We start from the raw sequence: 48,058 nt of genomic DNA on the forward strand, positions 1-48,058 counted from the left end.
CGCCAAACCCTCAACTGGCAGAATCCCGCCCAAGCACTCCACAAGTACCTCGTTGCAACAGCCACCTGAAACCGCCCCGCCTGGACACCGCGACTCGCCGCAAACGAAGCCGATCTTGCCAAGGTGCGAGGCCGGAAGGTCAGGAGAGCGCGGCGGCGATCGACTCGGCGGCGGCGAGGACCTGCGCGCCGACGGTGTCCCCGTCCAGCGGGGCCAAGGCCACCACCCCGACGCTCGCCTCCAGGCCCGGCACCCCCAACACCGGCGCGGCCACCCCGTACGCCCCGGGTTGGAGCTCCCCGACGGTGCTCACCGGGTCGGCCACGCCCGCCCGGCCGGCCAGGATCGCCCGACCGGCCGCCCCACGCTCCAGCGGGTGCCGCGCGCCCGTCCGGTACGCCACGTGGAACGACGTCCAGCTCGGCTCGACCACCGCCAGCGCCACCCCCTCGCCGCCCTCCACCACGGTGAGGTGCGCGGTCGCGCCGGCCTGCTCGGCCAGCCGGCGCAGCGCGGGCAGCGCCCCCTCGGCCAGCAACGGCTGCGCCCGCCGGGCCAGGTGCAGCACGCCGGCGCCGAGGCGCAGCCGGCCGCCACCGTCCCGGCGCAGCATCCCGTGCCCGGTCAGCGCCCCGACCAGCCGGTAGACGGCCGCCCGACCGATACCCAGCCGGTTCGCCGCCTCGGTCACGGTCAGCCCGGCGGGCGCGTCGGCCACCAGATGCAGCAGGCGCAGGCCCCGGTCCAGGGTCTGCGCCGTCTCGCCGGCCCGGACCGTCTCGCCAACCCGGACCGCCGCGTCGCCGAGCGCCGGCCTGTCCCGTCCCGTCGCGCCGACGCCGACCCGGGCCGCCGCGTCGCCGGACTCGCCGGGCCTCGCCGTCGTCTCCACAGCACGCAGCGTACGACCCGGCTCCGGGCGACCTGGGAATGCGTGGACGGCTACCCTTGTACGGTGACGCTACGCCTGTATGACACCGCCACCCGATCGGTGCGGGACTTCGTCCCGCGGGAAGCCGGCAAGGTGGGGGTTTACCTGTGTGGTCTCACCCTCCAGTCTCCACCGCACATCGGCCACCTTCGCTCCGGCGTCAACTACGACGTGCTGCGCCGCTGGCTGCTCGCCGCGGGCTACGAGGTCACCTTCGTCCGCAACCTGACCGACATCGACGACAAGATCCTGGTCAAGGCGCAGGAGCAGGGCCGGCCGTTCTGGTCGATCGCGTACGCCAACGAGCAGCTGCTCGCCGACTCGTACCGGGCGTTGAACGTGCTGCCGCCGACGTACGAGCCGCGCGCCACCGGGCACATCCCGGAGATGCACGAGCTGATCGCGAAGCTGATCGCCGACGGGTACGCCTACCCGGCCACCGACGGCTCCGGCGACGTCTACTTCGACGTGACCTCCTGGCCGGCGTACGGGTCGCTGTCGGGCGCGTCGCCGGACGCGATGCAGTCGGCCGGCGACGCGCCGGACCGGGGCAAGCGGGACCCGCGCGACTTCGCCCTCTGGAAGGGCGTCAAGTCCGACGAGCCGGCCGACGCGTACTGGCCGTCGCCGTGGGGGCGGGGCCGGCCCGGCTGGCACATCGAGTGCTCGGCGATGTGCTGGCGCTACCTGGGCGCCGAGTTCGACATCCACGGCGGCGGGCTGGACCTGACCTTCCCGCACCACGAGAACGAGGTCGCCCAGTCGCAGGCCGCCGGGCTGCCCTTCGCCCGCTACTGGGTGCACCACGGGCTGCTCGGCATCGGCGGCACCAAGATGGGCAAGTCGCTGGGGAACGCCCTCGACCTGGCGTACGTGGAGTCGCTCGGGGTGCGCCCGGTCGAGCTGCGCTACTACTACGCCGCCGCGCACTACCGCTCGCTGATCGACTACTCCGAGGACGCGCTGCGCGACGCCGCGGTGGCGTACCGGCGGATCGAGGGCTTCGTGCTGCGGGCCGCCGAGCGGGTCGGCGCCGGTCAGCTCGGTGAGCTGCCCGCCGGCTTCGTCGCCGCGATGGACGACGACCTGAACACCTCGGCCGCCCTCGCCGTGCTCCAGGGGGTGCTCAGGGACGGCAACACCGCCCTGACCGACGGCGACGATGTGACCGTGCGCACGACCCTGGGGGCCGTACGGGCGATGCTGGATATCCTCGGCGTCGACCCCCTGGACCCGGCCTGGAACGGCGGTGGCCGCGCGGACGACCTGCGCGGCGTGGTGGACTCCCTGATCGCGCTGGCCCTGGAGCAGCGCGCGCAGGCGCGCAGCCGCAAGGACTGGGCTGCCGCGGACGCCGTACGCGACCAGTTGAAGCAGGCCGGCGTGGTGGTGGAGGACACCCCCCAGGGCCCCCGATGGACTATTGGAGAGCAGGACTGATGGCCGGCAACTCGCAGCGCCGTGGCCGGCGTCTGACCCCGAAGGCGGGCGCCCCGAAGGGCTCCGGCGGCAAGAACAAGGACGCCCTGGCGGGACGGGGCAGGACCCTGCCCGCCGATGAGCGGCCGTGGCACAAGGCGTACTCGGGCACCGAGAAGCTGCCCCAGCGCACCGCCTGGAAGCAGGACAAGGAGCGCCGCGCGGCGGCCGAGGAGGGGCGTGCCCCCAAGATCGGCCAGCCGGGCTCGAAGGACACCACCTGGGGCAGGGGCGGTGGCCGGGGCGTTCCGGTCGGCCGGGGCGGCACCGGCGGTCGGGGCGGCAAGCCCACCGGCCGGACCGGTCCGCGGGTCGCGCCGGGACGCAAGTCCAACCCGGCCAAGGACAGCCCGGAGCTGCTGGTCGGCCGCAACCCGGTGCTGGAGTCGCTGCGCACGCAGGTGCCGGCGACCGCGCTCTACACCGCGCAGGGCATGGACGCCGACGACCGGGTCAACGAGATCATCCGTACGGCCGCCGACCGGGGCATCGCCATCCTGGAGGTCAGCCGGGCCGAGCTGGACCGGATGACCGGCGGGGTGCTGCACCAGGGCGTCGGTCTCCAGGTGCCGCCGTTCGCGTACGAGCCCTTCGAGGACATGCTGGCCGCGTCGGTGGAGCACACCGCCCCGCTGCTGGTGGCGCTGGACGGGGTCACCGACCCGCGCAACCTGGGCGCGGTGATCCGCTCCGCCGCCGCGTTCGGCGCGCAGGGTGTCTTCGTACCCGAGCGGCGGGCCGCCGGGATCACCGCGACCGCCTGGCGGACCTCCGCCGGCGCGGCCGCGCGGGTGCCCGTCGCCCAGGTCACCAACCTGACCAGGGCGTTGAAGGCCTGCCGGGACGCCGGCTTCATGGTGGTCGGCCTGGACGCCGACGGCGAGACCGACCTGTACGACCTGGAGGCCGCGGTCGGCCCGCTGGTCGTGGTCGTCGGCTCGGAGGGGCGCGGGCTGTCCCGGCTGGTCGGGGAGACCTGCGACCTGACCGTCAGCATCCCGATGATCTCCGACGTGGAGTCGCTCAACGCCAGCGTCGCCGCCGCCGTCACCCTCGCCGAGGTGTCCCGCCGCCGCGCCGCCGAGGGCTGACCGACCGGTTCACGCAGACGAGAAGGGGCGGTCCGCCGTGGCGGACCGCCCCTTTCGCTGTACGTACGTCAGATCCGGATGCCGGTGGCGGCGTGGAAGACGTGGCTGCGGCCGGCGCGCGGCTTGACGAACACGGTGTCACCCATGTTCGGCATGGTGCGCCGGTCGGTGCGGACGACGAAGCGCTCGTCGTGACCCTCCAGCGCGGCGTGGCCGTAGACGTTGGCGTCCGAGCCGAGGTCCTCGACCAGCTCGACGACGACCGGCATGCCGCCCTCGGTCGGGCTGACCAGGTCGCAGTCCTCCGGACGGAAGCCCACGGTCACCTTGCCGTCGCCGCCCTCGGCGCGGGCGGCCTCGACCTGCTCGCGGGTCAGCGGGATGTGCATCTCGGCGAAGGCCGCGCCCTGGTCGTTCAGCGGCACGGTCTTGATGTTCATGGCGGGGGAGCCCATGAAGCCGGCGACGAAGACGTTGGCCGGGGTGTCGTAGAGCGCCCGCGGGGTGTCCACCTGCTGGAGGATGCCGTCGAGCATGACCGCCACCCGGTGGCCCATGGTCATCGCCTCGACCTGGTCGTGCGTGACGTAGACCGTGGTGATGCCGAGCTTGGCCTGGAGCGAGGCGATCTGGGTACGGGTCTGCACGCGGAGCTTGGCGTCGAGGTTCGACAGCGGCTCGTCCATGAGGAAGACCTGCGGCTCGCGGACGATCGCCCGGCCCATCGCGACCCGCTGGCGCTGACCACCGGAGAGCGCCTTCGGCTTGCGGTTGAGGAACTCCTCCAGCTGGAGCAGCCCGGCCGCCTCCTTGACCCGACGGTCGATCTCGTCCTTGGAGGTCTTGCGCAGCTTCAGCGCGAACGCCATGTTCTCGTACACCGACATGTGCGGGTAGAGGGCGTAGTTCTGGAAGACCATCGCGATGTCGCGGGCCTTCGGGGGAAGGTGGGTGACGTCCCGGTCGTCGATGTAGATCGCGCCGTCGTCGACGTCCTCCAGGCCGGCGAGCATCCGCAGGCTGGTGGACTTGCCGCAACCCGACGGGCCGACCAGGACGAGGAACTCCCCGTCGCCGATCTGGAGGTCGAGCTGGTTCACCGCGGGGCGTTCGGTGCCCGGGTAGATCCGGGAGGCCTTCGCGTACGTGACCGTAGCCATGGTGGTGCGCTTCCTTTCACCGGCAGGAACGTGCCGGACGATCCGAGTGAAGGAGCCACCGGCACCGCGTCGGTGCCGGTCCGCGGACGGCGCAACCGTTCGGCCGGAGCCGGACGGGGGTGTCGCCCGTGTGACTGCACGGTAAACGCCTTTTCCGGGCCTGCCAAGACGGGGGACGCCGGAAGGGACGGACCGCATACGCATTCCGGTCAGTCGGGCACGGGCGGGCAGGAATCCCCTCGGCGGATGCGGCCCTTCGGCGCCGATCCGTCGGCGAAGAGCGTCAGCGATCGACGTTTTCCGTGCTCGGCGGCCTGCCGAGCGGGAATTCCGCACGTCGGATCGCTATGCTGACGTCGACACACGCGCCCCTGTAGCTCAGCTGGCCAGAGCACTCGCCTTGTAAGCGAGATGTCGCCGGTTCGATCCCGGCCGGGGGCTCCAACTCCACCAGGCAGCTTCCACCGGGGCGCTGCCGTGCGCCGCCCGGTTGACGGCAACGCCGACAGCAACCGGGGCCACGACAGCCGCCGGGAGCGCGTCCGGACGAAGTGAGGTGGGCCGCCCAGCTCCATCAACAGGAAATACGGACGCGCTGGATGGCCGCGGGCAACGTTGATCAGGATTGTTACAAGCTGTGACGCCCGCGCCGTTGTCTCGACGATGGCGGCCGGGCGGTGAGTCCGCCGGTGACCCAACACAGGGGGACTGTCGCGACGAGACCACTGAGCCCGAAGAGCTGCCAGAAGCGGGCGGTGGCGACCTGTGGCTGGCCGGGCCGATCACCTGGGCTCGGTTCATGCAGGCGTGGACCCGCGGCTACCTCGGCCGGGGCGCCCGATGCATCGCGTGTCCTCACCGAAGTGGCCCGCCTCCGCCCGATAGCCTGGGCGGACGCGGGGAGGCGAGGTCGATGAGTCGCGCGGTGGAGCAGTCGAACCGGGCCCTGCTGCGCGCCCGGGACGCCATGGACCGGGCGTACGCCCAGCCGTTGGACATCGCGGCGCTGGCCCGGATCGCGCACGTCTCCCAGGCCCACTTCATCCGTACCTTCCGGGCCACCTTCGGTGAGACGCCGCACCGCTACCTGCAACGCCGTCGGGTGGAGCGGGCGATGTCCCTGTTGGTGGAGAGCGACCGGGACGTCACCGACATCTGCTTCGCGGTCGGCTTCGGCAGCCTCGGCACGTTCAGCCGGACGTTCCGGCAGATCGTCGGCGAGTCGCCGAGCGACTTCCGCCGGCGCCGGTCGGCCGCCGCCGCGCACGTGCCGAGCTGCTTCACCAAGGCCTGGACCAGACCGAGCAGTTTCGGATAAGCGGCAGGTCACGCCCGACCTCTAGCGTCATGGGCATGACGATGAACGCGATCAGCCGCTCCTAGATCTACGTCCTCGACCAGGACGAGGCCCTCGACTTCTACGTGGGCAAGCTCGGCATGGAGGTCAACACCGACCAGGACCTCGGCTTCATGCGCTGGCTCACGGTCAACCTGCCCGGCGACCCGGAGCGCGAGGTCCTGCTGGAGAAGCCCGGCCCGCCGGCGCTCGACCCGGCCACCGCCGAGCAGGTCCGCGAGCTGCTCACCAAGGGCGCGCTGCCCGGCTCCCTCTTCATGACCACCGACGACGCCCACAAGACGTACGAGGACCTGGTCGCCAAGGGTGTGGAGATCACCGACGAGCCGATGGAGCGCCCGTACGGGATCGACTTCGGCATCCGCGATCCGTTCGGCAACCGGATCCGCATCGGCCAGATGTTCCCCCGGCCCTGAGCGGAGGCGAGCCGTGACCGACGCGATCACCCTTCCCGAGGTCCGACCGGTCGCGAGCGGGCGGGACCGGGTCCTGCTGGCCGGCGGTACCCTCGCCGGCCCGATCTTCGCCGTCTCCGCGCTGGTCCAGGGCGCCAGCCGCGACGGCTTCGACTTCCGGCGGCACCCGGTCAGCATGCTGAGCACCGGCGACCTGGGCTGGATCCAGATCGCCACCTTCCTGGTCACCGGGGCGCTCTGCGTCGCAGCGGCCGGCGCGCTGCGCCGCACCCCCACGACCGGCTCGACCTGGCTGCCTCGGCTGCTCGGCCTCTGGGGGCTCGGCCTGATGGCGGCCGGCGTCTTCAGCGCCGACCCGGCCGACGGCTTCCCGGCCGGCACGCCGCGCGGCCCCGGGCAGATCAGCTGGCACGGCGGGCTGCACTTCCTCGCGGCGGCGGTCGCCTTCGGCGCGCTGATCCTGGCGACCGTCATCGCCGTTCGCCGGGCCGCCCGCCGGGGCGCGCGGGCGTGGGCCGTCGCCAGCATCGCGACCGGCGCCGGCTTCGCGCTCGCCTGGGGCGCGCTGATCGTCCGGCCCGGCCCGGCGACCATGATCGCCTTCGGCCTCGCGGTGGCCGCCGGCTGGGCCTGGGTCACCGCGACGTTCGCGGGAGCGCTGCGACGGTCGCCTCGCTGAGCGTGAGCGGGACGGCGACGGCCGGGAGGCGCGGGTTAGCATCGCGCCTCCCGGCCGCACGAGGAGACGACGATGGCCACGCGACTGCTCTATCTGGCTCGGCACGGCGAGCAGGACCGCCCGGAGGTCGAGTCGCCCGAGGTGGGTCTCTCGGAGCGGGGTCGCCGTCAGGCCACGCTGCTCGGCCAGCGGCTGCGGGCCGTACCGTTGCGCGCCGTCCACCACGGCCCGCTGCGCCGGGCCGCCGAGACCGCCGAGCTGGTCGCCGCGTCGCTGCCGAAGGTCCCGGTGTACGAGACCGAGCTGGCCGGCGACCATCTCCCGCACGACACCGACCCGGCCGGCCTGCCCGTGGCGTACGCGAGCTTCCTGGCCCGCTTCTCGCCGCGCGAGCGGGTCGACGGGCCGCGACTGGCGGCGGAGGCCGTCGCCCGCTTCGCCACCGCCCCGGCGGAGGGTGACGTCCGCGAGTTGGTGATCACCCACAACTTCCTGATCGCCTGGCTGGTCCGGCACGCCCTCGACGCCCCGGAACGGCGCTGGCTGGGAGTGAACCACCACAACGCCGGGCTGACCGTGATCCGCTACAGCTCGTCCGGGCCGCCCAACCTGGTCGCCTTCAACGACGTGGCGCACCTGCCGCCCGAGCTGCGCGGCACCGGGCTGCCCAGCGACTATCGGGTGTGACCGGCGCCCCGCGCCGACTACGGTCGCCGGATGACGACGCCCCCACCCGACCTGCCGAAGACCGAATTCGCCTTTCCGGGGCCGCTTCGCGACCAGCTCGTCGCCGCCGTCCGCTCCGGCGCGAAGACCTCCACCACCGGCCTGCTTCAGGACTACGAGCGTGACGGCGAGCCGCTGCCGCTGGTCGGCGCACGGTCGGTCGTGGTCGACTCCGCCGACCGCCCGATCGCGGTCATCGAGGTGACCGAGGTACGCGTCGTCCGGCTCGGCGACGTCGACCTCGACCACGCCCGGGACGAGGGCGAGGGGTACGGGTCCGTCGCCGCCTGGCGCGCCGGGCACGAAGCGTACTGGCACGGGCCGGACTACCGGGGCTGGCTCGGCGACCCGGACTTCACCGTGGACGACGACACCCTCGCGGTGGCCGAGCGGTTCCGGCTGCTCCATGGGTGACGGCGGGGCGGCGGAACATTGCCGTTGCGCGCCGGAGCGCGAGGGTCAGGGCGCCGGCGTCGTGGGCAGGCCGGCGAGCAACGTGTCGACCAGCGCGTCCGCGTCCGCCGCCGAGAACGGACGGTGGGTCACCACGGCCCGCAGCCAGACCGGTCCGAGCAGCAGGTCGGCCAGGAGCAGGTCGTCCACCGGCCCGCTCAGCTCGCCCCGGTCGCGGGCCCGGGCGGTGATCTCGGCGACGTGGGCGCAGTGCTGGCCGAGCAGTTCGTCGGCGAGCCGGGCCAGCTCCGGGTCGGCGCCGGTGTGCGCGAGCACGTCGGCGGCGAGCCGGCCCGGCCCCGCACCGAGGAAGGCCGCCTTGGCGCGGACCAGCGTGACCAGGTCCCCGCGCAGGGTGCCGGTGTCCGGCACCGGCAGGTCCCGGGCGATGGCGTGCCGGAAGGTGGCGGCCACCAGCGCTGGCTTCGAGGGCCACCAGCGGTAGAGGGTGGTCTTGTTGACCCCGGAGCGGCGGGCCACTCCCTCGATGGTCAGCCCGGCGTACCCGTCGGTGTCGAGCAGGTCGAGCACGGCGGCGTGGATGGCGGCTGCGCCGCGCGGCCCGCGACCGGCCGTCGCCACGCCGGTCACCGGCCGACGCGGCGCAGCAGGCGCAGCGCCGCGGTCATCCGGCGGGTCCAGGCCGCGGTCTCCGCGCCCGGCCGGTGGTACGCCGGGGCGAGGTCCAGCCCGCGCTGCCGGGCGACGGTCTTGACCCGGGTGAAGCGGAGCAGCCCGTCGGCGCCGTGCCGGCCGCCGAGCCCGGAGTCCTTCCACCCGCTCATCGGCGCGTCGATGCTGCCCCAGACCGCGGAGTAGCCGTCGTCGACGTTGACGCTGCCCGCCTCGATCCGGGCGGCGACCGCCTCGCCGCGCGCGCCGGAGCCGCTGAACACGCTGGCGTTCAGGCCGTACGCGGTGTCGTTGGCCAGGGCGACGGCCTCGTCGTCGGTGTGGAACCGGTGGACGGCGACCACCGGCCCGAAGGTCTCCTCGGCGTACATCCGCATGCCGGGGGTGACGCCGGTGAGCACGGTCGGCTCGAAGACGTACGCGCCGATGTCGGGCCGGTGCCGGCCACCGGTGTGCACGGTGGCGCCGTGCTCGACGGCGTCCGCGACGTGCGCGGTGACCGTGTCGAGCTGGCGTGCGGAGGCCAGCGAGCCGAGATCGGCGTCGAAGTCGCCGCCGATCCCCAGCCGCAGCGTCGCGGTACGCGCCACGAAGCGGCGCAGGAACTCGTCGTGCAGCCGGTCGGCGACGTACACCCGCTCGATCGAGACGCAGAGCTGCCCGGCGCTGGCGAAGCAGGCCCGGATCGTCCCCTCGACCGCCCGGTCCAGGTCGGCGTCGTCGAGCACCAGCAGCGGGTTCTTGCCGCCCAGCTCCAGCGACGCCGGGACCAGCCGGCGCGCGGCCTGGGCGGCGACCTCCCGGCCGACCCGGGTGGAGCCGGTGAAGCAGACCAGGTCGGCCCGCTCGGTGACCAGCGGACCGACGTCGGCGCCCTCGCCGGCCACGACCTGCCAGAGCGCGGCGGGCAACCCCGCCTCGACGGCCAGGGCGCGGACCCAGAGGGCGGTGAGCATGGTCGCCGGGTCGGGTCGGTGCACCACCGCGTTGCCCGCCATCAGGGCCGGCAGCACTTCGGCGGTGGCGAGCGAGAGCGGGTAGTTCCAGGGCGAGACGACGCCCACCACGCCGACCGGGAAGCGCAGCTCGCGGGTGCGGGTGAGCAGCGGCAGGGCGCCCCCACGGCGGCGTGGGCGCAGCAGCCGCGCCGTGGCGCGGGCGTAGTAGCGGGCGGTGATCGCCACGTCGAGGACCTCCTCGACGGCGTGCCGCCGGGCCTTGCCGGCCTCCAGTTGGACCAGGTCCAGCCCGTCGGCCTGCCGGTCGAGCACGAGGTCGTGCAGCCGGAGCAGGACGGCGGCCCGGCGGGCCACCGGCAGCGCCGCCCAGGTCCGCTGTGCGCCGGCCGCGTCGGCGAACGCGGCGTCCACGTCGGCCGGGCCGCTCGACGGTACGACCACCGTCGCCGCGCCGGTCAGCGGCGAGGTGGCGGTGAAGGTGGGACCGGTGCCGCGTACCTGGTCGACCAGCGCGTCCACCCCGGCGGGCAGCGTCGGCGGGGTGCCGCCGACGGCCGGGTTGCCGGGCGGGGCGGTCTGTGGGGTCAACGCGGCAGCGGTCATGCGGCCACCGTACTGCAACGCAACGTCGCGTTGCAAAGTTTCGGGCTGGAGCAGCGGTGCCGGACGGAAGGAAGCGTGGCCACCCCGCTGGGGAGCGGCCACGCTTCCGCGACGGCTGGGCGGGCGGGTTCAGCCGGCCTGGACGGCCCGGACGACGGCCTCGGCCATGGCGCGGGCGGACTGGGGGTTCTGGCCGGTGACCAGGCGGCCGTCGACGACGACCTGCTCGGTGAAGTTCGGTGCCGGGACGTGCGTGGCGCCGGCCTCGGCGAGCTTGTCGGCGAGCAGGAACGGCACCTCGGCCGAGAGGCCGACGGCGTCCTCCTCGTCGTTGGTGAAGCCGGCCACCCGCTTGCCCGCCACCAGGTGCGAGCCGTCGGAGAGCTTCAGGTTCACCAGGGCGGACGGGCCGTGGCAGACGGCGGCGACCACACCGCCGCGCTCGTAGATCGAGGCGGCGATCCGGGCCAGGTCCGGGTTGTCCGGGAAGTCCCACATGGTGCCGTGGCCGCCGGCGAAGACCACCACGTCGTACCCGGAGGGGTCGACCTCCGCCGCCTTGGCGGTGCTCTCCACGCCGGCGGTGGCGAGGAAGTCGTTCTGGGTCTTGTCGTTCTCGTCCCGGCCGTCCAGCGGCGGCTGGCCGCCGGCCACCGACACCAGGTCGACGTCCCACCCGGCGGCCCGGAAGACCTCCCACGGCTCGGCGGCCTCGCCGACGTAGAAGCCGGTCTCCCGGCCGGTGTCGCCGAGATGGCGGTGGCTGGTCAGAGCGATCAGTGCACGAGTCATGCCGCCATGCTGGCTCGCGAATCCATAGCCGACCAATAGGCGAACCACACAGCGGCGATAGGTTTGCTGATGTGAAGGTGTCGCTCGACCTGCTCCGCAGCTTCCTCGCCGTACACCGGTCCGGGTCGATCACGGCCGCCGCCGAGCTGCTCGGCCTGGCCCAGCCCACGGTCACCGCGCAGCTGCGGACGCTGGAGGAGGCGGTCGGCCGGCCGCTCTTCGACCGGGTGCCCCGGGGCGTGCTGCCCACCCCGGCCGGTGACGAACTGGCCCGCCGGGTGGCCGAGCCGCTGGACCGGCTGGACGCCGTGCTCGCCGACGACGCGGCCACGCCGTACCCCCGGACGGTCTTCCTGGGCGGCCCGGCGGAGTTCCTCGCCGAACTGGCCCTGCCGGCGGTGGCCGGGCTGGTCGCCGAGGGCCTGGAGCTGCGGGTCTCGGCCGGCCTGCCCGACCGGCTCCTCGACGACGTGGCCGCCGGCCGGCTCGACCTCGCGGTGAGCAGCGTGCGCCCCCGGCGACGGGGGCTGACCGCCGAGCCGCTCTACGACGAGGAGTTCGCCCTGGTCGCCGCGCCGGTCTGGGCGCGGCGGCTGCCCGACCCGGTGACCCCGCAGTCGCTGCGGGACGTGCCCCTGGTGGCGTACGCGGAGGAGGCGCCGATCCTGCGCCGCTGGTGGCGGACGGTCTTCGACACCCGACTGACCCGTACACCCAGCCTGGTGGTGGCCGACCTGCGCGCGGTCCTGGCGGCGGTGCTCGCCGGGGCCGGGGCGAGCGTGCTGCCGACGTACCTGTGCCGGGCCCACCTGGCCGCCGGCGCGCTGCGGCCGCTGCTCACCCCGGCCGTGCCGCCGCTGAACACGCTCTTCCTCGCCGCCCGGCCCGGGGTGGCCGGGCGGCGCGAGGTGACCGCCGTGCGGCGGGCCCTGCTGACGGCGGCGTCCGGCTGGTAGGCCGCCCCGCCGCTGCGCCGGTCTGGGCGGGCGCGGGGGTGTCGACGGGTCAACCGGAGGTGGCCTGGAAGAGCAGTTGGGCCAGGGCGGTGGCGGCCGGGGCGGGCTGGGCGCCGGTCGGACAGTCGGTCCAGCTGACGGTGCGGGTGTCGGCGGTCAGCCGGTAGGTGTAGGCGTCCGCGCAGCGGCCGGGGCTCGGATCGGTGCCGCCGCCCCGGGTGGCGGCCCCGACCAGCCCGCGGAGCCGCCCGAGGTCCGCGGGGGCCAGCTGGCCGCTCCGGCTCGCCCCGGCCCGGTCGGTCGCCGTCCAGCGGCCGTCCGACTCGACGGCCACGGTGTCGTTCCCGCCGGCGATGCCGCCGGTGCGGGTCAGCGTCACCGGCCCGGGGGTCGCGACCGGGGTGGCGGTGACGTCCGGTGCGGCGGTGCCGGTTGCCGGGGTAGTCGTGGCGGTCGCGGAGCGCGTCGGCGCGGGCGGGCCGGGGCCGGTCGCTGAGCAGCCGGTCAGGAGGGCGGCGACGACCGCGATCGTGGCGGCGGCGTGGGCGGTCGACCTCATGCCGTTCGGACGCGCGCCACCGCCGCCGGGTTCCATCAGTGCTGCTCATCCTCCGTTCGGGCAGTGTCGAGGGCTGGAAGCGCTTCCGCCCTTCCCCTTTCTCGAATACATCGTTATATCTACATGCGTGACTACCCCCGTCACAACTCCCCTGTCAGGAGGGCACGTGAAACGACCCCTCGCCGCCGTCAGCGCAGCGCTGCTCACCAGCGGCCTGCTGGACCTGCGTCGCCACCGCGGCGCACGCGGCCCCCACCGCCCCCGCCCCGGACACCTCCCCTGCGGCTCGCGCCGAGAGCGTGCTCCGCAGCAACCCCGGCGCCGTCCAGGGCGTCAGCGGAGAGTCCTACCAGGCCGTCCGCACGAAGGTGGACGCCAATGGTGCCGCGCACACCCGCTACACCCGCACCTACCAGGGCCTCCGCGTCTACGGCGGTGACTTCGTCATCCACACGGCGCCCAACGGCAGCTACGCCGGCTCCTCCGTCGGCCTCGCCGCCCCGCTGACCCTCGCCACCAGCGCGAAGGTCTCCCCGGCCGCCGCCAGGGCGACCGCCCGCAAGCAGTTCGAGGGCAAGTTGGAGACGGTCGGCGCCCCGGAGCTCTTCGTCGACGCCAGCTCCGGCCGGGGTCGCCTCGCCTACGAGACGGTGCTCACCGGTTGGCACACCGACGGCCAGACGCCGTCGACGTTCCACGTCATCACCGACGCGGTCAGCGGCAAGGTGATCGGCTCGTACGACGAGGTCGAGATGGTGGTCGGCAGCGGCCAGAGCGTCTACTCCGGCACGGTCGCCATCGACACCACGCTCTCCGGCAGCACGTACCAGATGATCGACCCCTCACACGGCAACGGCTCCACCTGCGACATGAACAACGGCACGTCGACCTGCACCACGTTCACGAACTCCGACAACACCTGGGGTGACACCAACACCCGCCAGCGTGCGGGCGTGGACGCCCACTTCGGCGCCGCCACGACCTTCGACTACTTCAAGAACGTGCACGGCCGCAACGGCATCTTCGGCAACGGCACCGGCGTGCCGAGCCGGGTGCACTACGGCAACAACTACGTCAACGCCTTCTGGGACGGCTCCCGGATGACCTACGGCGACGGCTCCGGCAACTCCCGGCCGCTGGTCTCGCTCGACGTGGCCGGCCACGAGATGAGCCACGGCGTCACCGAGAACGTGGTACCCGGCGGCCTGACCTACTCCGGTGAGTCCGGCGGCCTCAACGAGGCCACCAGCGACATCTTCGGCAACATGGTCGAGTTCTACGCGAACGTCCCCAGCGACCCGGGCGACTACCAGGTCGGCGAGAAGATCAACATCAACGGCAACGGCACCCCGCTGCGCTACATGTACGACCCGAAGCTGGACGGCTCGTCCGACACCTGCTGGACGACCGCCACCAGGAACAAGGACGTGCACTACTCGTCCGGCCCGGCCAACCACTTCTTCTTCAACCTGGCCGAGGGCACCGGCGCCACCCCGTACGGCACCTCGCCGATCTGCGGCTCCGCTCCCGCGGTGACCGGCATCGGCCGGACCAAGGCGGAGAAGATCTGGTTCCGGGCGCTCGACGTCTACTTCACGTCGAACACCTCGTACGTCAACAACACCACCCCGTCGAACACCGCCCGGGCGTACACCCTGCGCGCGGCGACCGACCTGTACGGCAACTGCTCCACCGAGTACAAGGCCGTCCAGGCGGCGTGGACCGCGGTGGCCGTCGCAGGCAACGACGCGCCCTGCTCGTCCACCGGCAACGACTTCTCCGTCACGCTCTCGCCGACCTCCGGCTCGGTGACCGCCGGCGGCTCGGTCTCCACCACCGTCGCCACCGCCACCACGAGCGGCAACGCGCAGACGGTGACGTTCTCCGCGTCCGGCCTGCCGACCGGCGCCACCGCCACCTTCAACCCGACCTCGGTGACCTCGGGCGGCTCGTCCACCCTCACCATCGCCACCACGGCGAGCACCCCGGCCGGCACGTACCCGGTGACCGTCACCGGCGCCGGCTCGGTGAACAGGACGGCCAGCTACACGCTGACCGTCAACGGCACCGGCGGCGGCTGCACCGGCGCGGGCCAGAAGCTCGGCAACCCCGGCTTCGAGTCCGGCACCAACCCGTGGACGTCGACCTCGGGCGTCATCGGCTCGTTCACCGGCCAGCCGGCCCGCACCGGCACCCGCAACGCCTGGCTGGACGGGTACGGCAGCAGCCACACCGACACGCTCTCCCAGGCGGTGAGCCTGCCGGCCGGCTGCACGACGTACAACTTCACCTTCTGGCTGCACGTCGACTCGGCGGAGACCACCACCGGCACCGTGTACGACACCCTCCGGGTGCAGGTGCTCAACTCCTCCGGGACGGTGCTGGCGACCCTGGCGACCTACTCGAACCTGAACAAGGCCACCGGGTACGCGCAGAAGTCGTTCTCGCTGGCCTCGTACGCCGGCCAGACCGTCACCCTGAGGTTCACCGGCACCGAGGACGCCACGCTGCAGACGTCCTTCGTGATCGACGACACCGCGGTCGACGTCTCCTGACCTGACCTCGCCGTCGGCGAGCCCGGCGCCACCCCTCGCGGGTGGTCGCCGGGCCCGCGCCGTTATGGTCGCCGGACCGGCGTCGGCGCGCGCCGACCGGCACGGAAGGGGTGGTGGCGTGTCCGACGCGGAGTTGACCGTCGAGGTGACCGGCGCGGTGGCGACGGTGACGATCCGCAACCCGGCGCGGCGCAACGCGATGACCCCGGCGATGTGGCGGCAACTGCCGGTGCTGCTGGACGGCCTGGAGGCCGACCCGGCCGTGCGCGCCCTGGTGCTGACCGGCGCGGAGGGCACCTTCTGCGCCGGGGCGGACCTGGGCGACCTGGACGAGCTGCTGGAAGCCGGCGACGGCAGCATCGCGGTGGTCGCCGAGGAGCGGCTGGCCGCCTTCGCCAAGCCGACCGTCGCCGCGATCGCCGGGTCCTGCGTGGGCGGCGGCTGCCAGCTCGCGGTCGCCTGCGACCTGCGCATCGCCACCCCGGACGCCCGGTTCGGCGTGCCGCCGGCGCGGCTCGGGCTGGTCTACCCGGCCCCGACCACCCGCCGGCTGACCCGGCTGGTCGGCCCCGCCACCGCGAAGTTCCTGCTCTTCACCGCCGAGCTGATCGACGCCGAGCGGGCGTTGCGGGTCGGCCTGGTGGACGAGGTGGTCGACGATCTCACCGCCCGGGTGGACGCGATCACCGGTGCCATCGCGCAGCGCTCGCAGCTCAGCGTCGCCGCCGCCAAGGAGATCGTGGACGACCGGGCCGGGCCGGCCCGGATCGCCTGGTGGCACCGGAAGGTGCGGGACAGCGGCGAGGCCCGCGAGGGCATCGCGGCCCACCGCGAGCGCCGCGCGCCCAACTTCGGCTGGACGCCGTCCGACCGGCCCTGACCACCCCCCTGATCCACAGGTACGACCATCGCCCGCCGCGCTGCTTCATCCGCTCCCGATCGTGATCCCGTCCGTCGCAGGGGCAGGCCCTCGGTGCCGTGGGACGTCCCTCGCGGGCGCTTTCGAGCTGATGACGTAGACGAATCGGCCTGTCGGTTCGGGCCGGCCCGGCTCGGCTGACGTCACTCGCCTGCGCTGATCCTGCGCGCTTTCGAGCTGATGACGTGGACGAATCGGCTTGTCGGTTCGGGCCGGCCCGGCGCGGTGCCGTCACCGGTCGGCGCTGGAGTCCGGTGACTGCCGACTCGTGGGCGGGCATGCGGCTTCGCGCGCTTGAGTCGTTTACGACATCAGCTCTAAAGCGTCGTCGACCCCCTCTTCCTCCGGCCGGCGCCGTCATGGGCGGCACCGGCACCCGGCGTCCTGCATGCGAAGGCTCAGCCGCGGCCCGCAGAGCCGGCGGAGTCCAAGGCGCGCCAACGCGGCCGGCACCCCGCCGCGTGCGCGGCGCACCGACACCGGTCACCGGCCGTGCTGCACCGGCACCGGCGCCGGCACCAACCCGTGCTGAGCTGGATCGGCACCGAGGCGGGCGCCGAGGCGGCATCGGGACCGGGGCCGGCGGGCGCCGCGCCGGAGGCGTACACCTCCGACGCGGCCCCCTGTGCCCGCCGGCCGGCCCGATCACCGCCCGGCGAACGCGGCCCAGCTCGGCGTGACCGGCTCGCGGCGCAGCGGCATGCCCGCCTCTGCCGGCGTCCGGTCGCCCTTGCGCTGGTTGCAGGCGTAGCAGGCGGCGGTCGTGTTCCTCCAGGTGTTCCGGCCGCCGCGCGAGCGGGGCAGGATGTGGTCGATGGTGCTGCCCGGGCCGCCGCAGTAGGCGCAGCGGTGCCCGTCGCGGCGCAGCACGCCGGCCCGGGACCAGGCCGGTCCGGCGCTGAACCGCCAGCGGGTGACCACGTACCGGACGAGCCGGACGACCCTCGGCATCGGGAAGACGCCGATCACCTGGTCCGGCTCGGCCTCGTGGATCTCGGCGACCCGGCGGCACAGCATCCGGATCGCGTGCTGGACGGTGACCCGGTGCAGCGGGCCGAGGTCGGCGTTGATGACGAGGACGGCGTCCACCGGGCTCTCCCTTCACGATCGGCGGTGGACCGGCCCGGACAGCGAGAAGCCGCCCGGTCCGGTGCGGGACGGGCGGCTGGAACGCGTGCGGACACGCGTCAGTCGGGCACCCCGTCCCGGGGACCTTCGGCTCGGCGACCGTCCGACGGCAGCGTCGACCACGCGCACGTGACGTGCGACAACGGCATGACTGACTCCCGGCGGGCTGGTTGACCTTGCGCGATCACGGTAGGTCCACCCCGGAGAGAGGGGCAACGTATTTCGATTCGCCCTCGGCCCGGTCCGGGCGCCGCTGCCGCCCGGCGGGGCCGGCCGCCTGCGCGGCGGCCAGCGGCCTGTTGATCCGTACCGCCATCTGCGTGGTCAGCTCGCTGTCCAGCAGCGGCCGGTTGATCTCGGCGGCGACGGAGAGGGTCGGTCCGGAGACCGAGCGCCAGATGGCGGTCAGCCCGGCGCCCAGGCCGAGCAGGGCGACGGCCGCCCGGGTGGTGGGTGAGCCGGCCGCCGCGGCGGCGCTGAGCCCGACGACCGCGCCGAGCACCACCAGCAGGGGTACGAGCACCGGCCAGAAGATTCCCCGGGCGGCCTGGACCACCAGTCGCCGGTCCCGGATGATCAGGTTTCGGGCGACGATCGCCCAGTTCTCCTCGTCGAGCAGGTCCCGCGGGTGCAGCCCGCCGGTGAGCACCCCGCGCCACAGCTCTCCCTGGTTGCGCAACTGGCGGGACAGCTCGGCCGGGTCGGCGCCCCCGGCCCGGTTGACCGCCGTCGCCCACGCCGCCAGGGAGCGCCGCACCACCGCCGCCGAGTACGGGGGCAGCACGCTGGCCAGCTCGTCCAGCCAGCGGCTGATCTGCACGTGCCGACCGCCGAAGCGCCGGGTCAGCTCGTCGGCGTCGGCCTCCCGTACGGTGTCGGCCAGCGATCGGCCCAGCCGGTACGCCAACCCCACCCGATGGTTGGTGGCCGTCGCCCAGCCCAGCACGTCGACGTTCAACTCGTCCAGGGCGAGCAGCAGCCCGGTCACCTCGACGGGACGGTCACCCTCGCCGAGGCGGGCGCGGGCGGTCGCGGTGGCGGGACCGGGTCGGTCGGTGCTGGTCAGCTGGGCGATCTGATCGAGGGCCACCTCCACCGCGTCGAGGTACATCCGCATCCGCTGCCGGCCCGGCATCTCCGTCAGGTTGGACAGCTTCGCGGGAGGGGTGACCGGGCGGTCGTCCCGAACGGTCAGGTCGACGGTCCGCGCCCGGTGGTACGCGTCCGCCATCCACCAGCCCAGCCGCAGGGCGATGACGATGCACGCCCGCTCGTCGCGGAGCAGCCCGTACGCGTCGTCGCGCCCGTCCTCGGCGCGGTCCGGTGCGGCGTCCACACCGGACCGGTGCAGTGGCGACACCCTCCTGACCTCCCGTGCCGGCTGCTCGCCGGCGTCGATCGACGTCAGTCGAGCGTAGAGCGGTCAGGCGGACAAAAGGGGCGATTCGCCAAAGACCGCGCCCTGGAGGGATCCCTCAGCGGCGGGCGAGCAGGCCGCGCGGGCGGATGGACCGGACCGGCTCGGCAGCCGCCCCCGCGGCGCGCAGGATGTGGTTGGCGGCCAGGATGCCGGTCGCCGCCGACCGCTCCATCAACGCGCTCGGGAACTCCGTCCGGATCCCGTCCCCGGCCAGGTAGAGCCCGTCGGCGTCGGTGCGTACCCCCGGCCGGCCGGCGTGGCTGCCCGGGGTGAACGCCGGGGCCTGCGCCTCCACCCGGGCGCGCAGCTCGCGGACCCGCAGCCCGGCCGCCTCCGGCCAGAGCGTGGTCAGCTCGACCCGCATCCGCTCGGCCAGTTCCTCGGCGGGCACGCCCTCGTCACAGGCGTACGCGTGCAGCTCCACCACCGAGCCGCCGGTCCGCTCGGCCCACCGGCGGGAGGAGTTCTCCAGCCGGTGGTAGAGGGTCACCGAGTCCAGGGTGGGTTGCCGGGACACCCCGCTGAACACCGCCCGGTCGGCGCGCACGTCCCCGTCCATCCAGTACCGCGCCACCGCGTACGGCGGACCGGCCTGGCCGAACGCGGGCATCCGCGCCACCAGCCGGGGCGCCGCCCCGCGCAGGCCGGGGGAGGCCGCGACCAGCGCGGCGAGCGCCGGTGGGTCGACCGCCAGCACGACGTGGCCGGCGGCGTACCCGGTGCCGTCGGCGGTGGTCACCCGCCAACCGTCCGGGCCTCGGTCCAGCCGGGTCGCGGCGGCGCCGGTGAGCACGCGGCCGCCGTGCTTCTCCACGTGCCGGGTCAGCGGCTGCCAGATCGCCGTGGCGTAGTCCTCGTCCGGGCAGTCGAAGGCCAGCCCCTCCGGGTTGCCCAGCAGGTAGAAGTGGAACTGGGCGATCATCTCGGCGGCGGACATCTCCGCCTCGTGGTTGAAGAACGAGTGGGAGAAGACCTCGAAGAGCATCGCCCGGGCCCGGTCCGGCAGCCGCAGCGAGGTGAGCAGCTCGTCGGCGGTGGCGCTGTCGAACTCGGCGTACGTGCGCTCCGGGTCGTAGGTGAGCAGCGGCAGCGCGGCGTCCCGGTCCATCCCGCGCAGGTCGGCCAGGCGCAGGCTGGGGCTGCGCAGCAGCAGGGCGAGCAGGTTCAGCGGCGGGGCCGGCGGCAGCTTGCCGAACTCCTCCGTCGGCCACCGCCCGCTCAGGATCGGGTAGCCGGGGATCGGCTTGAGGAAGCCCAGCCCCGGGTCGACCCGGCGCAGGATCGACCGCCAGTTGTAGTACTGCCGGAAGAACGCGTGGAAGCCGTGCTCGTTGAACTGCGGGCCGTCGGCGAGCGCCTCCGGCCAGGCGCCCAGCCGGCCACCCAACGTCGGGGCGGCCTCCAGCACGGTCACGTCGACCCCGCGCTCGGCCAGCACCACCGCCGCCGACATGCCGGCGATCCCGCCACCCACCACCACCGCCGTGACCGGGCGCGGCACGCGGGGGGCGCCGCCACCGCCCGGGTCCACCACGTGCTCGCGTACGCCGATGAGCCGACCCAGCAGTTGCGACAGCGCCATGTGCACCTTCCCGCCCGAGGGAGTCCCAGTCTGCCTGAGATGTGACCGGAAGGCGTCGACGCCGAGGGCGGCAGCCCTCCCTCAGGGCAGGCAGCGGCGGGGACGGTCGGAGGGGGGCCAGACGTACTCGAGGTCGGGTGGGACGTCGCCGAACCGGGGGCCGTAGTGGTCGGGATCCTTGCGCAGCAGCGAGGAGCGGTGGCTCAGGTGCAGGTCCTCCCGGCCCAGCCAGGGCGGCAGCTCGCCGGCCTCCGCCAGCTCCCGCTGCGTCCGGATCCGCTCGATCCCGCAGGCCGCGGCGAGGTCGGTGCTCATGGTCGCCGCGCAGGTGTCCGCCCGGCCCGGCTCGGACCAGACCGCGCACATGTCCAGCCCGTACCGGGTGAGCGCCTCCTCGTAGCCGGCCCACATCTTGACCGCCGGATGGTTGCGCCAGCCGTAGTTCGGCCGGGTCAGGCCGCGCAGCACCTGGATCGTCTCCACCCGCTGCTTGCCCAGCCGTCGCTGGTCGAGCGCGCGGGCGCTGGCCAGAAAGTCCGGGTACGGGAGGAACGTCTGCATGCCGGTGCTCTACCCGTCGTCGGCCCCGCCATGCCTCCCATGATCGCCGGGCTGCGCGCGGCGCGACCGGCTGACTACCATCCGGTCATGGCCGAACCCCTGCGCGATCGTGCCCGGCGCGCGACCGGCTGGCGGCTGCGGATGAACGGCGACCCTCGTGCGCACTACGTGATCTGCGGCAACGACCCGCTCGCCTACTGGGTGGTGCGGGCGCTGCTCGCCACCGAGCTGCCGCAGGGGCGGGTCCGGATCACCCTGGTCGTGCCGGAACGCCGCCGCTCCGACGGGCCGGACGGGCGCGACCTCGACGGTGTCCAGGTGGTCCGGGCCGACCGGCTGGACGAGGCGACGTTCCGCCGGGCCGGGTTGGCCGGCGCGGACGGCCTCGCGCTGCTGCACCAGGACGACGTCGGCAACATGCACGCGGCGCTCTGCGCGCAGGAGGTCGAGCCCCGGCTGCGGCTGGTGGTACGGATGTTCAACACCAGCCTCGCCAACGGCCTGCGGCAGCTCTTCCCGGACTCGGCGGTGCTCTCGGACGCCTCGATGGCCGCCCCGGCGTTCGTCGCCGCCGCGCTCGGCGAGGTCGCCCCGACCCACTTCCGGCACGGCGGCCGCACCCTGTACGTGGCCCGGCGGGAGGACGTACGCCCCGGTGACGTCGTCAGCGGCCTGGCCGTCACCACGGACCCGGAGCTGGTCCGGGTGCTGCCGGCCGACGAGGCGGCGGCCGACGTGGTGCTCGCCGAGGCGACCGGGCAGCCGCCCGGGACGGAGCTGGCGGCCCGCCGCCTGGTCCGGGCGCGGCGCCGCCGGCAGCCGGTCGCGGTGCTGCTGCGGGCGGTCCGCAGCTTCGCCACCCGCAAGATCGGCATCGCGGTGCTCGCGCTGTTGGCGGTGATCGCCGTGCTCGGCTGGCTGAACGGCCGCGCGGCCGAGGTCAGCTGGGCCGAGGCGCTCTACCTGACCCTGGTCACCACGCTCAGCGGCCAGGATCCCGACGTCACCAAGCCGGCCGCCGCGCAGGTCATGCAGGTGGTGCTCAACCTGGCCGGGCTGGCGCTGATCCCGCTGATCACCGCCGTGGTGGTCGACGGGATCGTCAACGCCCGGCTGGCCCTGCACACCGGCCGGATCCAGCCCGACCGGACCGGGCACGTCGTGGTGGTGGGGCTGGGCAACATCGGCACCCGGGTGATGGCGCAGCTGCGGGACTTCGGCGTCGAGGTGGTGGCGATCGACCGCACCGGGGAGGCGCGCGGCGCGGCGCTGGCCCGGCGGCTCGGGGTGCCGCTGATCGTCGGGGACGCCGCCCGGGAGGAGACGCTGCGTTCCGCCTCGGTGGAGAGCTGCCAGGCGCTGGTGGTGGTCTCCACCGACGACGGGGTCAACCTGCGGGCCGCGTTGAACGCCCGGGCGCTCAACGAGGAGGTGCGGGTGGTGCTGCGGCTCTTCGACGGGGACTTCGCCGAGCGGATCCAGAAGGCGTTCGGCATCGGCATCTCGCGCAGCGTGTCGTACCTGGCCGCACCGGCGTTCGCCGCCGCGCTGCTGGACCGGGCGGTGATCGCCACCATCCCGGTCGACCGGCACGCCCTGCTGGTGGTGGAGGTGCCGGTGGTGGCCGGAGCCCCGCTGGACGGCCGCCCGCTCGCCGCGGTGGCCCGCCCCGGCGAGGTCCGGCTGCTCGGGCACGCCCGGGCCGGGCAGAAGGTCGACTGGTCGGCCGACCCCCGCATGGTGATCACCGCGGGGGACCGGCTGACCGTGGTGGCCCGGCGGGCCGGGTTGAGCGCCCTGCTGCGGGAGACCGCCCCACCGGCGCCCCCGTCCCCGGCGGCAGCGCCCGGCGGCCCCTCGCCGGCAGCGCCCGGCGGCCCCTCGCCGGCAGCGCCCGGTGGCCCTCCGGCGGCAGCGCCCGGTGGCCCTCCGGCGCAGCGGACCGCCGACGAGGAGTGACGTCCCGGGCGCTGCCCACGCGACCGGTTCCGCCGGAGGTCACCGGGCGGGGCGGGCGTGGCGCAGGGCGTACCAGGCGGCGCCGAGGGCGAGCACGGCGAGACCGGTGAGCACGCTGGCCGGCGGCAGGTTCACCGCGAGCAGCAGGCAGCCGGCCAGCCCCAGCCCGGCGAGGAGCCGGACGGGCAGCTTGCGCGCCGGGTCACGGCCCAGCGTCAGCGCCGCCGCGTTGGTGATGGCGTAGTAGACCAGCACCGTGCAGCTGGAGAAGCCGATCGCCCCGCGCACGTCCCCGAGCGCGACCACCACGATCACCACGGCGGCCACCGCCAGCTCGGCGCGGTGCGGCACCCGGTGCGCGGGGTGCACGGCGTCCAACGCCCCCGGCACGTCCCGCTGGCGCGCCATCGCCAGCAGGGTCCGGCCGATCCCGGCGAGCAGGGAGAGCAGCACACCGGTCACCGCCACGGTCGCGCCGGCCCGGACCACCCAGGCCAGGCCGGGCAGCCCGGCGGCGGTCACCACGTCGGCCAGGGGCGCGGCGGAGGCGGCCAGCCGGTCGGCCCCGAGCACGCCGACGGTGACCACACCGAGCACCAGGTAGACGGCGAGCACCACGCCCAGGGCGAGCGGCACCGCGCGGGGGATGGTCCGCTCCGGGTCGCGTACCTCCTCACCGAGGGTGGCGATCCGGGCATACCCGGCGAAGGCGAAGAAGAGCAGCCCGGCGGCGGTGAGCACCCCGCGGACGGTCCCGTCGCCGCTGCCCAGCCGGTCGAGGGAGACCTCGCCGGCGGCGATCCCGGTCACCGCCACCAGGGCGAGCACGGCCAGCACCACCACGACCAGCACCCTCGTCGCGGTGGCGGTCCGGGCGATGCCGCGCAGGTTCACCGCGGTCACCGCGAGCACCGCGCCGACCGCGACCGGCCGGGCCTGACCCGGCCACAGGTACGCCCCGATGGTCAGGGCCATCGCCGCGCAGCTCGCCGTCTTGCCGACCACGAATCCCCAACCGGCCAGGAAGCCGGCGAACGGGCCGAGCCGCTCCCGCCCGTAGACGTACGTCCCGCCGGACTCGGGGTGGCGGGCGGCGAGCCGCGCCGAGCTGGTCGCGTTGCATAAGGCGACGAAGCCGGCCAGGGCCAGCGCCACCAGCAGCCCGGCACCCCCGGCCGCCGCCGCGGCCGGGGCGAAGACCACGAAGACGCCCGCACCGAGCATCGATCCCAGCCCGATGACCACCGCATCGGGTACGCCCAACCGCCGCGCCAGCCGCTCCACGCGCGCAGACCCTAGGGGTACGAGATGAACGGCCGGTCGAACTCCCGCAACCTGCCCGGCAACGGCACGTCGTCCCACGGCACCCGGTGCAGCACCCGGTCCAGCAGCAGCCCGAGCAGCAGCCCGGCGACCGAGTCGGTCAGCCAGTGCCAGCCCAGGTAGGTGGTGGTGCAGAGCACCACCACCGGCGGTACCACCCGGACCACGGTGACCACCCGGCGCGGCATCTGCCGGCCGAAGCTGCGCAGCAGCGGCGCGAGCAGCAGGGCGATGACGCCGTACCAGACGATCGCGTTGGCTACGTGCCCCGACGGGTACGACTGCGCGAACCGCACCGGCAGCTCGTCCTGAAACAGCGGCAGGGTCTGTGCGGGCGGCAGGAAGGGCTCCTTGGTGCTGGCGCTGGGCGCCGGCCGGGCCGTCCACACCTTGAGCGGGCCGATGGTCAGATAGGTGAGCGCGAACGCGACCACGGGGGGCAGCACCGGGCGGACCGACCGGAGCCGGACGGCCAGCAGGACGCCGAGCCCCGCGGCGATCAGCGTCAGCGGTGTGCCCTGCCCCAGGTAGTTGAGGATCACCGCCGTCCACCGGGCGGCGCTGGGCCGGTGCGCGTCGGCCCAGTCGGCCACCGCGCGGTCGATGTCGAAGAGCTGGTCGGCGGTCAACGCGACGGTCAGCCCGACCAGGGCCGCCAGCAGCAGCAGATCGAACCACCAGCCGGCCGGGCGGACCGGTCGGAGCCGCGCTCTGCGCCGTATCGTCGTGGTTTCCCGCACCCGACCACGCTACCGGCCACGGTCGATGGCGGACCGGGACGGGCCGGGGTGCCTGTGGGCCCAACCACGTAGAGCGGCGCTGCGCCGGGGGAGCGGTCACACTTGTCCCCGTGCGGATCACCTCGGCCCTCGTCGACCCGGCGCTGCTAGACCTTCCCTGGTCGACCCCGCTGGAGCAGTGGCCTGCCGAGCACCTGGTGGCGCTGCCGCAGGGCATCTCCCGGCACATCGTCCGGTTCGTCCGGCTCGGTGACTACGTGTACGCGTTCAAGGAGACCCGCGAGCGGATCGCCGAGCGGGAGTACGACCTGCTCCGGGCCCTGGAACGGATCGACTTCCCGTCGGTCGAGGCGGTGGCGGTGGTCGCCGACCGGCAGACCGAGGGCGGGGAACCCCTCGAATCGGTGCTGATCACCCGGCACCTCCAGTTCTCGCTGCCCTACCGGGCGCTCTTCTCGCACACCCTGCGCCCGGAGACGATGAGCCGGCTGCTCGACGCGCTCGCCGCTCTGATCGTCCGGATGCACCTGACCGGCTTCTTCTGGGGCGACTGCTCGCTGTCGAACACGTTGTTCCGCCGGGACGCCGGGGCGTTCGCCGCCTACCTGGTCGACGCCGAGACCGGTGCCCTGCACAGCTCCCTCTCCAACGGCCAGCGCGGCGAGGACCTGGAGATCGCCCGGGTGAACATCTTCGGTGAGGCGCTGGACCTCCAGGCGGCCGGGCTGCTGCACGAGTCGATCGACCCCGAGGTGGTCTGCGAGGAGGTCGTGCAGCGCTACGAGCGGCTCTGGCACGAGATCACCTACGAGCAGCAGGTCGAGCGGGAGGCCCGGCACGACATCGAGGGGCGGATCCGCCGCCTCAACGAGCTGGGCTTCGACGTCGCCGAGGTGGCCCTCTCCACGGTCGACAACGGGCGCTACCTGGTCCGGCCGAAGGTCGTCGACGCCGGCTACCACACCCGCCGGCTGCTCCGGCTGACCGGCCTCGACGCCGAGGAGAACCAGGCCCGCCGGCTCCTCAACGACCTGGACGCGTACCGGGTGGAGAGCGACCTGACCGACGAGCAGCAGGCCGCCCACCGCTGGCTGACCGAGGTCTTCGAGCCGGTGGTCCGGGCGGTGCCGGCCCACCTGCGGCGCAAGCTGGAGCCGCAGGAGCTGTTCGCCCAGATAATCGAGCACAAGTGGCTGCTCTCCGAGCAGGCCGGCCGGGACGTCGGCATGGGACCGGCGGTGCAGTCGTTCCTGGCCGACGTGCTGGTGCACCGCCCCGACGAGCAGGCCGTCCTCGGCGTCGAGGTCCCCAACGCCGGCTGACACCCAGCTCAACCGCCCTTCCCGGCCGCCCCGCCGGCTCTGCCTTCCCGCCTTTCTCCGGTGGCTGAGGGCTTCGCGTTTCCCGACTGCTCCGCCCCCCGGCGCCTCCGGCTTTCCGGGGCCGGGACGCCTTCGGGTACGTCTTCGTCACTTGCCCCGGCGCCCCGGCTTCCCGGCGCCCCGGCTTCCCGGCGCCCCGGCTTCCCGGCGCCCCGGCTTCCCGGCGTGCCTTCCCGGCTTGCGCCTGCGACCCGACCTGGGCAGTGATGTGCGTCCTTTAGAGCTGATGACGCAAACGAATCACGTCAAGGCCGAGATGCAGGAGCCGGAGTTGGCGGTCCGCCGGCCCGCGTTTCCTGTCGGCATCAGGTCGAATGCCGAGCCGGGCAGGCGAACGCCGAGGGCGTCCGCGCCCTGATTAGCTCAACGGGCCAAGATCGTCGTGTCAGCTGCCCGAAGCTGCGCGGAGCGCGGAGCAAAGCTGCCGGAGCGCAGCTGATCAACCTTGAGTCGTTTGCGTCATCAGCTCTAAAGGACGCGAAGGAGTGGTGCGACCCCCCAGAGCCAGAGCGGCGAGAGCGGAGAGCGCGAGAACCGGGAGGCTGGGAGCGCCAGAGCGCGCGGGGAACGTGGGCCGAGAGCGCCAAGCCCCGGGGGTGCTGAACGAGCCAGCGAGTCAGCGAGCCAGGTGCAAAGGGCGACCCCGGGAGCCCGGGGAGCCCGGGGAGCCCCGGGAGCCCCGAGAGCCACGGGAGCCCGAAGGCCACGGGAGCCCGAAGGCCATGGGAGCCGAAAGCCACGGGAGGTCGGAAGCCATGGGAGCCGAAAGCCACGGGAGGTCGGAAGCCCTGGTAGCTCCGGGAGCCCTGGGTCCGCGAGTCGGCGTCGCGGGGGCCGACAGCGGGGTTCCGGACCCGATCAGTCCAGCCAGGTGCCGCCGCGCATCACCCGGACCACGTTCAGCTCGTCGTCGAGCACGACCAGGTCCGCCCGGAGGCCGACCTGGAGCGCCCCCACCCGGTCGCCCAGGCCGATGGCCCGGGCCGGGGTGGTCGCCACCATGCGGACCGCGTCGGCGATCGGGATGCCGGCGTCCACCGCGTGGCGCAGCGCGGCGTCCATGGTGAGGGTGCTGCCGGCGATCGCGCCGTCGGAGGCCAGCCGGGCCACCCCGTCGGTCACGGTGACGGCCTGACCGCCCAGCTCGTACTCGCCGTCGGGCATGCCGGCGGCGGCCATCGCGTCGGTGATCAGCGCGGCCCGCTCCGGGCCGGCGACCGAGGTCGCGAAGTTGAGCATCCCGTCGTGCAGGTGCACGCCGTCGGCGACGAGCTCGCAGACCACGTTCGGGGCACCCAGCAGGGCCACCACCGGGCCGGGCTCACGGTGGTGCACCGGGCGCATCCCGTTGAACAGGTGGGTGCCGACGCTCGCGCCCGCCGCCACGGCGGCGCGGGTCTGGTCGTACGTGGCGTCGGTGTGCCCGACCGCGGCGACCACCCCGTGCGAGGTGAGCAGCTTGATCGCGTCCAGCGCGCCGTCCCGCTCCGGGGCCAGCGTCACCATCCGCACCGCGCCCCCACCCAGCTCGATCAGCTCGGCCAGCTCGTCGCTGGACGGGTCGCGGAGGAACTCCGGGTTCTGCGCGCCGCAGCGGGCCGCCGACAGGTACGGCCCCTCGAAGTGGATGCCGGCCAGCACCCCCTCGCGCCGCAGCGGCGCGTACGCGGAGGTGGCCGCCCGCATCAGCTCGAACGGCGAGCTGACCAGACTGGCCAGCAGGGTGGTGGTGCCGTGCCGCAGGTGGAACGCGGCGGCCTCGCGAGCCTGGCCGGCGTCGCCGGTGGTGAAGGTGTGCCCACCGCCGCCGTGGGTGTGCATGTCCACGAAGCCGGGCACGATCCAGTGGCCGTCCCGCTTCGCCGGGTACTCGGCGACCGCGTTGATCCGCTCGCCGTCCAGCTCCACGCACCCCTGCCGGATCACGCCGGTCGGGGTCACCACCTTGCCGGTCACCCGAAGGGCCATCACTACTCCAGACTGTCGAGGGCGAGCAGGGCGGCGCCGAGGCTACCTGCCTCGTCGCCCAGGGCCGCCGCGACCAGCCGCGGCTCCCGGTGGAAAGTCATCCGCTCGCGCAGTGCCGCGCGCAGGGGATCGAGCAGCTGCCCGCCGGCCCGAGCCAGGCCACCGCCGATCACGATCGTCTGGACGTCGAAGAGCGCCTGGCCGGTGGCGAGCCCGTCGGCGAGCGCCTCGACGGCCTCCCGCCACACCCGGCCGGCCAGCTCCTCACCGGCCGCGGCCCGTGCGGCCACGTCCGCCGCGGTCACCAGCCCGACCGCCAGCCCGACCGCCGGCCTGGCGCCGTCGCCCTCGGCAGCGGCCGGGGACGCCTCGGCCAGTTCCGCGTAGCGGCGGGCGATGGCGGAGGCCGACGAGACGGCCTCCAGGCAGCCGGGACGGCCGCAGCCGCAGCGCGGTCCGCCGGGGCGTACCAGGATGTGGCCGATCTCCCCGGCGGCGCCGTGCGCGCCGGCGGCGGCCGACCCCGCGACGACGTGCGCGGCGGCGATGCCGGTGCCGATCGCGACGAAGAGGACGTGCGCGGTGCCGCGTCCGGCACCGAGCCGGGCCTCGGCGAGACCGCCCACGCGCACGTCGTGGCCGAGCGCCGCCGGCAGCCCGAGCCGCGCGGCCGCCAGGTCCCGCAGGGGTACGTCCCGGAAGCCCACGTTCGCCGACCAGACCGCCGTGCCGGTGGCCTCGTCGACCACGCCCGGTACGGCGATGCCGCAGGCCACCGGGGTGAGCCCGTCGGCGCGGGCCTTGTCGGCCAGCCCCTCGGCGATGTCGAGGACGGTGTCGACCACGGCCGCCGGCCCGCGGGCGGCGCCGGTGGGGTGGCGTTCGGTGTGCACGACCTCGCCGCTCGGCCGGACCAGGGCGCACTTCATCCCGGTGCCGCCCACGTCGAGGGCGACGACGACGGCGTCACCGGCGCCGGTGGGGCCGTCGGTCACGCCAGCACCACGGAGCGGGTCAGGTGCCGGGGCGCGTCCGGGTCGAGGCCCCGGCTGGTGGCCAGCGCCACCGCGAAGCGCTGGGCCAGGATCAGGTCGGCCATCGGGTCCACCGGGGTACGTCCGGCCGCCCAACTGCCCAGCACGGTGTGGCAGCCGTGGTGGCGGCTGTGCACGAAGGCCGCGCCGGTGGCCGCCACGTCCTCGGCCAGGCCGTCGGGCAGCGCGCCGAACGCCCAGACCAGCCGGCCCGGAGCGGCGATCGAGATGGGACCGTGTCGGTAGTCCATGGCGGGGTACGCCTCGGCCCAGAAGGTGGCCGCCTCGCGGCACTTCAGCGCCGCCTCCTGGGCCAGCCCGACGGTCCAGCCCCGCCCGAGGAAGGTGGCCTGCCCGATCGTGGCCGGGTCGATCGGCAGCGGGGCCCGGACGGCCACCTCGGCGTCGGCGGCGAGCGCCTCGACGTTGTCGCCCAGGTGGGCGCGGAGCAGCGCCAGCGACGTGGTGGCGAACCGGGTCTGCACCACCGATCGTTCGTCGGCGAACGGCAGGGTCACCGCCGCGTCGGCCAGGCCGACCGCCGGGGATCCGGGATCGCCGACCAGGACCGTGGTGGGCAACTGCCCGCGCAGCGCGGCGAGCAGGTCGAGCACCTCGGTGGTGGTTCCGGAGCGGGTGATCGCGATCAGCCGGTCGTAGCGGCGGCCGGTGGGGAACTCGCTGGCCTGAAAGGCGTCGGTCTCGCCCTGGCCGGCGCGTTCACGCAGCCCCGCGTACGCCATCGCCATGAACCACGACGTGCCGCAACCGACGACGGCGACCCGCTCGCCGGGGCGGGGAAGGTCGGCGGCGACGCCACCGGCGAGCCGCGCCGCCTCCCGCCAGCAGTCGGGTTGGCTCGCGATCTCCGCGTCGACGTACGCCATGAGGACTCCTCGCACTGGCTGGCGATGCGCATTACGGCTCGTTAAAGCCGTCTTTCGCGCGTTATTCTGCGCGAACCCGGGGGGCTCTGGCAACCAGCCCCCAGATCGCGCAGGTCAGGGTTTTGCGCCCTCGTAGTTTCGCGCACTACTGTGCACGCAATCAATCACCGATCGTGCAGAGTCAACGGAGGCCCCCGCGGTGGACCGGTACGCCAGATGGAACGCTCTGCTCGAGATGCTGACCGACAGCGGCCGGGTCAGCGTCGAGGAGGCGGCCGAGCGGCTGGACGTCTCCCAGGCCACCATCCGGCGTGACTTCGACCAGCTCGCCCAGCAGCAGATGATCACGCGGACCCGGGGCGGCGCGGTCGCCAACGGCGTCTCGTACGACCTCCCGCTGCGCTACAAGACCGCCAAGCACTCCGCCGAGAAGCAGCGGATCGGGGCGGCCGCCGCGTCGCTGGTCTCCCCGGGCACGGTCGTGGGCCTCAACGGCGGCACCACCAGCACCGAGGTGGCCCGGGCGCTGGCCGTCCGCCCAGATCTGAACACCAGCGCCGAGGGTGCCCAGCTCACCGTGGTGACCAACGCCCTGAACATCGCCAACGAGCTGCTGGTGCGGTCCCGGATGAAGGTCGTGGTCGCCGGCGGGGTGGTCCGCCCCAAGTCGTTCGAGCTGGTCGGCCCGCTGGGCGGGGCCCTGCTGCGCGAGGTCACCCTGGACGTCGCCCTGCTCGGCGTGGACGCGGTCGACCCGCAGCTCGGCGCCGCCGCCCACCACGAGGGCGAGGCCGCGATGAACAACCTGATGGTGGCCCGAGCCAAGCGAGTGGTGATCATCGCCGACTCGTCCAAGCTGGGTGGTCACGCCTTCGCCCGGATCTGCCCGGTGGACCGGGTGGAGACCCTGGTGACGGACTCCGGGGCCGATCCCGCGGTCGTCGAGGCGTTCCGCGCCGCCGGGGTCACCGTCATCTGCGCCTGAGTATGTCGTTGCTATACGGTCGGTGACGATTTCCGAGCCGATGCATACCCGGTATTGCTCTGCTCTGTATACCGAGTATGGTGACCGCTGTCATGGAGTCCCATCGGGGGAGGCGCAGCTTGTCGGCTGTCCTGGAGATCGAAGGTCTACGTAAGACGTACAAGAGTCGTCGCCGGGGTGTCCGCAACGCCCTCGACGGCTTCGACATGCGGGTCGAGGCCGGACAGGTGCACGGCTTCCTCGGCCCCAACGGGTCGGGCAAGACCACCACGCTGCGTACCCTGCTCGGGCTGATCCGGCCCGACGGCGGCCGGATGGCGATCCTCGGCCACGAGGTGCCGGCCGCGCTGTCCGTGGTGGCCGGTTCCGTCGGGGCGATCGTGGAGAGCCCCCAGTTCTTCCCGCACTTCACCGCCCGTGACACCCTGTCGCTGCTGGCCGGCGCCGGTGAGGTGCCCGCCGTCCGGGTCGACGAGGTGCTGGAGCTGGTCGGCCTGCGGGACCGCGCCAACGAGCGGGTCAAGACCTACTCGCTCGGCATGAAGCAACGGCTCGCCGTCGCCTCGGCGCTGCTCAAGAACCCGCGGCTGCTGATCCTGGACGAGCCGGCCAACGGCCTCGACCCGGGCGGCATCCGGGAGATGCGCACGCTGATGCGCAACCTCGCGGAGTCCGGGATGACCGTGGTGCTCTCCAGCCACATCCTCGGCGAGATCCAGCTCATCTGCGACGAGGTCACCATCATCTCGCTGGGCCGCCGGGTCGCCTCCGGCCCGGTCGACCAGGTGCTCGCCGAGCACTCGCACGGCGGTGTACGCGTCCGCCTGGAGGCCGCCGAGGACCTGGCGGCCGCCGCCGAGCTGCTCGGGCGGGCCGGCGTGGCGGTGACCCGGCACCCGGACCACCTGATGCTCGCCGGCATCGACAAGCCGGCCTCCGTCAGCCGGCTCCTCGCCGAGCAGCACCTCTACGTCAGCGAGCTCGCCCCGGTCGCGGTGGACCTGGAGAGCGTCTTCCTGGAGTTGACCGCCACCGCGCCGGTGCCCGGCCAGCACCGCCAGGTCGACCAGTCCACGAAGGTCGGTGAGCCGGGTCCGACCGGCGGCGCCGGAGGAGGTTGGGGCGCATGAGCCTGTACGTGACCGAGCTGCGGCGGCTGTTCAAGCGCCGGTTGACCCGGGTCATGCTGGTGCTGCTCGTCCTCGGGCTGGCCGGCATCGCCACCGCCTTCGCCTTCTCCAGCCAGAAGCTCTCCCCGAGCGTGGTGGCGGAGGCGCAGGCCCAGTCCGACGCCAACTACCAGCAGGCCGTCCGCGACTGGGAGAAGTCGGTCGCCGACTGCGACGCGGCCAAGGCCCGCGGTGAGCAGACCGACGAGAAGTACGGCCCGGAGTGCGGTCGGGAGTGGCAGCCGCAGCCGGAGATGTTCGACCCGAAGTGGCACATGCCGTACCAGTTCGACTTCCGCGCCGAGTTCGGCATCTTCGTCGCGGTCTTCGCCGGGGCGGTGGCCCTCTTCGCCTTCCTGGTGGGCGCCTCGTCCGTCGGGGCGGAGTGGAGCAGCGGCGGCATGATGAACCTGCTGCTGTGGCGGCCGAAACGGTTGACCGTGCTCGGCACGAAGCTGGCCGCCGTGCTCACCACGCTGCTCGGGGTGAGCGTGGTGCTCGGGGCGCTCTGGACCCTGGCCTTCTGGCTGATCGGCACCTACCGCGGCACCACCGCGAAGGTCACCGCCGGCGTCTGGCAGTCCGCCGGGCTGAGCGGCCTGCGGGCCGTGGGGCTGATCCTGGCGTTCGGCGCGGTCGCCTTCGCGCTGGCCTCCCTCGGCCGGCACACCGCCATGGCGCTCGGTGTCGCGGTCGGGCTCGGCGTGGTCAGCGAGATCGGCCTGCGGATCGCGATCGAGATCGCCGGGGTCCGGTTCGGGGAACGCTACGTCCTCTCCACCTACGCGATGGCCTGGTTCGAGAAGCAGAAGAAGCTGGTCGACTACCGGTCCTGCGACTTCGTGCAGGGGCAGTGCAACCCGAAGGAGATGCTGGTGACCTGGCAGGACTCCGCGGTGGTCTTCGGTGTCGGCACCGCCGTGGTGCTGGCCGCCGCCTTCTGGATGATGCGGCGACGGGACATCACCTGAGCCGGGGCCGCCCGGTTCGGGCGGCCTGACGGATGAGCGGGCCCGGGCACCCCCGGGCCCGTTCGTCGTCCGCTGCGGGTGTCGTCGGCTCTGGTTAGGCTGGGAGTCCCCCGGTCGGCTCCGCTGCGCCGGCCGTCCGCCCTGCTGAGGAGCGCCATGCCGCCCGCCGACGCCGCCCCGGCCGCCGCCGACCGGTCCGAGCCGTCGCCGGGCCGGGTCGACACCGACGGGTCGGCGAGCGCGGGGCGCACCGTCCCGCCGCCCCGCGTCGCACCGGAGGCGGGGCCGGTCCCCGCGTCGCCCCCGCGGGTCGGTGCGCTGCCGGCCTCGGCACCCGGTGTGCCGGGGCCCGCCACCTCGCCGGAGGAGGTCGCCGCCGACCCCGCGGAGGCCGCCGCCACCTCGCCGGACGCTCCGTCGCTGGTGGCCGGGGCGGACGAGTTGACCGAGCGGGAGCGTTCGATTCTCGCCTTCGAGCAGCAGTGGTGGAAGCACGCCGGGGCGAAGGAGCAGGCCATCCGGGACACCTTCGGGGTCTCCGCCACCCGCTACTACCAGCTGCTCAACGCGCTGCTGGACCGTCCCGCCGCGCTGGCCGCGGAGCCGTTGCTGATCGGCCGGCTCCGCCGGCTGCGTTCCTCCCGGGCACGCAACCGCCGCCGCTGACCGGCTGATCCGATCGCGGGTGGCGGGCATGGCCCCGGTCGGGCCGGGTAGCCGACCGACGGGCGAGGCGAGGGGGGCGGGCATGGCGGGACCGGAGGCGCGACACCCGGCGGGGCACACCGTGCGGACCGTCGGCGCGGCGTGGACGATGCGGGTCCGCTCCGCGTCGTCCCCGGCGCCCGGCCGGGAGAACGAGGATCTGGTCTTCCGGTTCGGCCCGCTGGTCGGGGTGCTCGACGGGGCGACGGTGCCCGACGGGTTCGACACCGGGTGCGTGCACGGGCCGGCCTGGTTCGTCCGGCACCTGGCCGCCCGGATCGGCCTGGCGGTCGCCGCCCGGCCGACGTCCACCCTGGTCGGCAGCCTCGCGGCGGCGCTGCTGGCGGTACGCGCGGACCACGGGGACGCGTGCGACCTGGACCATCCCGGCACCCCCTCCTCGACGGTCTGCCTACTCCGGGAGGGCGAGGACGAGGTCGACTACCTGGTGCTCTGCGACAGTCCGTTGGTGCTGGACAGGGGCGGGCAGATCCAGGTGGTCTCGGACGACCGGCTGGACACGGCGCTGGCCGACCTGCGCCAGATCATGGCGACGCTGCCGGCCGGGGAGGTCGACCGGGCCACTCGGTTCCGGCAGGCGGTGGGGGTGCAGCGGGAGCGGATGAACCGGACCCACGGGTACTGGGTGGCCGCGGCCGACCCGGACGCCGCGTACCACGCGCTGACCGGCACGCTGCCGCTGCGCGGGCCGGACGCGCTCCGCCGGGCGGCTTTGCTCTCCGACGGCGCCTCCTGCGCCGTCGAGCAGTTCGGGCTCCTCGACTGGGCCGGCCTGCTCGACCTGGTCACCACGGAGGGCCCGGGTGCGCTGATCGACCGGGTGCGCACCGCGGAGCGGGAGCTGCCCGACCGGTTGCGCCGGCACAAGAGGGCCGACGACGCCTCCGTGGTGCTCTGCGAGTTCCTGTCGCGCGACTGAGGCGCACCGGCGCGGCAGGTCGGAACCAGGGCCCGCCGGGACGGCGGCGGCAGGGGCGCGGCTGACAGCGGAGCGTGACGTGGAACACCCTCATGGCACGACCGGTTGGTCCCTTCGGCCGGATCGCCAGTCGCCGCCCGAAGGGCTGGACGAGGGCCGGTGAGGCCGGCAGACTGCGGCACGTGGCAGGTGCGGTGCGGCTGGAGCCGGTGGACGAACGGAACCTGGAGGCGTTGCTCTCGGTAGCGGCGGCCGAGGCCGAGCCGGGTGACGTCATGCCGCCGGTCGAGGCGCCGGCCGGCTGGTCGCACGCCCGCCGCGAGGCGTTCCGGGACTACCACCGGGCCAGCTTCGCCGGCCTGGACGGCCCCACCCGCACCCGCATGTACGCGATCCTCGCCGGTGGCGAGGTGGTCGGCATGGTCCGGATGAGCCGGTGCGACGAGCCCGGGGTGGTGGAGACCGGGATGTGGCTCGGGCGGTCCGCCCGGGGCCAGGGCCTCGGCGTGGCGGCGCTGCGGGAGTTGCTGAACGAGGCGGCGGCGGCCGGCATGCACGCCGTGCTGGCCGAGACCACGCGGGACAACGCCGGTGCCGTCCAGGTATTGCGGAAGTGCGGCGCGAAATTGCTCGAAGATGGCGACGTGGTGCGTGCGGAAATCTGTCTGGACGCGACGCCTCCGGTGTTGTGAAACGGCGTTCTCCATTCCTTGGGTGATCTGTACCCGTCTCGAAGCGGTCCTGCTCAGAGCTGCCCGTCTGCCCGAATAGCCCGCTTCCTGCGCGCTGAATTACGCCGTTCTCATTCGCCGTCGCGAGCCGGCGCGTAATTGCCGGTGCAGGTTTTGTGGATGAGGTGCGGGGTACCTCCGGCGGGGTCCGCCAATACGGGACACCCGATCGCAGGCCCGACATGCGCCGTTTTCCGGTAGCGTTTTCCGGCCCTCCCTGGATCGGGTTCGACCCGTTCACGGGGAGTGAAGGAGAACCGATGAAGAGCGCAATGCGGATCGGCCTGGCGGTCGGTGCCGGGTACATCCTCGGGCGGCGCAGGAAGCTCCGTACCGCCCTCACCCTGGCCGCCGCGGTCGCGGCCGGCCGGGCCACCCGCGAACCGGGCCACCTGCTCAAGCACGGTGGCCAGCTGCTCAGCTCGTCCCCCCAGTTGAGCAACCTGGCCAAGCTCGGCGGCCCGCTCGCCACGGCCGGCCGGGCCGCGGCGAGCGCGGCCGCCGGCAGCGGCATCGACGCGGTCAGCGGCCGGTTGCGCGACGGCGCCGACGCGCTCCGCCGCAGGTCCGGCGGCGGCGAGGGGAGCTCCCGCTCCGGCCCCGACGAGGAGCGGGAGCCGGACGACCAGCCGACCGCGGACGACCGGGACCGCGACGAGCGGTCGGACTCGACCCGACGGGAGCGGTGACCATGACCCCGAACCCCACCGGCGGTCTGGCCGACCGGGCGAAGGAGCAGCTCGGCGCCGACCTGAAGGATCTCGCCTCCGCGATCGGCGAGCGGGCCGTCTCGGTGGTCACCGAGCGGCTCACCGGCGCGACCGGGCGGCTGAGCGAGTACGCGAAGTCCGGCGGCGGTCCCGGCCTGATCGCCGCCGCCACCGGCGCGCAGCGGCTCGCCGAGGGCCACTCCCCGATGAAGGCCATGTTCCAGGCCGGCCTGGCCGGCGGTAAGGAGAAGCTGATGGCGGCGTTCGGCGGTGGCAAGGGTGGCCGGGGCGGCGGCAGGAAGCTCAAGGTCACCAACATCGTCGAGACGGTCGAGGTCGGCGTGCCGGTCCGGGTCGCCTACAACCAGTGGACCCAGTTCGGCGACTTCCCCAGCTTCATGAAGAAGGTCGAGCAGGCCGACTGCGAGTCGGACGAGAAGATGACCTGGAAGGCGAAGGTCTTCTGGTCCCACCGGACCTGGGAGTCGACCATCGTCCGGCAGATCCCGGACAGGTTGATCCACTGGCGGTCCAAGGGCGAGAAGGGCTCGGTGGACGGCACGGTCAGCTTCCACGAGCTCACGCCGGACCTGACCCGCATCCTGGTCGTCCTGGAGTACCACCCGCAGGGGCTCTTCGAGCACACCGGCAACCTCTGGCGGGCCCAGGGCCGCCGGGCGCGGCTGGAGCTGAAGCACTTCGTCCGACACGTGATGACCCGGACGGTGCTCGACCCGGACGCCGTCGAGGGGTGGCGGGGCGAGATCGAGGACTCCCGGGTGGTCCGGGACCACGAGACCGCGCTCCGCGAGGAGCAGGAGGAGCGCGAGCAGCAGGGGCGGGTCGAGGAGCCCGAGGAGGAGCTGGGGGAGGAGCGCCGGCCCGCCGAGCGTGGCCGCCGTCGCCCGCCGGAGCGCCGCCGTCCCCCGGAGCAGGAGTACGACGACTACCACGCGGGCGAGGACTACGACGAGGGGTACGACGAGGAGGAGCTCGAGGAGGAGGCGCCTCCTCCCCGGCGGCGTGAGCCGGAGCGGGCCCGTCGTCCCCAGCCGCGCCCCGATCGGGAGCCCCGTCCGGAGCGCGAGCCGCGAGAGGAGCCTCCGCGTCGCCCGGCCTCCCGGCGTGCCCCGGAGCCGCCCCGTCGGCCGGTGGTCCGTCGTCGGCGTGAGGAGCGGGACCAGTGAGCATCGCGACGACGAGCGGGAGCCCGGGCGGCAGCGCCCTGGAACGGGGCGGTGGCGGCGGCACCGCCGGCACCCTGGCCGACGTGGTGGAGACCGTGCTGGACAAGGGCGTGGTGATCGACGCTCAGGTCTCCGTCGCCGTGGTCGGCATCCAGTTGCTGGAGATCAACGCCCGGGTGGTGATCTCGAGCGTGGAGACCTACCTGCGGTTCGCGGAGGCGGTGGACCGGCTCAGCATCGTGCCGAAGGGCCAGAAGGGGCTACCCGACCTGATCGGGGATGCCGCCGGCGGAGCTGCCAAGGGTCGGGCCGTCGCCGGTCTGGGCAAGGCCGCCCGGGAGATCAGTGGCGCGGTCGCCGACTCGCTCGCCGACCGCGAACCGGCGCGGGAACGTCGCCGCCGTCGGGACGAGGAGCGCTGAGATGACCGACCAGCGAGGACTCTTCCTGTACGGCATCGTGCCCTCCGACGTGGAGCCGACCCCGGACGCCGTCGGCGTCGGCGACCCGCCGGGAGAGGTGATCGCCGTGCAGCACGGCGAGCTGGCGGTGCTGGCCAGCGAGGTGGGGCTGGAGGAGCCGATCGGCCGGCCGGCCGACCTGACCGCGTACCAGACGTTGCTGGACGGGACGGCGGAGGTGGCGCCGGTGCTGCCGGTGCGGTTCGGCACGGTGGTCACCGGGGAGGACGCGGTGGCCGACCTGCTGGACGCGCACCACGACCGGTTCGCCGCCGCCCTCGACGAGTTTGAGGACCGGATCCAGTACACCGTCCACGGCCGCTTCGACGAGCAGGAGCTGATCAGCCGGCTGCTGGCCGAGAACCCGGCCGCGGCCGACCTCGCCGAGCAGGTGCGGGGCCGGCCGGAGGCGGAGAGCCGGGAGCAGCGGATCCGCCTCGGCGAGATGATCAGCCAGGCGGTGGAGCTGAGCCGGGAGGCGGAGAACCAGCAGCTCGTCGAGGCGGCCGGCCGGTTCGCGGTGCGCGACGCGGCTCGCCCGCCGAGCCACGAGCTGGACGCGGTGAACGTGGCCTTCCTCGTGGCGGTCGACGACGAGGACGAGTTCGTGGGCGCGGTGGAGGAGTTCGCCGAGCAGCGCCGCGGGCTGGTCCGGATGCGGCTGCTCGGCCCGCTGGCCCCGTACGACTTCGTCAGCGCGCACCAGTTGGTGGACTGACCGTGGACATCCTCTGGTCGTTGCTGACCCTGCCGTACGCGCCGGTGCGCGGGCTGACCTCGGTGATCAAGGTGATCGCCCGGGAGGCGGAGTCGCGGCAGTACGACCCGGCCAACATCCGACGCGAGCTGGACGAGCTGGACCGGGCCGCGGCGGCCGGCGACATCACCGACGCCGAGCGGGACCGGGCCCAGCAGCAGGTGCTGGACCGGTTGACCGGCACGGTGGCCGGCTCGGCCCGCCCCGCCGGGGCGCCGGGCCGGCCGGACGAGACGGACCAGCCCGGCCGGGCGCGTACGGCCCGGCGTTCCGGGGCCGCCCGGTCCGCGCCCCGGAGACGACAGGCCGGCCGGCGGGCTGACCCCCGCCGGCGGCGGGAGAGGTGAGGAGATGGCGCCAGGACGGACCCGGGCCGACGGTGACCGGCTGCGGGACCCCGAGCCGGAGGCCCGCTACGCCGAGGAGTACGCCGAGGGCGTCTCCGCCGCCGAGGCCGGCCGCGAGGGGCTGCGTCAGGTCGTCGGGCTGACCGGCAAGGAGCCGCTCGGCATCACCTCGATCCAGGCCACCGACGAGGGGTGGCTGATCGGCGTCGAGGTGGTCGAGGACCACCGGATTCCCGCCTCGACCGACCTGCTCGGCCTCTACGAGGTGGAGCTCGACCTCGACGGTGGACTGCTCGGCTACCGCCGGACCCGGCGGTACCAGCGTGGCAAGGGGGAGGCGACCTGAGATGACGACCGCCCGCGCACCCTCGGTGGTGCAGAACTCCGGTCAGGTGCTGCCGGCCGGGAACGAGCCGGCGAACCTCGGCGACATCCTCGAACGGGTCCTCGACCGGGGCATCGTGATCGCCGGTGACATCCGGGTCAGCCTCCTCGACATCGAACTGTTGACGTTGAAGCTGCGGCTGGTGATCGCCTCGGTGGACACCGCCCGGCAGATCGGCATCGACTGGTGGGAGCACGACCCGTGGCTCAGCTCGAAGGCCACCCCACCGCTGGAGCCGGGGCCGCGCGATCCGGAGCAGGTCGAGGCCGAACGCCGGCCCCGGATCGCCCGCCGGGCCGCCGCACGGGAGGAGTGGAATGAGTACGACAGCTGACCCGACGACCGTCGCGGTGGGCAGCTGGCTGCACGGGGTGGTCCGGGACGCCGACCCGGCGGCCCTGGCCGGGGTCGCCGGCATGGACGGCGGGCCGGTCCGCGCGGTCCGGGCGGCCGGCCTCGCCGCGGTGGTCAGCGCCGCCCCGCTGGTTGAGTACGGCGAGGAACCGCTGCGCCGCAACCTGGAGGACCTGGCCTGGCTGGAGCGGGCCGCCCGGGCCCACCACGCGGTGGTGGACCTGCTCGCCCGGAGCGGGCCGGTGGTCCCGGCCCGGCTGGCCACCGTCCACCACGACGACACCCGGGTCGCCGCCATGCTCGCCGAGCGGCGGGCCGACCTGACCGGCACGCTGGACCGGCTCACCGGCCGCGGCGAGTGGGGGGTCAAGGGGTACGTGCGACCGGGCGTCCCGCCCCGGGCCGAGGCGCCCGCCGCGTCGGGCGGGGCGGGCGCGGCGTACCTGCGACGGCGCCGGGCCCAGCTCACCGCCCGCGACGAGGGGCAGCGGATCGCCGCCGAGGCGGCGGCGGCCGTGCACGAGGCCCTCGCCGGGTACGCGGTGGCCGCCCGGCGGCACGCTCCGCAGGACCGCCGGCTCTCCGGAGCGCCGACCGCCATGGTGCTCAACGGCGCGTACCTGGTGGCCGGCGCCGCCGTCGAGGGCTTCGCCGCGTTGGTGGCGAAGCTGACCGACCGGCACCCGGAGCTGCGGCTGGAGCTGACCGGGCCGTGGCCGCCGTACTCCTTCGTGGACGGCCGGCAGGAGCCGGAACGGTGACCACCTCACTCGCCCCGAGCAGCGCCGACGGTCCGCTGGCCTACCGTCCGGTGGCCCTGGTCGACCTGCTCGACCGGGTGCTCGGCACCGGCGTGGTGATCACCGGCGACATCACGCTGGCCATCGCCGACATCGACCTGGTCCGCATCTCGTTGCGCGCGCTGGTCGCCTCCGTCGGCGCGCTCGGCCCACCCGAGCTGGGCGAGCTGCCCGGGGAGCCGGTGTGACCGCCCGACGGGACGAGGCGGCGGAGCTGGCCGCGGCGCTCGGCGAGCCGCTCCGGCCGGCCCCCCGGGTGACGCCGCTGGACCGCCGCCTCGCCGTCGACCGGGACTCCGTCGAGCGGGGGCTGGCCAGTCTCGTGCTCACCGTCATCGAGCTGCTGCGTCAGCTGATGGAGCGGCAGGCGCTGCGCCGGGTCGACGTCGGTGACCTCAGCGAGGAGCAGATCGAGCGGATGGGCGCCACCCTGATGGCGCTGGAGGAGCAGATGACCGAGCTCCGCGAGTACTTCGGCCTGGCCCCGGAGGACCTCAACCTCGACCTCGGCCCGCTCGGCCCGCTCCTGCCCACCGACTGACCCGGCCGGTGGCGCCCACCCGGACGCCGCCGGCCGGTCGGTCAGGCGGGGAGCCGGACGATGTCGTAGTCGGTGTCCGGGGTGGGTTCGGTGTCGAACCGGGCGTTGACCACGTACAGCCCGGAGCCGAAGAGGTCGCCGGTGGCGGGCACCCGCAGCCGGGGGTCGGTGCTCTCACGCTGGACGACCCCGCTGGTGAAGGAGGGGTCGAGACGCACCACCGCGACGAGGTTGGTCAGGTTGCGGATGACGTACAGGGTGCGACCGCGCAGCACCAGCCCGTCGGCCCGCCGCACCGAGTAGCCGCCCAGGCCGACGACCTGGCTGGCGCCGGTGTCGGGGTCCACCCGCACCAGCCGGCCGGCGAGCATCTGCGCGACCAGCAGGTCGCCGTCGGGCAGCGCGACGATGCCGTTGGAGAACGCGCCCGGGTCGGCCGCCGGTCCCGACAGCGGCAGCACCCGGAAGTCCGTCGCCGCCGGGAGCCGACCGCCCGGCCCCAGGGGTACGACGTACAGGACCGGGCGGGTGGAGTCGGTGAACCACACCGCCCGGGGGGTGATCACCAGATCGTTGACCAGGCTGCCCGGCTCGTCGGTGAACTGGTAGTGGGCGAGGCGGGCGCCGGTGCGCGCGTCGTGGACGCTGGCCCCGCCGCCGGAGAAGTCGGCCGTCCAGAGCCGGTTGCGCGCGTCGACCTTCAGGCCGGCCCGGTCCGTGCCGGGCGTGCCGGGGATCAGCACCGACCCCCGCCCGGTGCGCAGGTCGCCGCGCCACACCGCGCCGTCGAGGATGGAGCTGACGTAGACGGTGCCGCCCCGGCCGATGGTGAGGCCCTCGGGGGCGAAGCCGTCCGGTAACGGGATCCGGGTGGGAAACGGTGCGGCCGGTGCGGCCGCCGCCGACCCGACCGGGGTGAGAACGGCCGTGGCCGTCATGACGAGTGAGACGAGGATCGAGGAAAGTACCCTTCGCAAGGAGTCACCACCTGACGTCGTCGCGGATCACTCCACTCGGGATCCGACGTGAGACGAGACGTGCTGGCCGGGACGGAAGGTTGTCAGCGGCGGGAATGCTGCTCCGCGTACGCGGCCAGCCAGGCCACCTGCGCGGGGTCCAGGGACGGACGGACCCGGCGTCGCGCGGTCGCCACGTGCCCGGCGCCGACCGTGGCGGCGGTCAGCGATTCCCGCATCGCGGCCAGCGCCGCCTCCCGGACCAGCGCCGCGCAGTCCGCCGCCGAGAAGCCGTCCAGCTCCGCGCCGAGCGCGCCGAGGTCCACGTCCGGCGCGAGCGGTACGGTCCGCGACGCGGCGCGCAGGATCTCCGCCCGGGCCGGGCCGTCCGGCGGCGGCACGTAGACCAGCCGCTCCAGCCGGCCGGGGCGCAGCAGCGCCGGATCGACCAGGTCGGGCCGGTTCGTCGCGGCGACCACCACCACGTTGCGCAGCGCCTCCACCCCGTCCAGCTCGGTCAGCAGCGCGGCGACCACCCGGTCGGTCGTCCCCCCGTCGGTGGCCTGGCCGCGGATCGGCGCCAGCGCGTCCACCTCGTCCAGGAAGACCAGGGTGGGCGCCGCCTCACGGGCCCGGCGGAACAGTTCCCGGACCCCGCGTTCGCTCTCGCCGACCCACTTGGAGAGCAGCTCCGCGCCCTTGACCGAGAGCACGTTGGCCCGGCCCGACCCGGCCAGCGCGGTCACCAGGTACGTCTTGCCGCAGCCGGGCGGCCCGTACAGCAGCACGCCCCGGGGTGGCTGCACACCCAGCCGGGCGAAGGTGTCCGGGTAGGTCAGCGGCCAGAGCACCGACTCGGTGAGGGTCTGCTTCACCTCGACCAGGTCGCCGACGTCGTCCAGGGTCACCGACGCCAGCTCCAGGGTGGACGCCGCCATGGTGGTCGGCCGGACCACCTCCAGCGCGGCGGCGAAGTCGGCCATCGCCACCGTCGGCGCCGGCGCCGACTTCTGCCGCAGCGCCGCCCGCACCCCGGCCTCGCGGACCAGCGCGGCCAGGTCGGCGGCGACGAAACCGGGGGTACGCCCGGCCACCTCGTCCAGCCGGACGTCCTCGGCCAACGGCACCTGCCGGGTGAGCACCGTCAACTGCTCCCGGCGCAGCGCCGGGTCCGGCAGCGGGACGGTGATCCGCAGGGAGAGCAGGTCCGGGGCGCGCAGCGCCGGGTCGACCGCCTCGGGGCGGGAGGTGGTGCAGACGACGGCCGCCTCGCCGGAGCGGACCGTCTCGGCGAGCACCTGGCGGAACACGGTGGCCAACGGTCCGGGGCCCTCGACCGGGGCGAGCGCCTCCACGTCGGTGACCAGCAGCACCGCCGGCCCGTCGGCGGTGACGTCGGCGGCGGCCTCCCGCAGCCGGCGGGCCGCCGCGTCGTTGTCCAGCGCGGCCAGCTCCGGTGCCCAGAGCGGGCGTAGCCGGGCCCCGACGGCGGCGGCGACCGCCCGGACCAGCGCCGACTTGCCGGAGCCGGCCGGGCCGCTGAGCAGCACGCCGAGCGAGACCGTCGTGCCGAGCCGGCCGAGCACCTCCCGGTGGTGGAATCCGAGGTCGAGCAGCTCGGTCAGCTCCTCGGCCTGGGCCCGCAGCCCGGGCAGTTCGTCGACGCGCGGGGTGTCCCCGGGCGGCGGGTCGGCCCGGCCGGCGGTCGCGGTGCCGGCCGGGGCGGCGCTGGCGGACCGGGCGTCGACACCGTCCGGCCGGACCCCGCGCACCGGGTCGGCGGGCGGGCCGGCCAACCGGCCGCGCACCGGCCCGGAGGAGCCGTGGGTCAGCGGCCCGTGCTCCCAGCCGACCACGGTGTCCATGGTGACCAACGCGCCGGTCTCCGGCTCGGCGTGCACCACGGTGAGCAGGGTGCTCGTCCAGGCGTACCCGACGGTGTTGGCCAGGCTGCGCCGGGCGGCCTCGACCAGGGCGCGTACCGAGGCGTCCGGCAGCACGTCCTGCGGGAGCAGGGAGACGTCGTCGCCGGTGGTGACGACCTTGCCCAGCAGGGCGAGCCGGAGCATCTCCGGGGAGACCGCGGCGACGACCTGCACCGGCCCGGCCAGGGTGACCCGGTGGGCGGGGGTCACCGGCGCGGGGCAGACGGTCACCTCACCGCCGTCGCGCAGGCCGAGGTTGCCCAGCACCAGGTCGTCGGCGTAGAGCAGGGCGGCGCTCGCGCCCGGCGCGGCGGGCGCGACGATCCCGGCGGTCACCCGCCGCCCGGCCAGCCGGACCGGGTCGCCGGGGCGCAGCCCGAGCGCGGTCAGCACCTCCGGGTGCAGTCGGACGACGCCCCGTCGGGCGTCCAGCGCGGCCGGCCGCAGGCTCGCGACGAGGGTCAGCTCCGGTTCGGCCATCGCCCGACAGTAGCGGCCCGGCGCGCGGGCCCGGTGCGGCGTACGGCTCACCGCTCGCCGGTGAGCAGGGACGGGTCGCGGCGGATCATCTCGGCCAGCCGGGCCGCCGGGTCCGTGGTGGTCGACGCGTCCGGCCCGGTCGTCCACGACGGCACGGTATGGCTGGACAGCGGCCACGTCGGCGGCGGTGTGGCCGGGTGCTCCGGGCCGGCCGCCACCTCGGTGTCCGCCCAGTCGATCCGCACCGGGTACGTCCGCCCCTGGTGCTCCACCCGCAGCACGACCGCCAGCCCGGGATGGTCCGCGACCACCCGGCGGACCGCCTCGATGACCTCCTCGACCGGGTCCGTCCCGCCCTCCGGCGGCTGGTCCGGCTGGAGGGCGCCCGGGCCGGCCGGGTACCCGGGCCCGGCCATCGGGTCCTGGCCGGCCTCGTCGCCCGGATCCGCGGCCCGTCGTCGCATCGCCTCCTCGCGACGGGCCATCCGGGCCAGTGTCTCGTCCAGACCACCTCTCATCACGTCCACCCCTTCCCGTGATACGGGTCGAACCGTCGATCGGTTCAGGTTCGTCTCTCCCGGGTGGCCCGGTCCAGCGCCCGGTCCAGGACGACCAGCAGGGCGTCCCGCACCGAGAGCCGGTCCCGGGCGTCGAACTGCACCAGCGGCACCTGCTCGCCGATGGCCAGCGCCCACCGGATCGCGGCGAGGTCGTGCGCCAGCCGGCCGTCGAAGGCGTTCACCCCGACGACGAACGGCAGCCCGGCCCGTTCGAAGAAGTCGATGGCCGGGTAGCAGTCGTCGAGCCGGGAGCTGTCCACCACCACCAGCGCGCCGAGCGCGCCCCGGGCGAGGTCGTCCCACATGAACCCGAACCGGGACTGCCCGGGCGTGCCGAACAGGTAGAGCTTCAGGCTGCGGTCGATGGTGACGCAGCCGAAGTCCATCGCCACCGTGGTGGTGGTCTTCGTGCTCCGGGCGCCCGGGTCGTCGACGCCGATGCCGGCGCTGGTCATCTCCGCCTCGGTGGTCAGCGGGGCGATCTCGGAGATCGCACCGACCGTGGTGGTCTTGCCGACCCCGAAGCCGCCCGCGACGAGGATCTTCACCGGGATCGGCGGCGCGGGCCGGGCGCCAGGTGCCGGCACGGCCTGCGGCGCCCCCGGCGGCCGGTACGGCGGCGGGCCGGGCAGCGGCGAGTAGGGCGGCGGGCCGGGCGGGGGCAGCGTGGGGCCACCCGCCGCCGGGCTGCCGTAGCGGGCGGATGCGCTGTTCGAGGAGAGCCCGCCCGACGGGGTGACCGGCCATTCAGGAGATCGCACGGAGTCCCTCAATCACTCGAAGGATGAGGTCGGGGTCGAGCGCGTCCTCGATGTCCCCGACGTGCACGTCGAGGTGGCCGGCGGCCCGCAGGTCGCCGACCAGGACGCGGGTCACGCCGAAGTGCATCCGCATCCGGGCGGAGATCTCCGCGACCGAGATCGGCTCACCGCAGAGCGCGATGATGGCCTGCAGCTCCGGGGCGAGCAGGGCCGGCGTGGCGGTCCACGGGGCGGTCGTGGGCCGGGCGGTCACCTGGGTCTCCAGGCCGATCGCCGGGTCCGCGCCGGAGACCCGTCCGGCGGTGAGCACGAAGGGGCGCGGCCCCGCCGGGTGGGCGGCCTCCGGTTCGGCCCCGACCGCCGGCGCCGGGGGCGCCGTCGACGGGTCCTCGCCGGGCGGTGGTGGCGTCCGCAGGTAGGGCCGGATCCGGACCAGCGGGTCCGGTCCCGGTTCCTCGCCGGCGGCCTCGGGAGTCACTGCTGAACGGCGTTCTTCAGCTCGGCGATCAGTCTCGGGCTGAGCGCGCCACCGGCCCGGCCGGCGAAGAGGGTCATCTCGTACGCGACCGTGCCCAGGTTGGCCGACCGGTCGGCGACCACGCCGAGCACCGAGCCGCTGCTGATCGCGCTGATCAGCAGGTACCCGTCGGCCATGTCGACGATCACCCGGTTGAGCCCGCCGAGGGCGTACCAGCTGGCCGCGCCGCCGGCCAGGCTGGTCATGCCGGAGACCACGGCGGCGAGCCGTTCGGCGTTTGAGCGGTCCTTGATCGCCGACATGGCCATCAGCAACCCGTCCGACGAGACGGCGATCGCCTCCATGACCCCGGCCGTGCTGGAGGTGAACGAGTCCAGCAGCCAGTTGAAGGTCCGTGCCTCCGGGCTGAGCTCGTGACCGGCGTGGGTCGGGTGGTCGACGTTGTCGTGCAGGAAGGGGCTGGTCACCGTGATGATCCCTCTTCGTCGTGGCGGTGGTCTGGACGGACTTCGCGCAGGGCACGCGCGACGCCCGCCTCGAATGCGGTGATGCGGTCGCGCACCTCGGCCGGGTCGCCGGGATGCGAACTGGGCGTCACCGGACGGGCCGGGCTCACGCTCAGGTTCGCACCCGGCACGCGCCGGCTCAACCGGGGCCGGTCCGAGGTCGCGGCGAGGTCGACCGGTCGTCCCGAGGGCTGGTCCTGCTCGGCGCGGCGTACCCCGGACTGGAACTGCTCGACCAGGGCGCGCGCGGCCTCCGGGTCGGCGCCGGAGGCGTCGACCGGGCCGGTCGGCGGCGCGGTCGCCGGCAGGCTCGCGCCGGGCACCCGCTGCCGGATGGTCGGCGGGGGTGCGGCGACCGGCGGCCAGTCCGGCGGGGCGGCCGGTCCGACCAGCGACGGGTACCCGGCCGGCGGAGCCGACCCGGCGGCCGGCGGGGCCGGGGTCGGCGCCGGGCCGGTCGGCGTGGCCGGGGCCGGGCCGGTCGGCGGGAACGACGGCGGGGCGACCGAGGCCGGTGGCGTCGGCGGGGCGGTGGGTGCCCAGCCGGCCACCGGCGGCTGGAGTCCGGCCGCTGCCGCCGCGTCCGGGGCGTCGTCGGGCCGGCGACGCCGGGGCAGCCCCGCGCCGGTGACCGGCCCGTCCGCAACGGCCGGGGCCGTGACCTGCGGGTCGGTGCTCCCGGCGGGCACGGTCGGCTGTCCGGTGCCCGAACCGAAGGCGTCCCAGGACTGCCCGGCGGCCATCGTGCGGGTGGCCCGGGTCAGCAGCGCCGGGTCGAAGCCGGCGTCGGCCAGTTGGGCGCCGACCCGGTGTCCGGGCATCGCGGTCGGTGTCCGGCCCGGCCGGCCCGCGTCGAACGCGCCGGCCGAGCGCTGGTCCCGTGCCGGTACGGCGGTCCGGGCCACGGTCACCCCGGCCGGATCGGCGCGCTGGGCGACCAGCAGCGCGTGCGGCACCTCCAGCCGGGCGGTCACCCCGCCGCCGGCGGTGGGGACCAGGTCCACCGTCCAGCCGTGCCGCCGGGCCAGCCGGCCCACCACGAAGAGCCCGAGGACCTCGGTCGGGGCCAGGTCCAGCCGTTCCCGTCGGGTCAGCCG

The 48,058-nt window shown here is 74.4% G+C and carries 49 protein-coding genes, 1 tRNA gene and 1 pseudogene; 29 read left to right on the top strand and 22 right to left on the bottom strand.

The window, feature by feature from the left end; all coding sequences use genetic code 11:
- Positions 1-139: 139 nt before the first annotated feature.
- Positions 140-748, bottom strand: a complete 609-nt coding sequence (locus AC5L3Z_RS28995) for a helix-turn-helix domain-containing protein (protein WP_494846565.1) — start codon at positions 746-748, stop codon at positions 140-142.
- Between the two features lie 207 nt (positions 749-955).
- On the opposite strand from AC5L3Z_RS28995, the gene cysS reads away from it, so the two are divergent.
- Together cysS and rlmB are read left to right on the top strand one after the other, a co-directional pair.
- The gene (gene cysS, locus AC5L3Z_RS29000; protein ID WP_494846486.1) at positions 956-2,371 is read left to right on the top strand and encodes a cysteine--tRNA ligase; all 1,416 of its coding nucleotides are present in this window, start codon (positions 956-958) and stop codon (positions 2,369-2,371) included.
- On the top strand, positions 2,371-3,501 hold the full coding sequence (gene rlmB, locus AC5L3Z_RS29005) for a 23S rRNA (guanosine(2251)-2'-O)-methyltransferase RlmB (RefSeq protein WP_494846488.1): 1,131 nt from the start codon (positions 2,371-2,373) through the stop codon (positions 3,499-3,501). The genes cysS and rlmB overlap by 1 nt, the downstream gene beginning before the upstream one ends.
- 68 nt (positions 3,502-3,569) lie before the next feature.
- Here rlmB and AC5L3Z_RS29010 read toward each other — a convergent pair whose 3' ends face one another.
- A complete protein-coding gene (locus AC5L3Z_RS29010; protein WP_494846490.1) occupies positions 3,570-4,661 on the bottom strand; it encodes an ABC transporter ATP-binding protein in 1,092 nt (363 codons plus the stop codon).
- A gap of 367 nt (positions 4,662-5,028) precedes the next feature.
- On the opposite strand from AC5L3Z_RS29010, the gene AC5L3Z_RS29015 reads away from it, so the two are divergent.
- The 6 genes from AC5L3Z_RS29015 to AC5L3Z_RS29040 all read left to right on the top strand — a co-directional run bounded on the left by AC5L3Z_RS29015 (position 5,029) and on the right by AC5L3Z_RS29040 (position 8,253).
- Positions 5,029-5,105, top strand: a tRNA-Thr gene (locus tag AC5L3Z_RS29015).
- A gap of 469 nt (positions 5,106-5,574) precedes the next feature.
- Positions 5,575-5,979 carry a helix-turn-helix domain-containing protein gene (locus tag AC5L3Z_RS29020; RefSeq protein ID WP_494846492.1) on the top strand — a complete coding sequence of 135 codons (405 nt, stop codon included), beginning with the start codon at positions 5,575-5,577 and terminating at the stop codon, positions 5,977-5,979.
- A 119-nt stretch (positions 5,980-6,098) separates the two neighbouring features.
- Positions 6,099-6,434, top strand: coding sequence for a VOC family protein (locus AC5L3Z_RS29025; RefSeq protein ID WP_494846493.1), 336 nt, complete (start codon positions 6,099-6,101; stop codon positions 6,432-6,434).
- A 13-nt stretch (positions 6,435-6,447) separates the two neighbouring features.
- Positions 6,448-7,113, top strand: a complete 666-nt coding sequence (locus AC5L3Z_RS29030; RefSeq protein WP_494846494.1) for a DUF998 domain-containing protein — start codon at positions 6,448-6,450, stop codon at positions 7,111-7,113.
- A gap of 72 nt (positions 7,114-7,185) precedes the next feature.
- The gene (locus AC5L3Z_RS29035; protein WP_494846495.1) at positions 7,186-7,800 is read left to right on the top strand and encodes a histidine phosphatase family protein; all 615 of its coding nucleotides are present in this window, start codon (positions 7,186-7,188) and stop codon (positions 7,798-7,800) included.
- Between the two features lie 30 nt (positions 7,801-7,830).
- A complete protein-coding gene (locus AC5L3Z_RS29040; RefSeq protein WP_494846496.1) occupies positions 7,831-8,253 on the top strand; it encodes an ASCH domain-containing protein in 423 nt (140 codons plus the stop codon).
- A gap of 45 nt (positions 8,254-8,298) precedes the next feature.
- Here the strand turns inward: AC5L3Z_RS29040 and AC5L3Z_RS29045 are convergent, their stop codons facing one another.
- The 3 genes from AC5L3Z_RS29045 to AC5L3Z_RS29055 all read right to left on the bottom strand — a co-directional run bounded on the left by AC5L3Z_RS29045 (position 8,299) and on the right by AC5L3Z_RS29055 (position 11,279).
- Positions 8,299-8,883 (bottom strand): TetR/AcrR family transcriptional regulator, encoded by a 585-nt coding sequence (locus AC5L3Z_RS29045; protein ID WP_494846498.1) that lies wholly within the window; start codon positions 8,881-8,883, stop codon positions 8,299-8,301.
- Entirely contained in the window at positions 8,880-10,487 is a 1,608-nt protein-coding gene (locus tag AC5L3Z_RS29050; protein WP_494846499.1) for a succinic semialdehyde dehydrogenase, read from the bottom strand. Before AC5L3Z_RS29050 ends, AC5L3Z_RS29045 begins: the two co-directional genes overlap by 4 nt.
- 129 nt (positions 10,488-10,616) lie before the next feature.
- Positions 10,617-11,279: a type 1 glutamine amidotransferase domain-containing protein gene (locus tag AC5L3Z_RS29055; RefSeq protein WP_494846500.1), complete on the bottom strand. Its 663-nt coding sequence runs from the start codon at positions 11,277-11,279 to the stop codon at positions 10,617-10,619.
- Between the two features lie 71 nt (positions 11,280-11,350).
- On the opposite strand from AC5L3Z_RS29055, the gene AC5L3Z_RS29060 reads away from it, so the two are divergent.
- The gene (locus AC5L3Z_RS29060; RefSeq protein WP_494846501.1) at positions 11,351-12,235 is read left to right on the top strand and encodes a LysR family transcriptional regulator; all 885 of its coding nucleotides are present in this window, start codon (positions 11,351-11,353) and stop codon (positions 12,233-12,235) included.
- 49 nt (positions 12,236-12,284) lie between these two features.
- Here AC5L3Z_RS29060 and AC5L3Z_RS29065 read toward each other — a convergent pair whose 3' ends face one another.
- On the bottom strand, positions 12,285-12,830 hold the full coding sequence (locus AC5L3Z_RS29065; protein ID WP_494846503.1) for a hypothetical protein: 546 nt from the start codon (positions 12,828-12,830) through the stop codon (positions 12,285-12,287).
- Positions 12,831-13,093: 263 nt separating this feature from the next.
- Here AC5L3Z_RS29065 and AC5L3Z_RS29070 point away from each other — a divergent pair, with 263 nt between their 5' ends.
- Both AC5L3Z_RS29070 and AC5L3Z_RS29075 read left to right on the top strand, forming a co-directional pair.
- Complete coding sequence (locus AC5L3Z_RS29070) at positions 13,094-15,349, top strand: M4 family metallopeptidase (protein WP_494846505.1); 2,256 nt, start codon at positions 13,094-13,096, stop codon at positions 15,347-15,349.
- Positions 15,350-15,413: 64 nt separating this feature from the next.
- Positions 15,414-16,229, top strand: coding sequence for an enoyl-CoA hydratase/isomerase family protein (locus tag AC5L3Z_RS29075; RefSeq protein ID WP_494846507.1), 816 nt, complete (start codon positions 15,414-15,416; stop codon positions 16,227-16,229).
- A gap of 684 nt (positions 16,230-16,913) precedes the next feature.
- On the opposite strand, the gene AC5L3Z_RS29080 is transcribed toward AC5L3Z_RS29075, so the two are convergent.
- The 4 genes from AC5L3Z_RS29080 to AC5L3Z_RS29095 form a co-directional block, all read right to left on the bottom strand.
- Positions 16,914-17,357, bottom strand: a complete 444-nt coding sequence (locus AC5L3Z_RS29080) for an HNH endonuclease (RefSeq protein ID WP_494846509.1) — start codon at positions 17,355-17,357, stop codon at positions 16,914-16,916.
- 223 nt (positions 17,358-17,580) lie between these two features.
- The gene (locus tag AC5L3Z_RS29085; RefSeq protein WP_494846511.1) at positions 17,581-18,756 is read right to left on the bottom strand and encodes a hypothetical protein; all 1,176 of its coding nucleotides are present in this window, start codon (positions 18,754-18,756) and stop codon (positions 17,581-17,583) included.
- A gap of 115 nt (positions 18,757-18,871) precedes the next feature.
- On the bottom strand, positions 18,872-20,398 hold the full coding sequence (locus tag AC5L3Z_RS29090; RefSeq protein WP_494846513.1) for an FAD-dependent oxidoreductase: 1,527 nt from the start codon (positions 20,396-20,398) through the stop codon (positions 18,872-18,874).
- Between the two features lie 81 nt (positions 20,399-20,479).
- On the bottom strand, positions 20,480-20,959 hold the full coding sequence (locus AC5L3Z_RS29095) for an MSMEG_6728 family protein (RefSeq protein ID WP_494846515.1): 480 nt from the start codon (positions 20,957-20,959) through the stop codon (positions 20,480-20,482).
- Between the two features lie 87 nt (positions 20,960-21,046).
- Here AC5L3Z_RS29095 and AC5L3Z_RS29100 point away from each other — a divergent pair, with 87 nt between their 5' ends.
- Positions 21,047-22,918 (top strand): potassium channel family protein, encoded by a 1,872-nt coding sequence (locus AC5L3Z_RS29100; protein WP_494846517.1) that lies wholly within the window; start codon positions 21,047-21,049, stop codon positions 22,916-22,918.
- 39 nt (positions 22,919-22,957) lie between these two features.
- Here the strand turns inward: AC5L3Z_RS29100 and AC5L3Z_RS29105 are convergent, their stop codons facing one another.
- Both AC5L3Z_RS29105 and AC5L3Z_RS29110 read right to left on the bottom strand, forming a co-directional pair.
- Entirely contained in the window at positions 22,958-24,202 is a 1,245-nt protein-coding gene (locus AC5L3Z_RS29105; RefSeq protein ID WP_494846519.1) for an APC family permease, read from the bottom strand.
- An 11-nt stretch (positions 24,203-24,213) separates the two neighbouring features.
- Positions 24,214-24,981: a phosphatase PAP2 family protein gene (locus AC5L3Z_RS29110; protein WP_494846521.1), complete on the bottom strand. Its 768-nt coding sequence runs from the start codon at positions 24,979-24,981 to the stop codon at positions 24,214-24,216.
- Positions 24,982-25,091: 110 nt separating this feature from the next.
- On the opposite strand from AC5L3Z_RS29110, the gene AC5L3Z_RS29115 reads away from it, so the two are divergent.
- A complete protein-coding gene (locus tag AC5L3Z_RS29115; protein WP_494846523.1) occupies positions 25,092-26,303 on the top strand; it encodes a DUF4032 domain-containing protein in 1,212 nt (403 codons plus the stop codon).
- 918 nt (positions 26,304-27,221) lie between these two features.
- Here the strand turns inward: AC5L3Z_RS29115 and nagA are convergent.
- From nagA to AC5L3Z_RS29130, 3 genes are all read right to left on the bottom strand, one after another.
- Positions 27,222-28,331: an N-acetylglucosamine-6-phosphate deacetylase gene (gene nagA, locus AC5L3Z_RS29120; protein WP_494846525.1), complete on the bottom strand. Its 1,110-nt coding sequence runs from the start codon at positions 28,329-28,331 to the stop codon at positions 27,222-27,224.
- Between the two features lie 2 nt (positions 28,332-28,333).
- The gene (locus AC5L3Z_RS29125) at positions 28,334-29,260 is read right to left on the bottom strand and encodes an ROK family protein (RefSeq protein ID WP_494846567.1); all 927 of its coding nucleotides are present in this window, start codon (positions 29,258-29,260) and stop codon (positions 28,334-28,336) included.
- Positions 29,261-29,322: 62 nt separating this feature from the next.
- A complete protein-coding gene (locus AC5L3Z_RS29130) occupies positions 29,323-30,252 on the bottom strand; it encodes an SIS domain-containing protein (protein ID WP_494846526.1) in 930 nt (309 codons plus the stop codon).
- 199 nt (positions 30,253-30,451) lie between these two features.
- Here AC5L3Z_RS29130 and AC5L3Z_RS29135 point away from each other — a divergent pair, with 199 nt between their 5' ends.
- The 16 genes from AC5L3Z_RS29135 to AC5L3Z_RS29210 all read left to right on the top strand — a co-directional run bounded on the left by AC5L3Z_RS29135 (position 30,452) and on the right by AC5L3Z_RS29210 (position 41,295).
- Positions 30,452-31,237: a DeoR/GlpR family DNA-binding transcription regulator gene (locus AC5L3Z_RS29135; RefSeq protein ID WP_334614548.1), complete on the top strand. Its 786-nt coding sequence runs from the start codon at positions 30,452-30,454 to the stop codon at positions 31,235-31,237.
- A 119-nt stretch (positions 31,238-31,356) separates the two neighbouring features.
- Positions 31,357-32,367: an ABC transporter ATP-binding protein gene (locus AC5L3Z_RS29140; protein WP_494846527.1), complete on the top strand. Its 1,011-nt coding sequence runs from the start codon at positions 31,357-31,359 to the stop codon at positions 32,365-32,367.
- Positions 32,364-33,377, top strand: a complete 1,014-nt coding sequence (locus tag AC5L3Z_RS29145; protein ID WP_494846529.1) for an ABC transporter permease subunit — start codon at positions 32,364-32,366, stop codon at positions 33,375-33,377. Before AC5L3Z_RS29140 ends, AC5L3Z_RS29145 begins: the two co-directional genes overlap by 4 nt.
- 156 nt (positions 33,378-33,533) lie before the next feature.
- Positions 33,534-34,043 carry a DUF3263 domain-containing protein gene (locus tag AC5L3Z_RS29150; RefSeq protein ID WP_494846531.1) on the top strand — a complete coding sequence of 170 codons (510 nt, stop codon included), beginning with the start codon at positions 33,534-33,536 and terminating at the stop codon, positions 34,041-34,043.
- Positions 34,044-34,125: 82 nt separating this feature from the next.
- Entirely contained in the window at positions 34,126-35,022 is an 897-nt protein-coding gene (locus AC5L3Z_RS29155) for a hypothetical protein (protein ID WP_494846533.1), read from the top strand.
- Positions 35,023-35,204: 182 nt separating this feature from the next.
- Positions 35,205-35,714, top strand: a complete 510-nt coding sequence (locus AC5L3Z_RS29160; protein ID WP_494846535.1) for a GNAT family N-acetyltransferase — start codon at positions 35,205-35,207, stop codon at positions 35,712-35,714.
- Positions 35,715-36,013: 299 nt separating this feature from the next.
- Positions 36,014-36,442 (top strand): hypothetical protein, encoded by a 429-nt coding sequence (locus AC5L3Z_RS29165; protein ID WP_494846537.1) that lies wholly within the window; start codon positions 36,014-36,016, stop codon positions 36,440-36,442.
- 2 nt (positions 36,443-36,444) lie between these two features.
- A complete protein-coding gene (locus AC5L3Z_RS29170; RefSeq protein WP_494846539.1) occupies positions 36,445-37,650 on the top strand; it encodes an SRPBCC family protein in 1,206 nt (401 codons plus the stop codon).
- Entirely contained in the window at positions 37,647-38,072 is a 426-nt protein-coding gene (gvpJ, locus tag AC5L3Z_RS29175) for a gas vesicle protein GvpJ (protein ID WP_494846541.1), read from the top strand. Before AC5L3Z_RS29170 ends, gvpJ (AC5L3Z_RS29175) begins: the two co-directional genes overlap by 4 nt.
- Before the next feature lies 1 nt (position 38,073).
- The gene (locus AC5L3Z_RS29180; RefSeq protein ID WP_494846543.1) at positions 38,074-38,829 is read left to right on the top strand and encodes a GvpL/GvpF family gas vesicle protein; all 756 of its coding nucleotides are present in this window, start codon (positions 38,074-38,076) and stop codon (positions 38,827-38,829) included.
- A gap of 2 nt (positions 38,830-38,831) precedes the next feature.
- The gene (locus tag AC5L3Z_RS29185) at positions 38,832-39,215 is read left to right on the top strand and encodes a gas vesicle protein GvpG (protein ID WP_494846545.1); all 384 of its coding nucleotides are present in this window, start codon (positions 38,832-38,834) and stop codon (positions 39,213-39,215) included.
- A gap of 4 nt (positions 39,216-39,219) precedes the next feature.
- Entirely contained in the window at positions 39,220-39,561 is a 342-nt protein-coding gene (locus AC5L3Z_RS29190) for a gas vesicle protein GvpO (RefSeq protein ID WP_494846547.1), read from the top strand.
- A gap of 1 nt (position 39,562) precedes the next feature.
- The gene (gene gvpJ, locus AC5L3Z_RS29195; RefSeq protein WP_494846549.1) at positions 39,563-39,934 is read left to right on the top strand and encodes a gas vesicle protein GvpJ; all 372 of its coding nucleotides are present in this window, start codon (positions 39,563-39,565) and stop codon (positions 39,932-39,934) included.
- On the top strand, positions 39,918-40,715 hold the full coding sequence (locus tag AC5L3Z_RS29200) for a GvpL/GvpF family gas vesicle protein (protein WP_494846551.1): 798 nt from the start codon (positions 39,918-39,920) through the stop codon (positions 40,713-40,715). Before gvpJ (AC5L3Z_RS29195) ends, AC5L3Z_RS29200 begins: the two co-directional genes overlap by 17 nt.
- Complete coding sequence (locus AC5L3Z_RS29205; RefSeq protein WP_334520983.1) at positions 40,712-40,942, top strand: gas vesicle protein; 231 nt, start codon at positions 40,712-40,714, stop codon at positions 40,940-40,942. The genes AC5L3Z_RS29200 and AC5L3Z_RS29205 overlap by 4 nt, the downstream gene beginning before the upstream one ends.
- Positions 40,939-41,295, top strand: coding sequence for a gas vesicle protein K (locus AC5L3Z_RS29210; protein ID WP_334520981.1), 357 nt, complete (start codon positions 40,939-40,941; stop codon positions 41,293-41,295). The genes AC5L3Z_RS29205 and AC5L3Z_RS29210 overlap by 4 nt, the downstream gene beginning before the upstream one ends.
- A 41-nt stretch (positions 41,296-41,336) precedes the next feature.
- On the opposite strand, the gene AC5L3Z_RS29215 is transcribed toward AC5L3Z_RS29210, so the two are convergent.
- The 7 genes and pseudogenes from AC5L3Z_RS29215 to AC5L3Z_RS29245 all read right to left on the bottom strand — a co-directional run.
- Positions 41,337-42,233: an SMP-30/gluconolactonase/LRE family protein gene (locus AC5L3Z_RS29215; RefSeq protein WP_494846553.1), complete on the bottom strand. Its 897-nt coding sequence runs from the start codon at positions 42,231-42,233 to the stop codon at positions 41,337-41,339.
- A 122-nt stretch (positions 42,234-42,355) separates the two neighbouring features.
- On the bottom strand, positions 42,356-44,656 hold the full coding sequence (locus AC5L3Z_RS29220; RefSeq protein ID WP_494846555.1) for an AAA family ATPase: 2,301 nt from the start codon (positions 44,654-44,656) through the stop codon (positions 42,356-42,358).
- 47 nt (positions 44,657-44,703) lie between these two features.
- Positions 44,704-45,174 (bottom strand): hypothetical protein, encoded by a 471-nt coding sequence (locus tag AC5L3Z_RS29225; protein WP_494846557.1) that lies wholly within the window; start codon positions 45,172-45,174, stop codon positions 44,704-44,706.
- Between the two features lie 44 nt (positions 45,175-45,218).
- On the bottom strand, positions 45,219-45,977 hold the full coding sequence (locus AC5L3Z_RS29230) for a GTP-binding protein (RefSeq protein WP_494846559.1): 759 nt from the start codon (positions 45,975-45,977) through the stop codon (positions 45,219-45,221).
- On the bottom strand, positions 45,964-46,455 hold the full coding sequence (locus tag AC5L3Z_RS29235; RefSeq protein ID WP_494846561.1) for a DUF742 domain-containing protein: 492 nt from the start codon (positions 46,453-46,455) through the stop codon (positions 45,964-45,966). Before AC5L3Z_RS29235 ends, AC5L3Z_RS29230 begins: the two co-directional genes overlap by 14 nt.
- Complete coding sequence (locus AC5L3Z_RS29240; protein WP_494846563.1) at positions 46,452-46,922, bottom strand: roadblock/LC7 domain-containing protein; 471 nt, start codon at positions 46,920-46,922, stop codon at positions 46,452-46,454. The genes AC5L3Z_RS29235 and AC5L3Z_RS29240 overlap by 4 nt, the downstream gene beginning before the upstream one ends.
- Positions 46,919-48,058: pseudogene (locus AC5L3Z_RS29245) on the bottom strand (histidine kinase); the annotation flags it as partial. The pseudogene AC5L3Z_RS29245 and the gene AC5L3Z_RS29240, both read right to left, overlap by 4 nt.

It is taken from the genome of Micromonospora sp. LZ37 (assembly GCF_059359015.1).

What these genes read in the sequence shown, in the direction of transcription:
- rlmB (WP_494846488.1), top strand. Translation starts at nt 2,371, where the DNA reads ATGGCCGGCAACTCGCAGCGCCGTGGCCGGCGTCTGACCCCGAAGGCG.
- AC5L3Z_RS29010 (WP_494846490.1), bottom strand. Translation starts at nt 4,661, where the DNA reads ATGGCTACGGTCACGTACGCGAAGGCCTCCCGGATCTACCCGGGCACC.
- AC5L3Z_RS29020 (WP_494846492.1), top strand. Translation starts at nt 5,575, where the DNA reads ATGAGTCGCGCGGTGGAGCAGTCGAACCGGGCCCTGCTGCGCGCCCGG.
- AC5L3Z_RS29025 (WP_494846493.1), top strand. Translation starts at nt 6,099, where the DNA reads ATGGAGGTCAACACCGACCAGGACCTCGGCTTCATGCGCTGGCTCACG.
- AC5L3Z_RS29035 (WP_494846495.1), top strand. Translation starts at nt 7,186, where the DNA reads ATGGCCACGCGACTGCTCTATCTGGCTCGGCACGGCGAGCAGGACCGC.
- AC5L3Z_RS29040 (WP_494846496.1), top strand. Translation starts at nt 7,831, where the DNA reads ATGACGACGCCCCCACCCGACCTGCCGAAGACCGAATTCGCCTTTCCG.
- AC5L3Z_RS29050 (WP_494846499.1), bottom strand. Translation starts at nt 10,487, where the DNA reads ATGACCGCTGCCGCGTTGACCCCACAGACCGCCCCGCCCGGCAACCCG.
- AC5L3Z_RS29055 (WP_494846500.1), bottom strand. Translation starts at nt 11,279, where the DNA reads ATGACTCGTGCACTGATCGCTCTGACCAGCCACCGCCATCTCGGCGAC.
- AC5L3Z_RS29065 (WP_494846503.1), bottom strand. Translation starts at nt 12,830, where the DNA reads ATGGAACCCGGCGGCGGTGGCGCGCGTCCGAACGGCATGAGGTCGACC.
- AC5L3Z_RS29075 (WP_494846507.1), top strand. Translation starts at nt 15,414, where the DNA reads ATGGTCGCCGGACCGGCGTCGGCGCGCGCCGACCGGCACGGAAGGGGT.
- AC5L3Z_RS29090 (WP_494846513.1), bottom strand. Translation starts at nt 20,398, where the DNA reads ATGGCGCTGTCGCAACTGCTGGGTCGGCTCATCGGCGTACGCGAGCAC.
- AC5L3Z_RS29095 (WP_494846515.1), bottom strand. Translation starts at nt 20,959, where the DNA reads ATGCAGACGTTCCTCCCGTACCCGGACTTTCTGGCCAGCGCCCGCGCG.
- AC5L3Z_RS29100 (WP_494846517.1), top strand. Translation starts at nt 21,047, where the DNA reads ATGGCCGAACCCCTGCGCGATCGTGCCCGGCGCGCGACCGGCTGGCGG.
- nagA (WP_494846525.1), bottom strand. Translation starts at nt 28,331, where the DNA reads ATGGCCCTTCGGGTGACCGGCAAGGTGGTGACCCCGACCGGCGTGATC.
- AC5L3Z_RS29125 (WP_494846567.1), bottom strand. Translation starts at nt 29,260, where the DNA reads ATGAAGTGCGCCCTGGTCCGGCCGAGCGGCGAGGTCGTGCACACCGAA.
- AC5L3Z_RS29130 (WP_494846526.1), bottom strand. Translation starts at nt 30,252, where the DNA reads ATGGCGTACGTCGACGCGGAGATCGCGAGCCAACCCGACTGCTGGCGG.
- AC5L3Z_RS29145 (WP_494846529.1), top strand. Translation starts at nt 32,364, where the DNA reads ATGAGCCTGTACGTGACCGAGCTGCGGCGGCTGTTCAAGCGCCGGTTG.
- AC5L3Z_RS29150 (WP_494846531.1), top strand. Translation starts at nt 33,534, where the DNA reads ATGCCGCCCGCCGACGCCGCCCCGGCCGCCGCCGACCGGTCCGAGCCG.
- AC5L3Z_RS29155 (WP_494846533.1), top strand. Translation starts at nt 34,126, where the DNA reads ATGGCGGGACCGGAGGCGCGACACCCGGCGGGGCACACCGTGCGGACC.
- AC5L3Z_RS29165 (WP_494846537.1), top strand. Translation starts at nt 36,014, where the DNA reads ATGAAGAGCGCAATGCGGATCGGCCTGGCGGTCGGTGCCGGGTACATC.
- AC5L3Z_RS29170 (WP_494846539.1), top strand. Translation starts at nt 36,445, where the DNA reads ATGACCCCGAACCCCACCGGCGGTCTGGCCGACCGGGCGAAGGAGCAG.
- AC5L3Z_RS29180 (WP_494846543.1), top strand. Translation starts at nt 38,074, where the DNA reads ATGACCGACCAGCGAGGACTCTTCCTGTACGGCATCGTGCCCTCCGAC.
- AC5L3Z_RS29190 (WP_494846547.1), top strand. Translation starts at nt 39,220, where the DNA reads ATGGCGCCAGGACGGACCCGGGCCGACGGTGACCGGCTGCGGGACCCC.
- gvpJ (WP_494846549.1), top strand. Translation starts at nt 39,563, where the DNA reads ATGACGACCGCCCGCGCACCCTCGGTGGTGCAGAACTCCGGTCAGGTG.
- AC5L3Z_RS29200 (WP_494846551.1), top strand. Translation starts at nt 39,918, where the DNA reads ATGAGTACGACAGCTGACCCGACGACCGTCGCGGTGGGCAGCTGGCTG.
- AC5L3Z_RS29215 (WP_494846553.1), bottom strand. Translation starts at nt 42,233, where the DNA reads ATGACGGCCACGGCCGTTCTCACCCCGGTCGGGTCGGCGGCGGCCGCA.
- AC5L3Z_RS29220 (WP_494846555.1), bottom strand. Translation starts at nt 44,656, where the DNA reads ATGGCCGAACCGGAGCTGACCCTCGTCGCGAGCCTGCGGCCGGCCGCG.
- AC5L3Z_RS29225 (WP_494846557.1), bottom strand. Translation starts at nt 45,174, where the DNA reads ATGAGAGGTGGTCTGGACGAGACACTGGCCCGGATGGCCCGTCGCGAG.